Source organism: Rathayibacter sp. AY1F4 (assembly GCF_002931775.1).
Lineage (GTDB): Bacteria > Actinomycetota > Actinomycetes > Actinomycetales > Microbacteriaceae > Rathayibacter.
Window position 1 is genome coordinate 1 of sequence record NZ_PSVE01000023.1, and the last position, 57671, is coordinate 57671.

The window sequence follows — 57671 nt, forward strand, 5'->3', positions numbered from 1 at the left end:
GGACTGGGAGGCGGGGACGGAGGCGGTCACGCCGCCGCGCCCGCCCCTAGGCTCGACGGCGTGACCGCCTCCGTCCCCGCCTCCCAGTCCCGGCCCCGCGACGTCGTCGGCATTGTCGGCCTCGTCCTCGCGATCGTCCTCGTCCTCGCGCAGATCGGGCGGACCGCGCTCACCACGGCCATCCCGGTCCTCGCGTTCCAGGGCGGCTTCGACACCGCGCAGATCGGGGCGCTCTTCGCCGCCCTCGGGGTCACGATGCTCGTGCTCGCGACGGCGACCGCGATCGTCGGCGTCATCGGCGTCGCGCGGAAGGACCGCGCCCGGCTGCTCTCGGCCGTCACGCTCGGCGTCGGCGCCAGCGTCGCGATCGTCGAGCTGGGAGCGCTCGTCGTCCCGCCCCTGGTCGGCCTCTCGCTCCAGTACTGACGAGGCCCGCCGGAGCGCATCCGCCCCGCGGCCTCGCAGGATCCGCACGGCGCCGCGTCCGTTCCTCGCGCTCCCCTGCGCCGCGACGGCCCTGCCGACTCCCCCGCGATGCGCCAGGATGGGGGCATGACGACACGCGTGGACGGCCTCTTCGTCTACCCGGTGAAGGGCCTGACCCCGCAGCCGCTCCCCCGCGTCGAGCTCACCGCCGGCCGCGGCGTCCCCTTCGACCGCACGATCGCCCTCGCCCGCCCCGGCGGCGCCTACCGGCCCGGCATGCGGCACGGCATCTCCAAGCGCGAGTACTTCGTCCTCGTCGCCGAGGCCCGCCTCGCCGGCCTGACCACGCACCTCGACCCCGACAGCGGAGTGCTCACCGTCGACGTCCGCGGCCACCGGGTCCTCTCCGCCGACCTGGGCGCGGAGGACGGACGGGCCGCACTGCGCTCCTTCGCCGCCCGAGTGCTCGACCTGCCGCCCGGCGTCGAGCCCGTGATCGCCCAGGACGCGGGGCGCCGCTACACCGACACCGCCCACAACTCCGACGTCGAGATGGAGTACGTCTCGCTGATCAACCTGGCCAGCGTCCGCGACCTCGCCGAGCGCACCGGCCGGAGCGTCGATCCGCTGCGGTTCCGCGGGAACATCCACCTCGAGGGGCTGCCCGCGTGGAGCGAGCTCGAGCTGCTCGGCCGCGAGCTGAGCGCGGGCGGGCTGCGGCTGCGGATCACGAAGGCCACCGAGCGGTGCGCTGCGACCGAGGTCGAGCCGGGCACCGGTCGGCGCGACCTGCCGGTCCCCCGGCTGCTGCACGAGACCTACGGCCACGAGCTCCTCGGCGTCTACGCGGAGGTCCTCGACGGCGGCACGCTCGGCGTGGGCGACGAGCTGGTGCTCCGTGGCTGAGCTGCGGCTCGTGGTGGCCGAGCGCGAGGCGCTCACCCCGGCCGTCACCCGCTTCGTGCTGCGGCGCGAGGACGGCGCCCCGCTGCCCGGCTACTCGGCCGGCGCGCACCTCACGCTCACGACCCCCTCCGGCGAGCGGCGCAGCTACAGCCTCGTCGAGCCGGGATCCGCGGAGCCGTCGCATTACGCGATCGCGGTGCGCCGGGAGCCCGGGGGCCGGGGCGGATCGCGGAGCCTCCACGACGACGTCCGCGTCGGCGACGTCCTCTCCTCCGCGCCGCCCGCGAACACCTTCGCCCTCCGGCCCGCCGCCCGCTACCTCCTGATCGCCGGCGGGATCGGCGTCACCCCGATCCGCGCGATGGCCGCCGAGCTCCGGGCGCAGGGCTCGGCCGTGCAGGTCGTCTACCTCAGCCGCACCCCCGAGGACACGGCGTGGCTCGACGAGTTCTCCGCCGACGGCTCCCTCGTGCACCACAGCGCGATCCACGGCCGGCTCGACCTCTGGCCGCTCGTCGCCGAGCCCGATGACGACGCCCGGATCTACTGCTGCGGTCCGTCCGCGCTGATCGACGAGGTCCTCGCCCTCACGATGCACTGGCGGCCGAGCCGGATCCACGTCGAGGACTTCGCGGGCGTCGACGCCGTCGGCGACCGGGCCGTCCCCTTCGCCGCCGTCTGGGAGCCGACCGGAGCCGTTGTGGAGGTCCCGGCCGACCGCTCGCTCCTCACCGCGCTCCGCTCCTCCGGGATCGACGTCGACTCCTCCTGCGAGTCGGGCACGTGCGGCACCTGCCGCCTGCGCCTCGTCGGCGGGACGGCGGAGCACCGCGACCTGGTGCTGACCCCCGAGGAGCAGGACCGCTGGATCATGCCGTGCGTCTCGCGCTCCGCCGGCGGCGAGCTGGTCGTCGCCCCGGAGTGACGGAGCGACGGGGCGACGGGGCGACGGGGCCGGTCCCCACGCGCGCCGGCCGACACGCGTCGGCCGTCGTGTGACGCCGCGTGACGGGCGCCCGGCGCCCGGTCCCCCGCATGCCTAGGCTCCCGGACGGGGGACCACGACCGTCACGACCGAAGGACTTCCGATGACCAGCACCTCCGTCCGCACCCAGCTCGACGAGTTCACCGTCGGCTTCGACGACACGGTCGGCCCCGAGCTCGCCGCCGTCTTCTCCGGCGAGCGCGACGACCTCGTCGCCGCCGGCGCCCCGAGCGGAGCCGTCACCGCCGGCGACGCGCTCCCCTCCGCCTCCGTCGTGACCGTCGACGGCGACACCGTCGACCTCGCGGACGTCCTCGGCGCGGGCCCGGCCGTCCTCGTCTTCTACCGCGGAGCCTGGTGCCCGTACTGCAACATCACGCTCAAGCACTACAACGAGACCCTCGCCCCCGAGCTCGCGTCGCGCGGAGTCGCCCTCGTCGCGATCAGCCCGCAGACCCCCGACGGGTCGCGCGCGGCGGTCGCGAACGGCGACCTGGGCTTCACCGTCGTCTCCGACCCCGGCAACACGCTCGCGAGCGCTCTCGGCATCGTCACCGCCCCCAGCGGCGACGCGCAGGAGGCGCACACCGCGCTCGGCTTCGCCGTGAAGGACAGCAACGCCGACGCCACCCCGGCCGTTCCGTACCCGACCGTCCTGGTCGTCGACGCCGACCGGATCGTCCGCACGGCGGACGTGCACGTCGACTACACGACGCGCACGGAGACCGAGGAGATCCTCGCCGATGTCGACGCGCTCTGACACCTCCGCTCGCACCCTGAGCACGCGCGGCGGTCGAGCGCACCCCCTCGCCCGCCGCGCCGCCGCTGCCTAGGCTCGACCCGTGACAGCGGAGACGGACGTGCTCGTGGTCGGCGGCGGTCCGGTCGGACTCCTGCTCGGCGCGCTCCTGGCACGGGCGGGCACGGACGTGCAGGTGTGGGAGCGGCGCTCCTCGGTGCCGCGCGGCTCGCGGGCGATCGGCATCCATCCGCCGTCGCTCGACGCGTTCGCCGCGATCGGCGCCGATGCTCCCGTGCTGGCCGAGGCCACCCGGGTCCGCGAGGGCGTCGCGCGCAGCCGGGGCCGCACCCTCGGCACGCTCTCGTTCGCGCGCGCCTCCGCGACGCACCCCTACGTCGTCACCCTCGACCAGCACCGCACCGAGGCGATCCTCCGCGAGAGCCTCGAGGCGGCGGCCCCGGACGCGCTGCGCCCCGGGGTCGCGCTGACCGGCCTGCTCCGTCGGGGCTCGACCGTCGAGGCGACCGGCACCGGACCGGGCGGCGAGCCGGTCTCCGTCCGCGCCGCCTTCGTCGTGGGAGCCGACGGCGCCCGGAGCACCGTCCGCGACCTGCTCGGGATCCGCACCACCGGCCGCGACTACCCGGACCGCTACGTGATGGGGGACTTCGCCGACCCCGAGCCCGGCGGTCTCACCGGCACCGCGCTGGTCGACGTCGGCCCGGCCGGAGTGGTGGAGTCCTTCCCGCTGCCGGGCGGCCGGCGCCGGTACGTCGCCCTGAGCGGCCCCGACCGCTCCCTCGGCGCCCCCGCCTGGCGGCCCGAGGAGGCCCCCGACCAGGAGGCCGCGCGCGCCCTGGCCGCCGCTGTCCGCGACCGGACGGGCGCCGACGCCGACCCGGAGACCTGCACGATGCTCAGCGGCTTCCAGGTGCGGCGCCGCGAGGCCGAGCGGATGGGCGTCGGCCGCGTCGTGCTCATCGGGGACTCCGCACACGAGATCAGTCCGATCGGCGGGCAGGGCATGAACCTCGGCTGGCTCGACGCCGCCGAGCTCGCCCCGCTCCTGGCCGGTGCCGTGCGCCGCGGCGAGGCCGGCCCCTGGCCCGGCTTCGCCCGGCGGCGCACCACCGCGGCCCGGCGCGCGGCGCGGCAGGCGGAGGCGAACATGGCGCTCGGACGCCCGCTCGGCACGCTCGCGCACCGCGGCCGCGAGGCGTTCCTCCGCACCGCCCTCGCCCTGCCGACCTCGGACCTGCTCGCCCGCGTCTACGCGATGCGCTGGTCCTGAGACCGCCGGCGGCCGGTCAGCCGACCAGCCGCGCGCCCGCCAGCCCGAGCTCGACCACCAGCACGAGCGAGGCCGCGATCACCAGCCGGAACAGGGTGCGCGTGGGCGGGCCGGTCAGCACCAGGCGGATGCCCGCCGCGGCGAGCACGACCACCGCGAGGGTCCCGATCACCGCGAGCACCACGCCCGTCCCGCGCACCGGCTGGTCGCCGACGAGCTGCCCGACGAGCACGAGCAGCGCGGCGACCACCAGCGACCCGAAGGCGACGACTCCGGAGAGCCGCAGGCCGAGGCGGTGCGGGAAGCCGCGGACCCCGGTGGCCTCGTCGTCGACCAGGTCGGGGAGCACGTTCGTGCAGTGGATCGCGACGCCGAACACGGCGCCGGTCGCGATCGCCCACCAGGCGGGGAGCCGGCCGTCGCCCGCCGCCACCGCCACCACCGGCAGCAGCCCGAAGGCGACCACGAACGGAGCGACCGACCAGACCGTGCGCTTGAGCCCCGCGTCGTAGGCCCAGCCCGCGGCGACCAGCACCAGGTGCGCGACCGCGGCGACCGGTCCGAGCAGCAGCGAGAGCACCACGGCGGCCACGGCCGTCCCCAGTGCGGCGGCGCGGACGGCGCCCACGCCGATCAGCCCCTGCGCAACCGGCTTGTCGGTGCGCCCCACCGCGCGGTCGCGGTCGGCGTCGATCCAGTCGTTCGCGAGCCCGATCGAGAGCTGCCCGAGCAGCACGGCGAGCGCCACCAGCACGACCTGCCCGAGCGGATGCCCGGACGCCGCCGCGATCACGGTCGCCAGCACGGTGACCGTCACGGTCGGCCCGGGGTGCGACGAGGCCAGCAGGAGTCGCACCCGGGACGTCATCCCGCCAGCCTACGGTCGCGGCGGCACAGCGGGGCGCCGGTCGCGCTCCCCTCCCCGGAGCGGGATCCAGCGTGGTCCGTGCGCGGCGCCCTCATCAGCCGGCGACGGGAATGGCCCGGGATGGGGCAGGGTTGCACCACCCGGCATCCCGACTCAGGAAGAAGGCCTCGTGGACCTCGTGCACTGGCTGTTCGACGCGCAGATCGTCATCGGCGAGCAGACCGTCCTCTGGCGGGAGGTCATCGGCAACGTCTTCGGGCTCCTCAGCGCCCTCGGCGGGATGCGGCGGAAGGTCTGGGCCTGGCCCGTCGGCCTCGTCGGCAACGTGCTGCTGTTCACGGTCTTCATGGGCGCCCTGTTCGGCACTCCGAACCCCGTCAACCTGCTCGGCCAGGCCGGGCGGCAGGTGATGTTCATCCTGGTCAGCGTCTACGGCTGGTACCGGTGGACCCACCGCCCCGACGACTCCGCCACCCTGATCGAGCCGCGGTGGGCGTCGTGGCGCACCCGCTGCCTGCTGGTGCTCGGGATGGTCGGCGGCACCGCGGTGCTGACCCCCGTGTTCCGCGCGCTCGGTTCCTACGAGCCGGTCTGGAGCGACGCGTGGATCTTCGTCGGCTCCGTCCTCGCCACCTACGGCATGGCGAAGGGCTGGACCGAGTTCTGGCTCATCTGGGTGGCCGTCGACCTGGTCGGCGTGCCGCTGCTGTTCTCGGCCGGGTACTACGCGTCGGGGCTGATGTACGTCTTCTACGGCGCGTTCACCCTGGTCGGCTTCTTCGTCTGGATGCGGCAGGGGACCCGTCCGTCCGCCGCTCCGATCACGGTCGGCTAGCTCTAGCAGCCCGCCGCCGCCGGCGGAAGTGGCCGTGCGGGAGGCGCTGTCGGTGGTCCACTGGGAGCGGAGGCGCCCGCCTCCCCCACCAGGAACGGACGCCATGCTCTCCCTCGTCTACTCCAGCCGCACCTCCGCCGGCTTCACGGACGCCGACCTCCCCGCGCTGCTCGCCCAGTGCCGCGCGAACAACGAGCGCCTCGGCCTGACCGGCATGCTCCTGCACCGCGACGGCCGGTTCCTCCAGGTGCTCGAGGGGCCGGACGAGGTCCTGCGCGAGCGGATGGCCGTCATCGCCGCCGACGAGCGCCACGCGCAGCTGCGCACCCTCCTCGAGGAGCCGATCCGGGAGCGGCTGTTCCCGGAGTGGTCGATGGCGTTCGAGTCCGCCGCCGACGCCGAGGCCGCCGGGCTGCGCACCTCCTTCGACGACCTCGACGACGCCGAGGCCGAGAGCGCGACGCTCCCGGCCCTGCGCGAGCTCATCCGCTTCTTCCGCGAGCGGAGCTAGTCGGAGCTGGGCGGAGCTGGCCGGGACGCCGGGATCGCGGTGGTTCCGCCGCCGGGACCCGACGCCCGTCACTCCTCCGCCGAGGGAGGAGCGAGCCGGTCGAGCCGCGCCAAGAGCGGGGCGAAGCCGTCGCCGAGCAGGGCGCTCAGCGGCTCGCCGAACCAGAATCGCCAGACGGTGTCGAGCTCCTCGCCGGTGATCCGTCCTCGGCGCAGGAGGGTGCTCGCGATCGGGGCCGCCTCAGACGCGTACTCGTCGCGGGGAGCGCCGTCCTCGCGACCCGGCTCGAGTCCGTAGGGATCGACCGCGTCGAGCTCCCGCAGGACGGCCGCCAGCATCGCGTCACGGCGTTCCGCGGTCGCGCCGTCCTGATCCGTCGGTGCTCGGCGCTTCATCGCGAGAAGGTTCCGAGCCCACTCCTCGTCGTCCATTCGCCGTCTCCGATCTCTCTGGATGCCGCGCCTTCTCGACGCCTTTCTCTTCTTTCGGCGCCGGCTCGTCGAGGCACAAGGGAACCGCCTCTCCGACGGCTTGTCATTCCCCCGCGAGAAAGGCGCGGACGCCTTCCCGCGTCAGTCCCGAGGCGACGGCGAGCCGGTGCTCTCCGGCCCCGAGTCGCGCGGCTCCGCGGAGTGCCGCGGCCTTTTCTCCGCCCTCGCCGGAAGTCCCGCTCCCGAATGCCGCGAATTCCGCGGACACCCGATCGAGAGCGTCGACGACATCGCCGGACACGCTCTCCGGCGGCTCGCCGAGATCGATGCGCCAGCCTCTCCCGGACTTCTCGTCGCTGTCGTTCACACGGAGGAAAGTACCCCGGACCGCAGGGTGGCGCCTGTGATCGCCCGACGCCGTCGCGCCCCAGGGATCCGTCGTCGACGTCCGAGCGCACACGCCTGCCGGTCCGGAGAGGACGGCCTTCGAGGACTGTCCCGCGGACCTCGTCGCCGTGCTCCGCTCCGATGCGGCCTTCGCCTCGGCCGAGGTCTTCGACGGCTGACCCGACCGCGGCGACCACCCGCTGCGACGACCGCGGGGCGGAGGCGCGGATCGCGTCGTTCCGGCGCGCCCGCACCAGCGGTGCCGGAACGTCCGGCCGATCCGGGAGCGGCACCCGTCCGAGCCGTCGAGGTTCCGTCGGTGTGCAGGCCCCCGCGCCGAGGGACGTAAAGTGTGCTCACACGCGCCCGCGGACGGGCGAGCCGCCCGTGAGGGCGCCCCGGTCCTGCGTCGGAGGCGCCGATCACAGAGAGCCGCGGTGCCCGATGCCGGAAGACAAGCCCGCGTCGCGGGCGCCGAGCATCTACGACGTCGCCCGCGCGGCCGGCGTCTCGCACCAGACCGTCTCCCGGGTCCTGAACGACCACCCGAGCCTCCGCGCCGAGACGAAGAAGCGCGTGCTCGAGGTCATGGCCGAGCTCGACTACCGCCCCAACCTCGCCGCGCGGGCACTGGTCACCAGCCGCACCCGCACCGTCGGCGTGCTGTCCTCGCAGAGCCTGCAGTACGGTCCGGCCTCCAGCATCCAGGCCATCGAGGTGGCGGCGCGCGACGCGGGCTACCTCGTCGTCACGGCCAACGTCGACGGCACCGACGGCGCGTCGATCCAGGCCGGGATCCGGCATCTGCTCAACCAGGCGGTCGAGGGCCTCGTGGTCGTCGCCCCGCAGATCCGCGTCTTCGACATCCTCTCCGGAGTCGCGCTGCGCATCCCGCACGTGACGCTGCAGACGAGCGAGGACGACCGCGACGACGCGCTCTACGTCGACCAGATGGCCGGCGCCCGCATCGCCACCGGGCACCTGATCGACCTCGGGCACACCGAGATCGTGCACCTCGCCGGCCCGCAGGACTGGATCGAGGCCGAGGCGCGGATGCGCGGCTACCTCGCCGAGCTCGACCACCGCTCGATCCCGCTGCGCCCGCCGCTGCTCGGCGACTGGAGCGCCGAGCGCGGCCACCGCGTGGGCCTCGAGCTCTCGCGCTTCCTCGACTTCACCGCGGTGTTCGCGGGGAACGACCAGATGGCGCTCGGACTGATGAGCGCCTTCCACGAGCGCGGGGTCCGCGTGCCGGAGGACGTCAGCGTCATCGGCTTCGACGACATCCCCGAGGCGGCGTTCTACTGGCCGCCGCTGACCAGCGTCCGCCAGGACTTCGTGGAGCTCGGACGCCGGTGCGTGGCCGCGCTGCTCAGCCTGATCGAGGGCGAACGGCCGGAGAAGGCGGCGCCGATCGCTCCGCAGCTGGTCGTCCGCGGATCCACGGCCGTCCCCCGGAGCGCGAGCGTCACCGCCTCGCGCTGACCGGCGGCCGCGACGCCCTCGCGCCGCGACCGCCCGCGATCACTCGCCGTGAGCGGCGATCGACACGTCGTTCCAGCGCTTCCAGGTCTCGAGGCGCGTCTCGTAGTCCGCCGTCGCGATGCCCAGCGGCGCGCGCCCGAAGAAGATCCGCAGCGGCGGCTCGTCCGCGTCCACGACCGCGAGGATCCCGAGGCGCGAGGCCCGCGGGTCGCCCTGCTGAGCGGCGGAGGGGCGTCGGCTCGCTGCCTCGCGGACCTCGTCGTACGCAGCGATCGGCTCGCTGCGCGACGCGGAGGGACCGGACCAGTCGGTCGAGTACCCGCCGGGCTCGACGAGGGTCACGTGGATCCCGAAGCCGGCGACCTCGGCGGCCAGCGACTGGGTGAAGCCCTCGAGCGCCCACTTCGACGCGTGGTACGCGCCGATCGAGGGGAACGCGCTGATGCCTCCGATGCTCGACACCTGGACGATGTGCCCCGAGCCCTGCTCGCGGAGGATCGGCAGCGCGGCCTGGGTGACCCAGAGGGCGCCGAAGACGTTGGTCTCGAGCTGCGCGCGGACCTCCTCCTCGGTGAGCTCCTCGATCATGCCGAAGTGCCCGTAGCCGGCGTTGTTGATCACGACGTCCAGGCGCCCGAAGCGCTCGGCCGCGGCCTGCACGGCGGCGAAGTCCGCGTCGCGATCGGTCACGTCCAGGGTCAGCGGGAGGAACGTGTCCGGGTACTTCTCGACGAGAGCGTCGAGGGTCTCGATCCGGCGGGCGGTGCCGGCGACCGAGTCGCCGCGCTCGAGAGCCGCCTCGGCCCACTCGCGGCCGAAGCCCTTCGAGGCGCCGGTGATGAACCAGGTCTTCGTCATGGTGTGCGTCCTTTCGACAGTGCTGGACGCAACGCACGCGGCCCCTGCTCCCTTCCACGGCCGGGGACCCTTGACAGCACGCGGTGGAGGGCGGAGGACGGGCCGCCGGGAGCCGCCGATGTCCCGTTACCGAGTCGAGACATCCGCGTTGACACGAACGGCGCCGTCGGGTCTAGCATGACGCAATGTGATCGCTCACATGGCATCACAGCTCCGCCCCGATCCCGAGGGCGGCCCTGCATCCACTGCATTCAATGACGAAGGAATCACAGTGACCACAATGAAGCGCGCTCTCATCGCCGGCATCGCCGGCGGAGCGATGATCCTCTCCCTCGCCGCCTGCTCCTCCGGAACCGGTGGCGGCTCGGGCTCGGGATCCGGCGACGGCGGCCTCGTCGGCGTCGCGATGCCGACCAAGTCGTCCGAGCGCTGGATCGCTGACGGCAACAACGTCAAGTCGCAGCTCGAGGAGGCCGGCTACCAGGTCGACCTGCAGTACGCCGAGGACGACATCCCCACCCAGGTCTCGCAGCTCGAGAACATGATCACCAAGGGCGCCAAGGCCCTGATCGTCGCCTCGATCGACGGCACCACCCTCACGAGCGTGCTCGAGGAGGCCAAGGCCAACGACATCCCCGTCATCGCCTACGACCGCCTCATCCGCGACTCCGAGAACGTGGACTACTACGCCACCTTCGACAACTACAAGGTGGGCGTCCAGCAGGCCACCTCGCTCCTCGCGGGCCTGGGTCTCACCGACCTCACCGGCGCGAAGGCCGCCGACGCCCCCGCCGGCCCCTTCAACGTCGAGCTGTTCGCCGGAAGCCCCGACGACAACAACGCCACGTTCTTCTTCAACGGCGCGATGGACACCCTCCAGCCGTACATCGACGACAAGACGCTCGTCGTGAAGTCCGGTGAGACCGACTTCAACACCGTCGCCACGCTCCGCTGGGACGGCGAGGTCGCCCAGAGCCGCATGGAGGACATCCTCACCAAGACGTACTCCGACGGCTCCAAGGTCCAGGGCGTCCTCTCGCCCTACGACGGCCTCAGCCGCGGCATCATCTCGGCTCTGACCGACGCCGGCTACACCGTCGGCTCCGACTTCCCGATCATCACCGGTCAGGACGCCGAGCTCGACTCCGTCAAGGCGATCATCGCCGGCGAGCAGTACGCGACCATCTACAAGGACACCCGCGAGCTCGCCAAGGAGGCCGTGAAGATGGCCCAGGCCGTGCTCGAGGGCACCGAGCCCGAGGTCAACGACACCGACACCTACGACAACGGCAAGAAGGTCGTCCCGGCCTTCCTGCTCGAGCCGGTCATCGTCACCAAGGACCAGATCCAGTCCGTCCTCGTCGACGGCGGCTACTACACGGATGCGGAAGTGAACGGCTAGTCCTCTCTCCTCACCCGAGAAGGAACACCCCGGGAGGGCGCCCAGTGGGCGCCCTCCCCCACTACGAAGGAAGGGAGGCGGCGTGACCTCGAACATCCTCGAGATGCGCGGCATCACCAAGACGTTCCCGGGCGTGAAGGCGCTCCAGGACGTCACGCTCAACGCACAGCGCGGCGAAGTCCACGCGATCTGCGGGGAGAACGGCGCCGGCAAGTCGACGCTGATGAAGGTCCTGTCGGGTGTCTACCCGTACGGCACCTACGAGGGCGACATCGTCTTCGAGGACGAGGTGATGCAGTTCTCCAGCATCCGCGACTCGGAGGCGAAGGGCATCGTCATCATCCACCAGGAGCTGGCCCTCAGCCCCTACCTCTCCATCGCGGAGAACATCTTCCTCGGCAACGAGGTCCGCGGCTTCGGCGGCCTGATCGACTGGAACAAGACCAACCAGGAGGCGGCGTCGCTGCTGGCCCGGGTGGGTCTGCGCGAGAACCCGACGACCAAGATCCTCGACATCGGAGTCGGCAAGCAGCAGCTCGTCGAGATCGCGAAGGCGCTCTCCAAGCGGGTCAAGCTGCTCATCCTCGACGAGCCCACCGCGGCACTCAACGACGAGGACTCGGACCACCTGCTCGACCTGATCCTGCACCTCAAGGAGCAGGGGATCACGTCGATCATCATCAGCCACAAGCTGAACGAGATCAAGAAGATCGCGGACACCGTCACGGTCATCCGCGACGGCAAGACCATCGAGACGATCGCCCACGACGACGTCACCGAGGACCGCATCATCAAGGACATGGTCGGCCGCGACCTGGACCACCGCTACCCGGACCACACGCCGCACATCGGCGAGGAGATCCTGCGCGTGGTCGACTGGACCGCCCACCACCCCCAGGACCCGACCCGCGTCATGGTGGACAAGGTCAACCTGACGGTGCACCGCGGCGAGATCGTCGGCATCGCCGGGCTGATGGGCGCCGGGCGCACCGAGTTCGCGATGAGCCTCTTCGGCCGCTCCTACGGCAGCCGCATCTCGGGCCAGGTCTTCAAGGCCGGCAAGGAGATCAAGATCCGGAACGTCTCGGAGGCGATCGCCCACGGGCTCGCCTACGCGACCGAGGACCGCAAGCACTACGGCCTCAACCTCATCGACGACATCAAGCGGAACATCTCGCTCGCGTCGCTCGACAAGGTGGCCCGCGGCGGACTGGTCGACGACAACCGCGAGTTCGAGGTCGCCAACGAGTACCGCGGCAGCATGAACATCAAGTCGCCGACCGTGCTCGCCAAGACCGGCAAGCTCTCGGGCGGCAACCAGCAGAAGGTCGTCCTGTCGAAGTGGATCTACTCCGACCCCGACGTCCTCATCCTCGACGAGCCCACCCGCGGCATCGACGTGGGTGCGAAGTACGAGATCTACACCATCATCAACCGGCTCGCGGCGCAGGGTAAGGGGATCATCGTCATCTCCTCCGAGCTGCCGGAGCTGCTCGGCATCTGCGACCGCGTCTACGCGCTGTCGGAGGGCCGGATCACGGGCGAGCTGCCCATCGCCGAGGCGACGCCCGAGGCGGTCCTCACCCTCATGACCCAGGAGAAGCAACGATGACCGATCTGCAGAACGAACCGTCCACCGCGGCCGGTGCGCAGGTGAAGCCCACCGAGAACGCCTTCACGAAGCGCCTCAGCCACGTGCTGGGCGACCTCGGCAAGAACGGCATCTTCATCGCCCTCATCGTGGTGGTGCTGCTGTTCGAGGTGATGACCGGCGGAATCCTCCTCCGCCCCCAGAACATCTCGAACCTGATCGTCCAGAACGGCTACATCCTGATCCTCGCCATCGGCATGGTGATGGTCATCGTGGCCGGGCACATCGACCTCTCGGTCGGCTCGGTCGCGGCGTTCGTCGGAGCGATCTCGGGCGTCTTCGCGGTCAACATGGGTCTCCCGTGGTGGCTGTCGATCGTCCTCTCCCTCCTCATCGGCGCCCTGGTCGGAGCGTGGCAGGGCTTCTGGATCGCGTACGTCGGGATCCCGGCGTTCATCGTGACCCTGGCGGGCATGCTGATCTTCCGCGGCCTGGCGCTCGTCGTCCTCGGCAACGCGAACATCGGCTCCTTCCCGACCGAGTACCGCGCGCTGGGCAACGGCTTCCTCACCGACCTGTTCGGCGAGACCGACCTCGACCCGCTGTCGCTCGTCATCGGCGCGCTCGCGATCGTCGCCTTCGCCGTGCAGTCCGTGCGCACCCGCCGCGGCCGCCAGAAGTACGCGCAGAGCGTCGAGCCGGGCGCCTGGTTCGTCACCAAGCTCGTCCTCGTCTCCGTCGTGATCGCGGCCTTCTCCTTCGCGCTGGCCACCTTCAAGGGCATCCCGGTCACCCTGATCGTGCTCGCCGTGCTCGTCCTTATCTACGGCGTGGTCATGAACCGCTCCGTCTTCGGCCGCCACGTCTACGCGATCGGCGGCAACCTGCACGCCGCGGAGCTGTCCGGCATCAAGACCCGCAACGTCACCTTCTGGCTGTTCGTCAACATGGGCGTCCTCGCGGCGCTGGCCGGCCTCGTCTTCACCGCGCGACTCAACCTCGCCGGCCCGAAGGCGGGTGACGGCTTCGAGCTCGAGGCCATCTCGGCCGCCTTCATCGGCGGCGCGGCGGTCCAGGGCGGCGTCGGCACCATCGGCGGCGCGATCATCGGTGGCCTCATCATCGGCGTCCTGAACAACGGCATGTCGATCATGGGCATCGGCATCGAGTGGCAGCAGGCGGTCAAGGGCCTCGTGCTCCTGCTCGCGGTCGCCTTCGACGTCTACAACAAGCGCCGCTCGGGCGGACGCTAGGCCCTGCGGTCGTGCCCGACTGGTCGCGGTTCCTGCCGCTGAGCACCGGGCCCTCGGTCGACGAGACGGGCGTCAGCAACGACTGGCGCCCCCTCGTCGCCGAGAGGCTCGACCGCCTCGCCGTCCTGGCCGCCTCCCCCTCCACCACGGAGGGCGAGGCGGCCAGTGCCGTCTCCCGGGACGCCCTGCTCGGAGAGCTCGTCGTGCGGCTCTCGAGCAGCACCGGCCAGCGCCTCGCGACGCGGATGGGCGCCCGCGAGGCCTCCTCCCCTCCTCCTCCCGCCGAGGTCGCCCCGGCCCTGGCCGCTCTCGCCTCCGCTCGCCGCGCCGGCGCCGGTCCCCGCTCGGTCGCCGAGCTGGTCGAGGTCGTCCGCGTCGAGCTCGCCCTCTCCCCCGAGCCGCTCGCCCTCTCCTCCCGCATCACCGGCGGGGTGGCCCTGGACCGCCTGCAGCGCGCGCCGCTCGCGATCCGCGCCGCCGTCCGCGGTCGCACCCTCGCTCCGACCGACGCGGAGTGGGAGCTCGGCTCCGGCCCCGCCCTGCGCGTGCCGGCCGACGCGATCCTCCGCTTCCTGCTCGGCCTCGGGCCCTTCCCCGCCGAGCCGACCGCCTAGGCGGCGCCGCCACCTGCCCCCGGGCGGAGGCGGCGCCGCCCCGGTCGTAGCATCGGAGGATGACGCGCTCACTGCCGAGAAGCACCCCGTCCGCCCGCTCCGTCGACGCCGAGGGAGTGCTGGCCTTCGTCGACGGGGTCGAGGCCGCTCCCGGCGTCGAGCTGCACGGGCTGATGGTCGTGCAGGGCGGCGACGTCGTCGCCGAGGGCTGGTGGGCGCCGTACTCGGACGAGCGACTGCACCTCTTCTACTCGCTGAGCAAGAGCTTCACCGCGACCGCCGTCGGCCTCGCGGTCGCCGAGGGCCTGGTCGACCTGGACGCCACCGTCCTCTCGTACTTCCCCGAGCTCGACGACGAGATCACCGACCCGCGCTCGCGTGCGATCCGCGTCCGCCACGTCCTCGCGATGGCGAGCGGCCACTCCGCCGAGACGATCGACCGCGCCGAGGAGACGGACCCGATCGACCTGGTGCGCGGCTTCCTCCTCCTCCCGCCGGAGCAGGAGCCGGGCAGCGTCTTCGCCTACAACCAGCCCTGCACCTTCGCCGCCGCCGCGATCGTGCAGCGCGTGAGCGGGCAGTCGCTGACCGACTACCTGCGCCCGCGCCTGCTCGATCCGCTCGGCATCGGCGAGGTCGCCTGGCATCGCGACGACTCGGGGCGCGAGCTCGGCTACAGCGGGCTGCACGCCACCACCGAGGCGGCAGCTGCGCTCGGACTGCTGTACCTGCAGGAGGGGCGCTGGGGCGACCGGCGGATCCTCTCGCCGGAGTGGGTCGCCGAGGCGTCCCGCGCGCACGTCCCGACCCACGAGGACGGCGGACCGGACTGGCAGCAGGGCTACGGCTTCCAGTTCTGGCGGTCGCTGCACGGCTACCGCGCGGACGGCGCGTACGGGCAGTTCAGCCTGATCGTGCCCGAGCACGAGCTCGTGATCGCGCTGACCGGCCAGACCTCGGACACGCAGACGCTGCTCGCGCTCGCCTGGGAGCACCTGCTCCCCGCCGTCGGCCGAGGGTCCACGGCGGAGGCCGACGCCCGACTGGCCGACCGGCTGTCGGAGCTCGCCCTGCCCCCGCTCGAGGGCGCCTCCCCCGCGACCGGGAGCTACACGCCGGTCGGATCGTGGCCCGACGCCGTCGAGGTGACGGCCGACGAGGGCGGCTGGACGCTCGCGCTGACCGAGGGCGACGAGCGCTTCACGGTGACGCCCGGCGCGGGAGCCTGGACCGTCGACGGACCGTTCGCGGCGAGCGCCGGACCCTCGGGCGACGGAGTCCTGGTCGACGTCGTGTTCCTCGAGACCCCGCACCGCCTGCACGTCGAGCTCGCTCCCGACCGCACCGCCCGCGTCCGCTGGGAGACGGAGCCGCTGCACGGCGGCCCGCTCGCCGGGCTGCGCGCCCCGCGCTGACGGCAGGACCCGCTCCGCTCATCCGTCGCGAACGGCCCGTCCGCCCCTCGGCGACGGGCCGTTCGCGACGGATCGAGAGGGGTCGACCGCAGCCGCTACTTCCCGTCGATCCGGCCGAGGGCGGCCCCGTGGTGTCGGAAGGCGTCCCGCGCGGCGCCCCAGCTCCGCGGATCGACGCCGAGCGCGGTGCGGAGGTAGGCGGTGCTCAGCCGCTGCAGGGCGTCGACGCGCTCGGGGTCCGCGTCGGTCGTCTCCGCCACCGAGTCCCCGACGATCCCGCCGAGCGAGTGCTCCGCACCGTGGAGGGTCAGCAGGTCGGAGGCACCGGGGCTGTGCGTGAAGGCGTCGGTGAACCAGTCGGGGCCGCGCCGCGACATCCGCGACTGGTCGCGGTCGCCCGCGACGACCAGGGTCGGTGTGGTCAGCTCGGCGAACGAGGGCCGCAGGAAGGGGAAGTGCTCGCGGGCGAACGGCGCGAGGTCGTCCCCGGCGAGCCCGGTCGCCGCGAGCAGGATCCCGGCGCGGACCCGCTCGTCCGAGAGGTCGGCTCCGGCGGTGCCGTCGTCGTCGAGGACGCGGGCGCCGAGGAGGGCCTGCGCGGTCTGCCCGCCCCAGGAGTGGCCGGCCACGGCGATCCGGGCGCGGTCGATCCGTCCGGCGAGGCCGGGGACGGCCGCCTCGAGGGTGTCGAGCCGGTCGAGGGAGCGGGTCAGGTCGGCGATCCGCTCCGTCCAGATGCTCGGGAAGACCGGGTGGTCGAAGCCGAAGCCGTTGCGGCGGGAGTCGAGGTGGGTGGGCTGGATCACGACGAAGCCGCGGGACGCCCAGAAGGCGGTCAGCGGGGCGTAGCCGTCGAGGTTCCAGCCGTTGCCGTGCGAGAACAGCACGACGGGCAGATCCGACCCCGTCGTCGGGGCCGAGACGCGGACCTCGAGCGGGACGGGGCGGCCGGGGGCGTCGAGCACGACCGGAGCGAGGGAGACGACGGGGGCGCCGGGTCCGACGACGCGGTCGAGGGAGTCGAGGAGCGGAGTGGGCACGAGGGTCCTTCCTGGGGGGCGGCGCTCTGGCACAATCGTCGGAGCGCTGCTCCGGAACATTGCGGAGCACTGCTCCGGAACGTGATGGAGCTGCGCTCGGAGACATTACGGAGCGCCGCTCCGAAAAGCAAGGAGAACCGATGAGCGACCGTGCGCCCCGCACGCCCGGCCGACCGCGGACGAGTCGCGACGCTCTGCTCGCCGCCGCGGCGACGGTGTTCGTGGCCTCCGGCGTGGACGCGCCGGTCCGCGAGATCGCGGCGGAGGCCGGCGTCGGCATGGGGACGATCTACCGGCACTTCCCGACCCGCTCGGAGCTCGTGGTCGCCGTCTACCGCCACCAGGTCGAGGCCTGCGCGGAGGCGGGCCCACGGCTGCTCGCCGACAGCGCGACCACGGAGGCCGCCCTCCGGGCCTGGGTCGCCCACTTCGTCGACCTCCTGGTGACCAAGCACGGCCTCGCCGGTGCGCTCCAGGGCGACAGCGCCGGATCCGACGCCCTGCACGCCTACTTCGTGGAGCGGCTCGTCCCCGTCTGCGGCGACCTGCTCGAAGCGGCACGACCCGCCCGGATCCCGGCGTCGAGTCTCAGCGGCTACATGCTCCTCAAGGGCATCGGCAACCTCTGCATCGGCGCCGCCCACGATCCGGACTACGACGCCGACACACTCGTGCAGGCCCTCGTCACCGGAGCGCTGCAGGCGGATCAGCCCTGATCGCCTCCATGGTCCGCTCGACCGCGTCCTCGACCGCCGCCCTGCGGCTCGCGTCGTCCTCGCGCTCGGACTCGTGGACGAAGACGGCTCCGCCGCGCCGGGCTCCGCAGTAGTCGATGATCCCGTGCTGGATCTGCGTCAGCAGCGCCTGCTCGTAGCCGTGCCGCTCGTAGGTCCCGGCGGAGTCCCCCGCGACGAGGACGAGGTGGACGGTCAGAGCGCCGAGTCTGCGCTGCGTGCCGTGGACGGGGTCGATGTCGAAGGCCCAGCCGGCGAGGAAGACGCGGTCGATCCAGCCCTTCAGCAGCGCGGGCATCGACCACCAGTAGACGGGGAAGACGAGCACGAGGTGGTCGACGCCGTCGAGCCGGCGCTGCTCGCGGAGGACGTCGTCCGGAACCGCGCCGACACCGCGGTAGCGGTCCCGGTCGGCCGCGCCGAACCGCGGATCGAAGCCCTCGGCGTCGAGGTCGGCCGTCTCCACTCCGTCGGGGCCGAGCTCGTCCCGTAGCCGCCGGGCGAGGGCGGCGGTGAGGGAGTCGCGGTCGGGGTGCGCGGTGACGAGGAGGGTGCTCACCGCTCCAGTGAACCGCACCCGCCCTGCGGCACCCCTGGCAGGATGACCCGGTGACTCCGCACCGCTCCCCCCGCCGCCCCGACGTCGCATCCGTCGAGCTCGTCGGCGGACCGGAGCCGCTCGAGCTCGCCCTGCACGAGCACGAACCCGAGTGGTCCGCCCTGTTCGAGGAGCACCGGCGGCGCATCCTCGAGGCCGTCCCGGGCGTGCGGGTCGAGCACATCGGCTCGACCTCCGTCCCGGGCCTGCCCGCGAAGCCGATCATCGACGTGCTGGTCGTCGTGCCCGACGTCACGGCGGAGGAGGACCACGTCGCGCCGCTGCTCGAGGCCGGCTACGTCCTGCGCACCCGCGAGCCCGGGCACCGGCTCGTCCGCACGCCCGGACGGGACGCCCACGTCCACATCTACGAGGAGGGTCATCCCGCGATCGACGCGTACCTCCTCCTGCGCGACCGGCTGCGCACCGACCCGGCCGACCGCGAGCTCTACCGCAGCACGAAGGCGTCTCTCCTCCTCCGGCGCTGGGAGGACGGGAACGACTACGCCGAGGCGAAGTCCGCCGTGATCGCGGCCATCCTCGAGCGCGCGAGATCCTCGCAGCCCTGAGATCGATATCCGGAAGTACTGCAGAGCACTTGCCTGCTTCGGAGAGCACGGGTGAGCGTCGGGAAGAGATCTACCTGCCCTGGGCGGCGGACGCGGCGACCGCGGCGGACGGCTCCGTCGTGGGCGTGCCGACCGACGTGGGCGGCCTCAGCTTCGCCTACCGCGCGGACCTGTTCGAGCAGGCAGGCCTCCCCACCGATCCGGACGAGGTCGCCGCGCTCTGGAGCGACTGGGACGGCTTCCTCGCGACCGGCGAGAAGTACACGGCCGCGACCGGTGAGCCCTTCGTCGACAACGTGGAGACCAGCGTCTTCTACTCGACGATCAACCAGGTCACCGAGAAGTACTACTCCCCCGACGGCGAGCTCGCCTACGACACGAACCCGCAGGTGGAGGACGCCTTCGACATCGCCGTGAAGGCCTACGACGCGGGGATCAGCGCCGGCATCGCCGCCTTCTCCTCCGGCTGGGCACCCGGACGGGCGAACGGCTCGTTCGCCGTGACCGTCGCTCCGTCCTGGATCCTCCAGGGCATCACGACCGACGCCCCCGACACCGCGGGGAACTGGCGCGTCACCTCGGTCCCCGGAGTCGGCGGCAACTGGGGAGGCAGCGTCATCGCCATCGCAGCGCGGGCCGAGCACCCGCAGGCCGCGTGGCAGTACATCCAGACGATGATGTCGGCGGAGGGCCAGGAGGACCACTTCGCCACCTCCGGCACGTTCCCCGCCGCCCTGCAGAGCGACAGCGTCCGCGCCTACACCGATCCGTTCTTCGGCGACTCGAGGATCGGCGAGGTGATCGCGAGCTCGGTCGAGGACTTCCCCTCGTTCGTGAACGGCCCCGACACCGGAGCGATCGGCGCCGCCCTCTCGGGGGCGCTGGTCGAGCTGGAGTCGGGCAACGTCTCCTCCGCCGACGCCTTCTCGAGCGGGCTCGACAGCGCTCGCCAGGCGGTCGGCGGCTAGGCCGCACCGCACGTCCGATCGCCCTCGAGCCCTCCGGCTCGGGGGCGATCGCGGTTCGGGCGGCATCGGATGATCGCCGGTTAGCGGAGCGCGCCCTCCAACCGGGCGGAGCGCTCGCGCCGGAAGGTCGAGCAGCGAGGACCGGGCCCGCGCAGCCGCCGGTATCCGGCGACCGAATGGATCCGGATGTTGACGTCATCAGACCCTCGTGGAAGCCTGATGTTTGCGTGAACATGCGCGAAGTCCCCGGTGCAAAGGAGCACAGCATGACGTCTCGACCACGAACGGCCGCCGCGGCGGTGGCCGCGCTGCTCGTCGCAGCACTCCTGGGAGCAGGAGCGCAGTCGGCCTCGGCCGCCGTGGCCACGGATCCCGACGACGGAGTGCCGCGCACCTCGACGCCCGTGACCTACACCGACTACCCGGCGGTCCAGGACCCGGGCAGCACCGCGGCCGGCTACTTCCAGCCCTACTGGTACGACACCGACGGCCGCCACATCCAGGCGCACGGCGGCCAGATCGTCACCGTCGAGGAGGGCGGTCAGCAGGTCCAGTACTGGTACGGCGAGGACCGCACGAAGGGCTACTGGAACAGCCCCGGAGTCGCGGTCTACCGCTCCACCGACGGCCACAACTGGGAGAACAAGGGCACCGCGCTGCGCAGCGTCTCGGCTCCGGCCGACCTCGAGGCCCCCTACTTCGACGCGCTCTACGACACCGTCGACGACTCCGGAGCCCCTCGCGCCGACCGCATCGCGGAGCTCGACTACCACCTCGACACGACGCAGGCCTCGCCGAACACCGCCATCTTCGAGCGCCCCAAGGTCCTCTTCAACGAGAAGACCGGCAAGTGGGTCATGTGGTGGCACTCCGACGGCCGGACCACGCCGGGCGGCAGCACCTACGCGCGCTCGATGGCGGGAGTCGCCGTCTCGGACAGCCCGACCGGGCCCTTCACGCTCCAGGGCGTCTACCGCCTCTACAACCGCACGGACTACAAGGCCTGCACCACCTCCGCCGTTCCCGGGCAGGCGCGGGACATGACCGTCTTCCAGGACGAGGACGGCACCGCGTACATCTCCTACTCCTCCGAGGAGAACTACTCGCTCTACGTGGCGAAGCTCGACGCCGACTACACCAACGTCGAGCGGACCACCACGACCGACACCCTCGACGCGAACCAGTACTCGGCCGACGGGACGTACCCCTACGTCTTCGCCGACGGTGCGGTCGGAGCACCGGTGCGCGGCACCGACTTCCAGATCGTCAAGGAGTGCGGACACCTCGAGGCGCCCGCGATCTTCGCCAACGGCGGCAAGTACTACACGATCGCCTCCGGGGCGACCGGCTGGGCGCCGAACCCGCAGACCTACTACACCGCCGACTCGATCCTCGGCGCGTGGACCCGCGGAGTCGAGAAGGGCGACGCCGACGAGAACGTCGCGTACAACGCGATCCCGGAGGGCGGCGACGGCCTGCTCTCGATCGGCGACTCCCGCAAGACGACCTTCGGCTCGCAGTCGACGAACGTCCTCACCCTCGCTCCCGGCAAGTACGTCTACATGGGCGACCGCTGGAACGAGGGCAAGTCGGACTCGACCTACGTCTGGCTCCCGATGACGGTCGGCGAGAACGGCCGCCTCGAGATGCGGAATCCGGCTCAGGAGGACCCGGCGCGCTGGGGATCCGGCTGGAACCTCTCCTACTGGGACGACAAGGGGGTCGGCGAGGGCGTCTGGTCGGTCGTGGACGCCCGTCTGCCGAAGCAGGTCCGCCGCGGCGCCGACATCGCCGCCGCGCTCCCCTCGACGGTCTCGGTCTCGAGCAACGGCTCGACCCGCGACGTCGCCGTGACCTGGGCCGCCCCCGGCCCCGCCGAGCTCGGCACGGTGCAGGTGACGGGCACGCTCGCCGCCGACGCCGGATTCTCCTCCGGTCGCCGCTTCACCCGCACGATCGAGGTGGCGGAGCCGGGCATCGCGAACCTCGCTCCCGGAGCGTCGGTCGCGGTCTCGAGCCGCACGGACCTCGCCGGCAAGCTCATCGACGGCGATGTGAAGGGCAAGGGCTGGGACGACTGGTCCTCGGCCGGCTACCCGCGCGACAGCCGCCTCTCCTTCTCCTGGGGCGCGGCGCAGAACCTCGACTCGGTGACGGTCAGCACCTACAAGGACGGTGCGACCGCGACCTGGCCCTCGAGGATCGAGGTCGAGTACCAGGTGAACGGCGCATGGACGACCTCCTCGGTCGCCACCACCCTCAGCCAGGCCGCGACCGGATCCGCCCCGACGGCGATCCTCGACCTGTCCTCCCTGCCCGACACCACGGGCCTCCGCCTGCACCTCACCAGCGCGGCGAACACGTGGCAGTCGGTCTCGGAGGTGCAGATCTGGGGCACCGCGCCGCCGACGAACGTCTGCCGCGTCCCCGGAGCCGCGGTCTCGGCGTCGTTCAGCCAGACGAAGTACGCGACCCTCCCCGCGAAGAACGCCTGCGACGGCAACGTGAGCACCCCCTGGTCGACCTGGACCGACGGCACCTTCGCCGGCAGCGCCGAGTTCACCCTGACGAACACCGAGGCGCACCGCGTCGCCGGGCTCACCTTCACCAACACCGAGGGCACCCTGGCGTCGGTGAGCGTGGCCTACCGCGCCGAGGACGGCACCTGGAAGCCGACCACCGCGCAGAACGTCGCTCCGGCGGCGAACGGCACGCTGACCACGATCCCGTTCGCGGCGGTCTCGGCCACCGGCCTGAAGCTGACCTTCTCCACGCCGGGCTCGTTCCTCAAGATCGGCGAGATCGTCGTCCCCGAGGCGGCCGCCCCGGCGCTGACGGTGCCGGTGACCGTGACGGCGCGCTGCGTCGCCGGGAAGGCGGTGCTGACTGTCCTCGCCAAGAACGGCGGCACCGCTCCGATCGACGTCGCGATGGCCTCGGCCTACGGCTCGAAGACGGTCACCGGGGTGGCCGCAGGTGCGAGCGGATCGGCCGCGTTCACCACCCGCCTGGCGAGCATGCCGGGCAGCCAGGTGACGGTGACCGCGACGGCGGGCTCCGAGACCCTCGCGCAGACGGTGGCCTACCCGGCCCGCGTCTGCTGAGCGCACGGCGACCGGTCGTCCGGTCGTGACGGAGGAGGGAGTGCCCGCGGGCGCTCCCTCCTCTGCGTGTGCGGCGCATTATCCGACGCGCAGGGCGAGTGCGGGCTCGATGTGCGCGGCTCAGGGCTCCAGATGCCGAAGGACGTGCCGGGCCTGAGCGGGAGCGCCGTCACGTCGATCTCCGCGGGCGGGAAGGAACGGCCGCTCCCCCGCAGGCGCTCCCCGAGAAGGAGATCGGTCGAATGATAGATCCGGCTCAGCGCCGCCTCGTCGAAGAGGTGGGCGCACGAGCATGGCCGAGCCCGCTGGCGCGCTCGGCGGCACTCCACCCGGAAGCGGGGGTGCAGAGCACTTCGCGCTCCTGGTACTAATCACAGGCGGGCGCATCGCAGAGCCCGCAGAACTGGACCGTCCGTGACCCGCACCACCCGCGCTCTCGTCGCGTTCGTCCCGACGACGACCCTCGTGCTCTCCGTGGTGTTCGCCTCCGCCGCCCTCGCGCCCGAAGCGATGACCGCCCCGGAAGCGGTGTCGACGCCGACCGCCGCCTCGCCCGCGGAGGATGCGGCGGCGACTGCGGACCCCTCCGTTCCCGATGCGGGATCCGGCGCCTCCGACCGCCGCTCCTCGAGCCCCTCCCCCGCGGACCCCGTCGAGCCCGCGCAGCCGACGACCGGCTCCTCTTCCGCAGACCGGCCCGCCACAGACCCGCCCGCCGCAGACCGTCCCGCCGACTCCCCCTCCGCCACTCCGCCCGACGCCGCCGATCCGCTCACCGGCGAAAACCCGGTCCGCACGCCGCCCCTGCTCCACGACCTCGACGGAGTGGACGTCGACGTCGACATCACCCCTCCCGCGCAGCCCGGCTCCCTCTCGCTCTCCGTCGCCGCCGACGCCGTCGACCTCGCCGAGTCGGGCTCCACCGCCCTCCAGCGCCGGTTCACGGGCGGGCTGCCCACGGTCACCGTCACCGACTCGCGCGTCGCCGCGCAGAACGATTGGTACGTCCTCGCCTCGGCGAGCGCCCTCACCGGCCCGAGCGCCTCGATCGGAGCCGACCACCTCGGCTGGACCCCGCGCCTCGTCGCCGGCACCGGCGCCGTCGCGGGCGATCCGGTCGTCTCCTCCCTCGAGGGCGGCGCGGGCCTGCGCGACGCGCTGCTGCTCGGAGCCGACGGCGGGGTCGGCACCTGGAGCGCCGACGCCGAGCTGCGGCTGCTGGCCGAGCCGAACGTCGAGGCCGGCTCCTACCGCTCGACGATCACGCTGTCGCTGTTCGCCTAGGCGCGGACCAGCGCAACGGCCGGGGACCGCGCCCCGCGGTCACTCCTGAGCGACCGCGACCGCCACGACGAGCGCGGAGTGGACCGCCGGCTCCGAGACGGCGAAGTAGCGGCTCGAGCCCTCGATCCAGGCCTCGGTCGCACCCTCCCTGGTGCGGAAGCGGACGGGCTCGTCGCTCGAGGTCCCGCGCCCGTCGGCCTTCGCGACCGCCTGCGAGCGCAGGTCGGCGAGCACCTGCTCCGCCGTCGTCGCCCCGGAGGCCACGCGGTCGCGGACGCTGCGGGCGCGCACCGCGTCGATCCCGATGTCGCGTCCGGTCGCCAGCGCCGCGACCACCGCGCCGTCGCAGTGCGCGATGCTGATCCGCATCCGCTCCAGCGCCGGGTGCTCGCCGCGGAGCACCGGACGGCCGTGCGGTCCGGAGCAGCGCTGGCAGCGCGCGTCCACGGCGACCTCGAGGGGATCGATCCCGAGCGTCTCCGCCGCCAGCTCGCGCACGAGGACCCGGCCGAGGAGGAAGCCGTCCCGGACCTCGCGCCGACTCGTCGCCTCGTAGCGCAGGCGCTCGGCGAGGGTGAGCAGGCGCAGCATCCGGTGGCGGGCGGAGTCGAGGACCTCGGGCCGCGCCCAGCGCAGCTGCACGTCGTCGGTGGCGAGGAGGGGGAGTCCGGTCATGCCCCGGACGCTACGCACGCCAGGCGACATCGGCGTGACGGGAGGGTGGCCGGAGGGAGACGGGCCGCTGTTGACTGGGAGGCGTGCAGACCTTCCTCCCCTACCCCGACTTCCACCGCAGCGTCCGCGCCCTCGACGGCAAGCGGCTCGGCAAGCAGCGCGTCGAGACGCTGCAGGTCATGCGGGCGCTGACCGTCCCGGGGTACGGCTGGCAGAACCACCCCGTCACGCGGATGTGGCGGGGCTACCGGCCGGCGCTGATGACCTACCAGCGCGAGACCTGCGCGGAGTGGACGGAGCGCGGCTTCGCCGACACGTGCCTCGTGAAGACCGAGGAGGCCCTCGCCGCCGCCCCGGAGGATCTCGCCGCCTACCTGACCGGCGACTACCCGCTCCCGCCGTGGTTCGGCGACGAGCGGCTGCACCTCTCGCACCGCTCGAAGCTCGTGGCCAAGGACGAGGACCACTACGGCCCGCTGTTCCCCGGCACGCCGCCGGGGCTCGACTACCTCTGGCCCGTCAGCGCCTGAGCTCAGGCCGCGGGCGGGCGGAGGAACGGGATCGCGATGCGCGGACGGAACACCTCGCGCTGATTCGCCTTCACCAGTCCGCAGATGATCAGCACGAAGTGCACCAGCCAGAGCACGGCGAACAGCGTGATCGGGATGCCGATCGGGTAGAAGCCCTTCGCCAGCGGGGTGTCGGAGGCGGCGAAGAGCAGCACGACGTGCGCGCCGAGCGTCACGACCCCGATCAGGATCACCGTCAGACCCCAGTTCGCCGCGTTCCGCGCGTTCTCGGCGGCGAGCCCGCCCTTCCTCCGGGCGGAGGGGTACACGGACGCCATGACGATGCCGCCCACGATGAGGCTGAGGAACGGGATCCCGATGAACGCGAGGAAGCCGAGAGCGTACGAGAGGGCGCCCGTGGGCGGTGCGGGGACGGCCTGCGGAGGCGCGACCGGAGCGGCCTCCGGGGTCGTCGCGTCGGCCGGTCGGGGGTCGGAGAAGGGGCTCGCCATGCCGACAGCCTAGGGAACACCGTCCCCCGGGCGGCGGTCAGGGTCTTTTCAGGCCTCTGGCCGGGCCTTCGTCTTCGAGGGCTCTCGGGTTAGTCTGTCGAGGTTGACCTGCCGTACGGAGCGTGCAGGGCGTCGGCCGCGGTCGTCGCAGCATCCGGGGGGATTCGCGAAGGAGAAGGTTTGGCGTCCGACAGAAGGACCACCGGTGGTGTGGTCAAGGCGATCGTGGGCTTCCTGGGCATGAGCGTCGTGGCCGGAGTCCTCGTGACCGCCACCGTCACCCCGGCCGTGGCGCTCGCCGGAGTCGCCGCGAACCAGTCGATCGGCGTCTTCGACGGCCTGCCCGACTTCCTCGAGGTCGACAAGCTCTCCGAGAAGAGCAACATCTACGCGACCGGCTCCGACGGCTCCCCGCAGCTGCTCGCCTCCTTCTACGTCGAGAACCGCGTCGAGGTGCCGCTCGACCGCATCGCCCAGGCCGCCAAGGACGCCGCCGTCTCGGGTGAGGACCCCCGCTTCTACGACCACGGCGGAGTCGACCTCCCCGGCACCCTCCGCGCCGTCGCGCAGACCTACGTGCTCGGCAACGACGTGCAGGGCGGATCCTCGATCACCCAGCAGTACGTGAAGAACGTCCTCGTCGAGAAGGCCGTCCGCAACATCTCGGACGACGCCGAGCGCGCGGCCGCCATCGACGAGGCCACCCGGACCTCCCCCGAGCGCAAGCTCCGCGAGATGAAGCTCGCCATCGGCCTCGAGAAGCAGTACACCAAGGACCAGATCCTCCAGGGCTACCTCAACATCGCGTTCTTCGGAGGCACCACCTACGGCCTCGAGACCGCCGCGAATTACTACTACGCGACCTCGGCCGCGGACCTCTCGATCGCCCAGGCCGCGAGCCTCATCGCGATCGTCAACAACCCGGCCGTCCTGCGGATCGACCAGCCCGACAACCCGGACAACGGCGCCGCGAACGGCTACGCCCGCAACAAGGACCGCCGCGACTACATCATCGGCAAGATGCTCGAGGAGGGGAAGATCTCGCAGGAGGACCACGACGCCGCCGTCGCCACTCCGATCGAGCCCCGCATCACCCAGCCCAGCACCGGCTGCTCGACCGCGGGCAACGCGGGCTTCTTCTGCGACTACGTCACCAACGTCCTGAAGAACAACGAGATCTTCGGCGCCGACGAGGACACCCGCTGGACCAACTTCCGCCGCGGCGGCCTCGACGTCTACACGACGCTCGACGTCGGCCTGCAGGACGCGGCCGTCGCCGCCGTCGACGCGCAGGTCCCGCAGACCTGGAACTTCGACGTCGGAGCCGTCTCGGTCAGCGTCGAGGTCGGATCCGGGCGCGTGCTCGCGATGACGCAGAACAAGAAGTACTCGCAGGATCCGGACGTCCTCACGACGGACCCGTCCTACAGCGCCGTGAACTACAGCACCGATCGGGCCAACGGCGGATCCTCCGGGATCCAGCCGGGCTCGACCTACAAGCTCTTCACCCTGGTGGAGTGGCTGAAGGAGGGCCACAGCATCAACGAGTCGGTCGACGGGACGCGCAAGTCCACCTGGGGCACCTTCACGGACTCCTGCGTCTCCGGCGGCACCGACACGAGCAACGAGACGAGCGCGAAGAACGACGAGGGCGGCACCGGCGAGGTCGGCACCCCGGTGTCCTTCACGAAGACCTCCCTCAACACCGGCTTCGTCGGCATGGCCCGCGAGCTCGACCTATGCGGCATCCGCGACACCGCGGTCGACATGGGCGTGAAGCAGGGCAGCGGCGAGGAGCTCGAGCACAACCCGTCGTCGGTGCTCGGCACGAACTACGTCTCGCCCCTCTCGATGGCCGGCGCCTTCGCCACCATCGCCTCCGGCGGCACGACCTGCGACCCCGTCGCGATCGACCGCATCACCGACTCCGCCGGAGCCGACCAGCCGGTGCCCCCGGCGAACTGCCGCCAGTCGATCGACCGCAACGTCGCCGCCACCGCGGCCGTCGCGCTGCAGGCGACCTTCACCGGCGGAGGGACGGCCGTGGCCTCCCGCACCGGCGACGGCGTTCCGCTGATCGGCAAGACCGGCACCACCGACGATGCGAAGGCCACCTGGATGACCGGAGCGAGCACCCGCGTCGCGACCGCCGTCGGCGTGTTCAACGTGAAGGGCGACGCGAACCTGCGCCTCGGCCGCTACTCCTTCGACTCCGGATCCGCCGCCACCGCGCGCCACCGCATCTGGCCGGTCGTCATGCGCGCCGCCGACGCGACGTACGGCGGGACGGAGTTCCCGGAGGCCGACGGCTCGCTGCAGGTCGTCCCGAAGGTCGACATCCCGGATGTCGTCGGACTCTCCTCCGCCGACGCCGAGGCCAAGCTCGAGGCGGCCGGCTTCGGCGTCGTGCAGGGCGGCACGGAGGCGAGCGACGCCGCGGTCGGGACGGTCACCCGCGCCGACCCGTCGGGCTCGGCCCCGCGCGGCACCGCGATCACCGTGTTCACCAGCTCCGGCAACCAGAAGACCGTGCCGAACGTGACGGGCCAGGATCTGGAGGCCGCGAAGAACGCCTTCGGCGCCGCAGGCTTCACGAAGATCACGCTCGCCTGCGCCGAGGACCCGAAGGCGCCCGACGCCGGCCAGGTCACCGGGCAGGAGCCGGCCGGCGGCTCCCCCGTCGCTCCGGACGCCACGCTGAAGGTGACGATCACCGCGAAGAAGTGCCCCTGACCGGCGCCTGACGGCTCGCGAGAACGCGTCCGGCCCGCGAGGATCCTCGGATCCCGCGGGCCGGACGCGTTCCTGTCGGACGAGGGCGTCGGAGCCGGGGCTACTGCCCGCGGCCCCGGATCGCGCCGACGATCGCGACGGTCGCGAAGTAGACGATGAGGGCCAGCACGCCGAACGAGGCGAGCGCCCCGCTGGCCTCGGCCCAGGGCCGTCGCTCGTCCGTCATGGTGCCGGGCATGACGATGTCGAGGGCGAACATGCCCACCGCCAGGGCGAAGCAGACGAGGCTCAGCACGAGCAGCGCCCGGACCGCCTTGCCCACGGGGTCGTAGTAGCGCGGGTTCGACATCGTGCCTCCGGTTCTCGTGCTCTCGTGTCTATCCCGCCGGGACCGCTGTGGCAAGCCGTGAGGACGCGGAGACCCCCGCCCCTCCCCCTCCGCGGGCGCCGCTCGCGACGACGGGCGGTGCCGTCGTCACGAGCGGTGTCTCGCGGGAGGAGGAGGGACGGGGGTCGGAGCGGGACCGGCTACGCGGCCAGCGGGAGGGCGGCGGCCGAGGTCACCAGCAGCTCGCCGCCGACGGCGTCGACGCGGACCGCGCCTCCGTCGGAGACCTCGCCGCTGACGAACAGGTCGGCGATCCGGTCGTCGATGGAGCGCTGGACGAGCCGGCGCAGGGGCCGGGCGCCGTACTGCGGCTCGTAGCCGTTCTCGGCGAGCCAGTCGACGGCCGCCTCCGTCACCTCGAGCGTCACCTCGCGGGGAGCGAGGCGGGAGCGCGTGGTGTCGAGGACGATGCCGACGATCTCCCGCAGCTGCTCGCGGCCGAGGCGGCGGAACAGGACGATCTCGTCGATCCGGTTGAGGAACTCGGGGCGCATCGCCTCGCGGAGACGGCCCATGACGCGATCGCGCAGGTCCTTCTCCGAGGCGAAGCCCTCGGCCGACGCGTCGCTCTGAGCGACGAAGCCGAGCGCACCCGACCGCGAGGCCAGGAACTCCGAGCCGAGGTTCGAGGTCATGATGATCACCGTGTTGCGGAAGTCGACCGTCCGCCCCTGGCCGTCGGTCAGACGCCCGTCGTCGAGCACCTGCAGCAGCAGGTTGAACACGTCGGGGTGCGCCTTCTCGATCTCGTCGAAGAGGACCACCGAGTACGGGTTCCGGCGCACGCGCTCGGTCAGCTGACCGGCCTCGTCGTAGCCGACGTACCCGGGAGGGGCGCCGACCAGCCGCGAGACCGTGTGACGCTCGCCGAACTCGCTCATGTCGAAGCGGATGACCGACTGCTCGTCGGCGAAGAGGGAGCCGGCGAGGGTGCGCGCCAGCTCCGTCTTGCCGACACCGGTCGGGCCGAGGAAGAGGAACGAGCCGACCGGGCGCGAGGAGTCGCCGAGGCCTGTGCGGCTGCGGCGGACGGCCCGGGCGACCGCGGTGACCGCGTCGTCCTGGCCGATGACCCGCTGGTGCAGCTCGGTCTCGAGGTGCGCGAGGCGCTCGCGCTCCCCCTCCGTGAGCCGCGACACCGGGATGCCGGTGGCGCGGGCGATGACGGCGGCGATCTCGGTCTCGCCGACGACCGCCTCCGCGGGGGCGCTGCCGGTGGCCGCGTCGAGCCCCGCCTGCACGGCGCTGATCTCGTCGCGGACGCGGGACGCCTCCTCGTAGTGCTCGGCCGAGACGGCCGCGTTCTTGTCGGCCTCCAGGGTCGCCAGACGCTCGAGCAGAGCTCCGGTGTCGACGCCGGCTCCGAGGCGGAGGCGGAGGCGCGCGCCGGCCTGGTCGATCAGGTCGATCGCCTTGTCGGGCAGCACGCGGTCGGTGAGGTACCGGGCCGAGAGCTCGACGGAGGCGCGGAGGGCCTCGTCGGTGAAGCGCACCCGGTGGTGCTCCTCGTAGGCGGGGCGCAGGCCGTGCAGGATGGCGACCGCGTCCTCGATGCCGGGCTCGCCGACGCGGACCGGCTGGAAGCGCCGCTCCAGTGCCGGGTCCTTCTCGATGGTGCGGTACTCCTTGAGCGTGGTGGCGCCGACGAGGTGCAGCTCGCCTCGGGCCAGACGCGGCTTGAGGATGTTGCCCGCGTCCATGCCGCCCTCGCCGCCGCCGCCCGCACCGACGACGGTGTGGACCTCGTCGATGAAGACGATCAGCTCGCCGGAGTGCGCCGCGATCTCGTCCATGGTGCCGGTGAGGCGCTCCTCGAAGTCGCCGCGGTAGCGGGTGCCGGCCAGCATGCCGGGGAGGTCGAGCGAGATCACGCGCTTGCCGCGCAGCTGCTCGGGGACCTCCTCCGCCACGATCGCGCGGGCCAGGCCCTCGACGATGGCGGTCTTGCCGACGCCTGCCTCGCCGACGAGCACCGGGTTGTTCTTGGTGCGGCGGCTGAGGATCTCGACGGTCTGCTCGATCTCGTCGGCGCGCCCGATGACCGGGTCGAGCCGGCCCTCGCGGGCGAGAGCGGTGAGGTCGGTGCCGAACTTGTCGAGCATCGGAGTGTCGGAGGCGGGCTGTCCCGCCTCCTGCTGCTGCGGGGCCTCGGTCTCGCGCATGCCCTGGGTGAGGGCCTCGGCGGTGACGCCGGCGCGGGCGAGGACCTGCCCGGCGGGGGCGTCCTGGCCGAGCACGAGCGCGAAGAAGAGGTGCTCGGGCTCGATGTAGGTCGAACCGCTGGAGCGGGCGACCTGGAAGGCGTGGAACAGCGCGCGCTGCGCGCTGGGGGTGATGGTGGCCGCGTTCTGCGAGGCGTGGGCCTCGTCGGCGTGCGGGAGGCGCGCCTCCGCGGCGGTGGCGATGGCGGCCGGGTCGACGCCGATGCGGCGCACGGCCTGCGAGACGGTCTCGTCGTCGATGAGCACGCGGAGCACGTGCAGGGCGTCGAGCTCGGTCTGGCCGCGCTCGAGGGCGAAGCGTCCTGCGGACTGCAGGATGTCGCGGGTACGGGCGGTGAGGAATCGGCTGAGGTCGATCGACCGCGCCGCGCGGGCGCGCTCACCGTCGAGGTAGCGGGCGAGGAAGTCGTCGAACGAGCTCGCTCCGGCCTCGCTGTAGTTGTCGGGCACCTGTCCTCCTGAGGAAGTTGAGTCGGTTACGCTCAAGTTCAACGCAGGGGTGCCGTTCCTATTCCCGCCCCTCCCCCGCCGCGAGATGCCGCTTCGGTCCACGGCACACCGCGGCGGGCGTTCCGACCGGCGTCTCGCGGGGACGGGAAGAGGCACGGACTCCGGGGAGTCCGTGCCTCTCTGCGCCGACGCGCATTTCCTCCGGGGTGGGAGCTCTAGGGGACGAGGTAGCCCGCCGCGCGGAACAGCTCGTACCACTCCGGCCGCGTGAGCGGCAGATCGGAGCCGAGGGCCGCATCGCGCACGCGCTGCTCGTTGGTCGTGCCGAGCACGACCTGCATGCCCGCCGGGTGGCGGGTGATCCAGGCGGTGGCCACGGCGATCGCCGGGACCTCGTACGTCGCTGCGAGCCGGTCGATGACGGCGTTCAGCTCGGGGTAGGCCGGGTTGTCGAGGAAGACGCCGGTGAAGAACCCCGCCTGGAAGGGCGACCAGGCCTGCACGGTGATGTCGTTCAGGCGGCAGTAGTCGAGGATGCCGGCGTCGCGCATGACGGACTGGTCCTCGCCGACCATGTTGGAGGCGACGCCCTGCGCGATCAGCGGCGCGTGGGTGATCGAGAGCTGCAGCTGGTTCGCCACGATCGGCTGGTTCAGCGACTTCTTCAGCAGCTCGATCTGGTACGGCGTCTGGTTCGAGACGCCGAAGTGCTTCACCTTGCCGGACGCGTGCAGCTCGTCGAATGCGCGGGCCACCTCATCGGGCTCGACGAGCGCGTCGGGCCGGTGCAGGAGCAGCACGTCGACGTAGTCGGTGCGCAGCGCCTTCAGCGAGCCCTCGACCGAGGCGATCAGGTGCTCGTACGAGAAGTCGAAGTAAGGGCCGTCCGGGACGATGCCCGCCTTGGTCTGCAGGACGACCTGCTCACGCTCCGACGGGGTGAGCGCCATCGCCTCGGCGAAGCGCTCCTCGCAGCGGTGCAGCTCGCCGCCGTACACGTCGGCGTGGTCGAAGAAGTCGATGCCGGAGTCGCGGGCGGCGCCGATGAGGCCGCGGATCGCCTCGTCGCTCATCTCGGGGATGCGCATGAGGCCGAGGACGACGTTCGGGGAGTCGACACCGGAGGTGCCGAGGGGGACGTGCTTCACAGGGAGTGCTCCTTCGTTGGATACCTCGTCCACGGTAGGCGCCCCGCCTGGGCGCCGTCCAACAGGGGGCGCTGGTGCGATTCATCCGGCGGAGTGGTGAATCGGCGGAGGGCGTTGAGGATGCCGGACGAACGTGGTGCCGCGACCCCGGTTCCGCGGCAGGGAGGGAGTCCTTCGTCGTTCGTCCTGACTTCTGAACGGCTTGTCCGCACATCGCGACGGTGGAAGGCTGCCGCCATGACGATCGAGGTGCGCGCGGCCACCGTCTTCGACGACCTGGCGACGATGGTCGGCCCGAAGCGCCCCGACGCGAGCGTGTGCTGGTGCCTGAGCTACCGGCTCCGCTCCTCCGTCGAGAACCGGGCTCTCGCCGGTCCCGCTCGCGGCGCCCGGGTGCGGGAGCTCGTCGCGGAGGATCCTCCGCCCGGCGTCCTCGCGTACGACGGCGACGAGGTGGTCGGCTGGGCGGCGGTGCACCCCCGGACCGACACGAGCTACGCGACGAACCGGCGCATCCCGCACGTGGACGCCCTCGACGTGTGGAGCGTGTGGTGCCTCCGCGTGCGGCCCGGCTTCCGCGGTCGCGGGATCTCGCATCCGCTGCTCGAGGGCGCCGTCGAGTTCGCCCGGGCCCACGGGGCACCGGCGGTCGAGGGCTACCCGGTCGACAACGCCGGCACGGAGGTCGACCTGACGATGGCGTACGTCGGCACGCGCTCGCTGTTCGAGCGCGCCGGCTTCGAGAAGGCCGCGGACACGACCTCGGTGCTCGACGGCTTCCCCCGGGTGCTGATGCGCCTGGCCCTCTGACGGCGCCCACGACCGCCCCTCCGGCCCCGCTCCGCGAGACACCGTGGTGTCGCCGAGGCGCCGCCGGCAGGACGGCGCCTCGGCGACAGGGCGGCGCCTCGCCGGGTGCGGTGACCCGGCGCCCGCCCGCCGCCCGGAGACGAGGAACGGCCCCTCACCCGCGAGGGGAGGGGCCGTTCGCCGTGGAGGCCGGGACGTGGTGTCGACGCCTAGAAGTCCCAGTCCTCGTCCTCGGTGTTCACGGCCTTGCCGATCACGTAGGAGGAGCCGGAGCCCGAGAAGAAGTCGTGGTTCTCGTCCGCGTTGGGCGAGAGGGCCGACAGGATCGCGGGGTTCACATCGGTGACCTGCTTGGGGAACATCGGCTCGTAGCCGAGGTTCATCAGCGCCTTGTTGGCGTTGTAGTGCAGGAACTTCTTGACGTCCTCGGTCAGGCCGAGCTGGTCGTAGAGGTCCTGCGTGTACTGCGCCTCGTTGTCGTAGAGCTCGTAGAGCAGCGAGAACGTGTAGTCCTTGATCTCGTCGCGCTTGGCCTGGTCGACCCGCTCGAGTCCCTTCTGGAACTTGTAGCCGATGTAGTAGCCGTGCACGGCCTCGTCGCGGATGATCAGGCGCACGAGGTCGGCCGTGTTGGTGAGCTTGGCGCGCGAGGACCAGTACATCGGCAGGTAGAAGCCCGAGTAGAAGAGGAACGACTCCAGCAGCGTGGAGGCGACCTTCCGCTTCAGCGGGTCGTCGCCGCGGTAGTAGTCCATCACGATGGACGCCTTCTTCTGCAGGTTCGGGTTCTCCATCGACCAGCGGAAGGCCTCGTCGATGTCCTGGGTGTTCGACAGGGTCGAGAACACCGAGGAGTACGACTTGGCGTGGACCGACTCCATGAACGCGATGTTCGTGTAGACGGCCTCCTCGTGAGGCGTGATCGCGTCCGGGATGAGCGAGACGGCGCCGACGGTGCCCTGCACGGTGTCGAGCAGGGTGAGCCCGGTGAACACGCGCATGGTGAGCTGCTGCTCCTGGTGCGTGAGCGTGTTCCACGACTGGATGTCGTTCGACAGCGGGACCTTCTCGGGCAGCCAGAAGTTGCTCGTGAGGCGGTTCCACACCTCGACGTCCTTGTCGTCCTGGATCCGGTTCCAGTTGATCGCCTGGACGGAGTCGACGAGCTTGAGCTTCTCGGGGGGAGTCATGATTCCTTCTCGCTGCTGCGGATGGGTCGTGCGGAGGGGGGTGGGGCTGCGTGCTCTAGAGCATGCACGAGACGCACTGGTCGAGCTCGGTGCCCTCGAGCGCCAGCTGACGGATGCGGATGTAGTAGATCGTCTTGATGCCCTTGCGCCAGGCGTAGATCTGAGCGCGGTTGACGTCGCGGGTGGTCGCCGTGTCCTTGAAGAAGAGCGTGAGCGAGAGGCCCTGGTCGACGTGCTGCGTGGCCGCGGCGTAGGTGTCGATGATCTTCTCGTAACCGATCTCGTACGCGTCCTGGTAGTACTCCAGGTTGTCGTTCGTCATGAACGGCGCCGGGTAGTAGACGCGGCCGAGCTTGCCCTCCTTGCGGATCTCGATCTTCGACGCGATCGGGTGGATCGAGGACGTCGAGTTGTTGATGTACGAGATCGAGCCGGTCGGCGGGACGGCCTGCAGGTTCTGGTTGTAGATGCCGTGCTCCATGACCGAGGCCTTGAGCGCACGCCAGTCGTCCCGGGTGGGGACCGTGATGCCCGAGTCGGCGAAGAGGCGGGAGACGCGCTCGGTGGCCGGCGCCCACTCCTTCTCCGTGTAGGTGTCGAAGAACTCGCCCGAGGCGTACTTCGAGTCGGCGAAGCCCTCGAAGGTGGTGCCGCGCTCGATGGAGAGGTTGTTGGAGGCGCGCAGGGCGTGGAACAGCACCGAGTAGAAGTAGATGTTGGTGAAGTCGATGCCCTCCTCGGATCCGTAGTGGATCCGCTCGCGGGCGAGGTAGCCGTGCAGGTTCATCTGGCCGAGGCCGATGGCGTGCGACTTGTCGTTGCCGTCCTCGATCGAGCGGACCGAGGTGATGTGCGACTGGTCGGACACCGAGGTGAGGCCGCGGATCGCGGTCTCGATGGTGCGGCCGAAGTCGGGCGAGTCCATCGTCAGCGCGATGTTCAGCGAGCCGAGGTTGCAGGAGATGTCCTTGCCGATCTGCGCGTAGGAGAGGTCCTCGTTGTAGGTCGTCGGGGTGTTGACCTGGAGGATCTCGGAGCAGAGGTTGGACATGTTGATGCGGCCCTTGATCGGGTTCGCCTGGTTCACCGTGTCCTCGAACACGATGTAGGGGTAGCCCGACTCGAACTGGATCTCGGCGATGGTCTGGAAGAACTCGCGCGCCGAGATCTTGGTCTTCTTGATGCGCGGGTCGTCGACCATCTCGCGGTACTTCTCCGAGAGGGAGATGTCGCCGAAGGGGATGCCGTAGACGCGCTCGACGTCGTAGGGCGAGAAGAGGTACATGTCCTCGTTGTTCTTCGCGAGCTCGAACGTGATGTCGGGCACGACGACGCCGAGGGAGAGCGTCTTGATGCGGATCTTCTCGTCGGCGTTCTCGCGCTTGGTGTCGAGGAAGCGGAGGATGTCGGGGTGGTGCGCCGAGAGGTACACCGCTCCCGCGCCCTGGCGTGCGCCGAGCTGGTTGGCGTAGCTGAAGCTGTCCTCGAGGAGCTTCATCACGGGGATGATGCCCGAGGACTGGTTCTCGATCTGCTTGATCGGGGCGCCGGCCTCGCGGATGTTCGAGAGCGAGAGGGCGACGCCGCCGCCGCGCTTGGAGAGCTGGAGGGCGGAGTTGATGCCGCGGGCGATCGACTCCATGTTGTCCTCGATGCGCAGCAGGAAGCAGGAGACGAGCTCGCCGCGCTGGGCCTTGCCGGTGTTGAGGAAGGTCGGGGTCGCGGGCTGGAAGCGGCCGGCGACGATCTCCTCGACGAGGGCGGTCGCGAGCGTCTCGTCGCCCTGGGCGAGGCCGAGGGCGGTCATCACGACGCGGTCCTCGAAGCGCTCGAGGTAGCGCTTCCCGTCGAAGGTCTTGAGCGTGTACGAGGTGTAGTACTTGAACGCGCCGAGGAAGGTCGCGAAGCGGAACTTCTTCGAGTACGCCAGGTCGTTGAGCTGCTGGATGAACTCGAACGAGTACTGGTCGAGCACGGCCTGCTCGTAGTACTCCTTCTCGACCAGGTAGTCGAGGCGCTCCTTGAGCGTGTGGAAGAACACCGTGTTCTGGTTGACGTGCTGCAGGAAGAACTCGCGAGCGGCCTCGCGGTCCTTGTCGAACTGGATCTCTCCGTTCGGGCCGTAGAGGTTCAGCATCGCGTTGAGCGAGTGGTAGTCCATCTGTGCGGCGTCGCGGGGAGCGTCGATCACTGCTGCGTCCAAAACGTGTCCAATCCTTCGTCGACGGCGCGGACGTCGTCGGGTGTTCCGAATACTTCGAATCGATAGAGGTGCGGCACCTCGCACTTGCGGGCGATGATGTCGCCGGCGAGGCAGTACGCCTCGCCGAAGTTCGTGTTGCCGGCGCCGATGACGCCGCGGATCAGGGAGCGGTTGCACGGATCGTTGAGGAACCGGATGACCTGCTTGGGGACCGCTCCTCCGCCGTTGCCGCCGCCGTAGGTGGGGAGGACGAGCACGTACGGCTCGTGGACGTGGAGCGTGTCGAGGGCGGCTCCGTCGCGGCGGGCGTGGAGCGGGATGCGCTGCGCCGGCCGTCCGAGCTTCTCGATGAACCGGTGCGTGTTCCCCGAGCTGCTGGAGAAGTACACGAGCCCGCTCATCGTCCGGCCCCTCTCCTCGTCAGCTGCTGTTCTCCGGTCCACGTCCGAGGTGCACGGGTGGTGAGCCCCAAGGCGGAGAAGGAAGCCGTAACGGCGCTACGGCGCCCGCCGACGACGCCGCGGAACACCGCCCGTGCGCCTCAGAGGGTCGCGATCTTGTCGGGGCGGAAGCCGGACCAGTGGTCGTCGTCCGTGATGACGACCGGCGCCTGGAGGTAGCCGAGGGCCTTGACGGCCTCGAGCGCCTTCTCGTCCACGGAGAGGTCGAACACCTCGTAGTCGATGCCCTTGCTGTCGAGGGCGCGGTACGTCGCGGTGCACTGGACGCAGGAGGGCTTGGTGTAGACCGTCACAGCCATGGGTGTCGCCTTTCGGAGGGGGTGTCCCGGTGCCGCTCCCCGACCGGCGGCTCGCGATGCGGGCGGGGTCGGAGGGTGGTCCGGGTGAGTTCTGGGTGCCGGTGGGGCTCGCGCTCCGACCTGCTCAGCAATACTACATATAGGGGGCGGGCCGGTGTCAGCCCACTAGACGTAGTAGTTACAGCCGTGTAGTTATCCACCGGTTCCTCCCCCGTTCATCCACAGGCCGGAGCCCGTGGAACCGCGGAAGGACGCGGATCCGGACGAACCATCCACAGGTGTGGACAGAAGGATCCCGTTCACTGTGTACAACGCGCCACGGCGTGTCGGCATGCCCGACCGGTGGGGTCCGCGCGGCGGCTCGACCACAAGATGTGGTGGTCGGATCGCATCGCGGAGCATGCCCGGACGGTACGCCCGACCACCGACACCGCGAGCGGTCAGAGCTCGCGCGCAGCCCACCCCCGGGAGACGGCGCGCAGGTGCGGGAGGGGGTCCGCGAGGGCCGCCGCCGCGGAGCCCGCCGCCTCCGTCAGCGACGCCGCCGCGGAGAAGACGGAGGTCGGCGCCTCGATCGCCCCGGCGACGAGGAAGGTCCGCGCCCCGGCCCCCTCGGCGAGCGCGAGGACGTGCACGGGGAGCTTGCCCGCGGCGGACTGCGCGTCGAAGCGCCCCTCCCCCGTGATCACGATGTCCGCGCCCTCGATGAGCGCCGGGAGCCCGATCGCCCGTCCGACGGCGTCCGCGCCGGAGGTCGGGCGCGCGCCCCAGGCGAACAGCCCGAAGCCCGTCCCGCCCGCCGCCCCGGCACCCGGCGCGTCGGCATCCGCGTCCAGATGTGCGGCGAGACGGCGGAGGCCGCTCTCGAGGAGGAGGACGTCCTCGGGGCCGGCACCCTTCTGCGGCCCGAAGACGCGGGCCGCCCCGGAGTCGCCGAGCAGCGGGGTCACGACATCGCTGAGCACGACCGCGCCTCCGGGCGGCAGCGGCCGGAGCCCGCGGAGGTCGACTGCGGCGAGTGCAGGCAGCGCACCGCCTCCGTCGCCGAGCTCGTGGCCGGAGGCGGTGGTGAAGCGGGCGCCGAGCTCGCGGAGCGCTCCCACTCCGCCGTCGGTCGAGGCGCTGCCGCCGATCGCGAGCAGCAGCTCCCGCGCTCCCGCGTCGAGCGCCGCAGCGATCGCGCGTCCGAAGCCGCGGGTGTGCGCCGTCAGCGGGCGGAGAGGATCGAGCAGGGTGATGCCGCTGGCGGAGGCGAGCTCGACCACGGCGGTCCCGTCAGGGAGCAGCAGCCAGTCGGCGCGGACCGGGCGGTCGTCCGGACCGGGCACCTCGATCGGGTGGCGTCGCGCTCCGGGGACCGCGAGCGCGACGGCGTCGACCGTGCCCTCGCCGCCGTCCGCCATCGGCGCGAGGACGACCTCGTCGCCCGGGCGCTCCGACCTCCAGCCCTCGGCGAGCGCCTGCGCCACCTCGACCGCGCTCGCCGACCCCTTGAACGAGTCGGGCGCGACGACCACCCTCAGCCTGCTCACGCGCCCAGTATGGCATCGCGCCGCCGCTCAGAGCGGGGTCGCGAGCCGGTAGCCGCGCTTGATCACCGTCGCCACGAGCCGCGGTTCGGGGAGGGCCTGACGGAGGCGGCTGACGGCGACGTCGACCGCGTGGTCGTCGAGAGCCTCCGGCGCGGATGCCGCGAGGACGTGACGCGCGACGGTCGCGCCCTCGGCGGCGACGAGAGTCCGGAACAGCGCGAGCGCGACCGGGGTCAGCGCCACCCGGGTCCCGGCCAGGACGGCGTGCCGGCCTCGGAGCTCGAGAGTGCCGAAGGCCGTCTCGATGCGGGGCGACGCCTGCTCGAGGTGCTCGCAGGTCAGGCGGATGAGCGCGCCCATCCGGAACCGGTCCGGCACGACCGGGAGGATCCCTGCCTCGACCAGGGGTGCTGCGGTCACGGGGCCCACGGCGGCGGCGACCACCGTCTCGCGGAAGGCCGCCTGGAGGTCGTCGAGGCGGCCCGCGGCCTCCGCGACCGTGAAGAGCGCCTCCACCGCCGGCGCGCTGGTGAAGGTGACGGCGTCGATGCCCCCTCCGCAGACTGCGTCGATCAGCCGCAGCACCCGGGCGGAGTCCTCGTGCACGCTCCAGCGGTAGGGCGCGGCCGTGAGCACCCGGGCGCCGGCGTCGCGGAGACGCTGCAGCTGAGCCGGGTCGGTGAATCCGTGCAGCTGCACCGCGATCGTGCGGCCGGCGACGCCCTCGCGCAGGGCCAGGTCGACGAGGGAGGTGGTCGTCTCGCGCTCGCTCATCCCGTGGTCGTCGAGACCCGCCGCACGGATCGCTCCGCGCGCCTTGGGTCCGCGGACGAGGATCCGCGCGGAGGACAGCGCGTCGGCCAGCTCGATCCCCGCGGCGTCCGCGGCCTCGAGCCAGCGCCGCAGGCCGTAGGAGGTGGTGGCGAGGAGCACGTCGGGACGGGCGGCGACGATGGCGCGGGTCTCCTCCTCGAGCGCGCCCTCGGTGTCGACGCCGCGCATTCGGATGGTGGGGGCGTGCGTGACGGCGGCACCGCGGCGCTCGAACGCGGCGATCAGGTCCTCGGAGCGGCGGTCGGAGGTGACCCCGATGCGGAAGCCGTCCAGCTGGTCGGGTCGGAACCCCACGGCGGCGTCGGGATCGGTGCCGGTCATGCTCGGCCCCCTCGGGGTCTCACGCGGTCAGTGCATCGACCGCTCGGGCGATGCTCTCGGGGTCCCCCGCATCATGGCACGCGGCCTGCCGGACCACCTCGCCGATGACGATCACGGCGGGCGAGCGCGGTGCCAGCTCGGCGAGCAGGCCGAGCACTCCGCCGACCGACGAGACCGTCGTGCGCTGGTCGCGCGACCAGCCCCGCTCGACGATCGCGAGGGGCGTGTCGGCGCGCATCCCCGCGCGCTGCAGCCCGACGACGAGGTGCGGGAGGGTGTTCACGCCCATCAGCACCACGATCGTCCCGCCCAGCCCGGCCAGATGGCCGAGCTCCTGCCCGCTGAACGGCGCATGGCCCGAGACCACGGTGAAGGCCCTGCTGACCTCGCGGTGGGTGACCGGGATCCCGGCGGCGGCGGGCACCGAGATCGCGCTGGTCACTCCGGGGACGACCGTGGAGCCGACGCCGGCGAGCCGGCACGCGCGCACCTCCTCCGACCCGCGGCCGAACACGAACGGATCGCCGCCCTTCAGGCGCACGACGTCCAGACCCGCGAGGGCCCGCTCGATCATCAGCCGCTCGATCTCGTGCTGCGGCACCGCATGATGACCCGGCGTCTTGCCGACGTCGATCAGCTCGGCGCCGGGCGCCCACTCGGCAAGGCCCTCGTGCGGACCGAGCCGGTCGTAGAGCACCACGTCCGCGTCGCGGAGGGCGCGGCGGGCGGCGAGGGTCATCAGATCCGGATCGCCGGGGCCGCCGCCGACGATGCTGACGTGCCCGACCGGCCGGGTCGGCGCGGGGGCCTCGTCGACGATCCAGGGGCAGAGCTCGGCCGCCGCTGCTCGGAGCGGCGCCGGCCCCTCCACCCACACGATCAGGGCCGGGGGCGCCGGGGTGAGCGCGTCCTCCGCGTCGTGCCGCTCGACGAGTGCGCCGGCGGCTCGGTAGCGGGCGAGCACGCGGCGGGTCCCGGAGGCGGTGCCGATCACGAGCACGCGGCGTCCGGCGAGGTCGAGGGAGAGCTGCATCACGAGTCCGATCCGATCCCGGCAGGACCGACGGGGATCCTCGGCCCCGCGACCAGCACGGGTCCGTCCGGTCTCTCGTCCCGGCCGGCGGGCCGGACCTGCCCGCGCTCGCGCACGGTCGCGACGCGCGGATCCGCGGTGTCCGGGGCGTTCACGAAGGAGCGGAAGCGGCGGAGCCGGTCGGGATCGGCGAGGGTCGCCGCCCACTCGTCGACGTAGGTGTCGACGTGCGTGGCCATGGCGGCCTCCAGCTCGGCGGCGATGCCGAGCGAGTCCTCGCAGACCACCTCGCGCACGTGCTCGAGTCCGCCGGGGAGCTCCTCCTGCCAGCGTGCGGTTCGCTGGAGCCGCTCGGCCGTCCGCACGTAGTACATGACGTAGCGGTCGATGTAGCGCACCAGGGTCTCGTCGTCGAGGTCCTGCGCGAGCAGCTGGGCGTGCGCCGGCTGGTAGCCGCCGTTGCCGCCGACGTAGAGGTTCCAGCCGAGGTCGCTCGCGATGACGCCGATGTCCTTCCCCCGCGCCTCGGCGCACTCGCGGGCGCAGCCGCTGACCCCGAGCTTGAACTTGTGCGGCGAGCGGAGACCCCGGTACCGCTCCTCGAGGAAGACCGCCATCCCGACCGCGTCCTGGACTCCGAAGCGGCACCAGGTCGATCCGACGCACGACTTGACCGTGCGCAGCGACTTGCCGTACGCCTGACCCGACTCGAAGCCGGCGTCGACGAGGAGGCGCCAGATCTCGGGCAGCTGCTCGAGGCGGGCGCCGAACATGTCGATCCGCTGCCCGCCGGTGATCTTCGTGTAGAGGCCGTACTGCTCGGCGACCTCGGCGATCACCTTGAGCTTCGCCGGCGTGATCTCGCCCCCGGGGATCCGCGGGACGACGGAGTAGGTGCCGTCCTTCTGCATGTTGGCCAGGGCGCGGTCGTTGGTGTCCTGCAGCGGCGCCTGGCCGCCGTCGAGGATGTAGGCGTTCGTCTGGGTGGCGAGGACGGAGGCGATCACCGGCTTGCACACGTCGCAGCCCAGCCCGGAGCCGAAGCGCTCCATCACCTGCTCGGCCGAGTGCAGCCCGAGGATGCGGACCGACTCGAACAGCTCGCTGCGGCTGAGCGCCACATGCTCGCAGAGGGCGCGGGAGACCTCGACGCCCGCACGGATCAGCTCCGTGTCGAGCAGCTTCTTCACCAGGGGCACGCACGATCCGCACTGGGTGCCCGCGCGGGTGCAGGCCTTGAGCGGCCCCAGCTCGGTGCACCCCTCGCCGATCGCGTGGCGGACCTCGCCGACCGAGACGTTGTTGCACGAGCAGACCTGGGCGTCGTCCGGAAGGTCGCCCGAGGGCGCCTCCGCCCCCGCCGCCGCGAGGTAGGCGCCGGGCTCGGCCGGCAGCTCGCGCCCCAGCAGCGGGCGGAGGGAGGAGTAGGGGCCCGCGTCGCCGACGAACATCCCGCCGAGCAGCGTGCGCGCATCGTCCGAGACGACGACCTTCTGGTAAAGACCGCGGGCCGGATCGGCGTAGACGACCTCGAGCGCTCCCTCCGTGGTGCCGAGGGCGTCGCCGAAGCTGGCGACCTCCACGCCCGAGAGCTTGAGCTTGGTGGCGTCGTCGACCCCCGGGAAGGTCGCGTCGCCGCCGAGGATCCGGTCGGCGACCACCTCCGCCATCGCGTTGGCGGGTGCGACGAGCCCGACCGTGCGGCCGGCGATCGCGGCGACCTCGCCGATGGCCCAGACTCCCGCCCTGCTGGTGCGGCAGGCCTCGTCGACGACCACGCCTCCGCGCGGTGCGACCTCGATCCCGACCGCTCGGGCGAGCTCGTCGCGCGCCGTGATCCCGATGGAGAAGACCACGAGATCGGCGCTGATGCTGCTGCCGTCGGTCAGCGCGACGCCGAGCACCGTCCCCGTCGGCGAGGTGAGGATCGCGGTGGGCCGGTTGCCGAGGTGCAGCGCGATCCCCTGCGCCGAGATGATGCGGCCGAGGGCCTGCCCGGCGCCCTCGTCGAGCTGCGCGCTCATCAGCCAGCGGCCGGAGTGGACGAGGGCGGTGCGCGCACCGAGCCGGTGCGCGCCTCCCGCCGCCTCGAGGCCGAGCAGACCGCCGCCGACCACGACCACGATCGCGGGGCGTCCGCGCCGGACGCGGAACGCGGCGAGCTCGGCGACGAGCCCGTCCACGTCCTCGAGCGTGCGGTAGACGCGGCCGTGCTCGGCGCCCTCGATCGGCGGGACCGTGGCGGAGGAGCCCGTCGCCAGGACGATCTCGTCGCCCTCGAGGGAGCGGCCGTCCGCGAGCTCGACGCGCAGGCGGTCGGGATCGATCGCGACGACACGGGAGGAGGTGATCAGCCGCGCCGACTCCCACAGAGCGCCGTCGCCCAGAGTCAGGTCGTGCTCGCCGTCGAGGCGCTTCGAGAGTGCGACGCGGTCGTAGGGACGGTGCACCTCCTCGCCGAGGACGGTGATCTCCAGCGCCTGATCGCCGGCCCGGGCGACGAGCGCGTCGACCAGGCGGTGCGCGGCGGGTCCCGCTCCGACGACGAGCACGCGTCGGGGCCGGGCGGCGGGGTTCGCTCCAGGAGTCATGACGTCCACCGTAGGGACGGCCCGTTTCCCCGCCGTTGCCCCGGTGTAACAGCGTGTGACGCGCGCCTCTCGGCGAGCGCCGCAGGCCGTGAGGGCTTCGTTACGCCCGTGACACCGGAGGCGTGCTCGCACGAAACGCGCGATCCCTACCGTTGCCTCATCGCGTCCGACCGGATGCGGTGGCCCACCCGCAGGAAGAAGGCGCAGCGATGACCCTCCTCGATCGGCTCGCCCCCGCGACCGCCACCACCTGGGTGCCGGTCTGCGCCGTCGGCGACCTCGAGCCGCTCTGGGGCGAGGCCGCCCTGGTCGGCGGTGTGCAGCTCGCCCTGTTCCTCCTGCCCGACGGGCGGGTGCGGGCCGTCTCGAACCTCGACCCCGCGACCGGCGCGGCCGTGCTCTCGCGCGGCATCGTCGGCTCGCGTCTGGTCGACGGGGTGCAGCGGCCCACGATCGCCTCCCCCCTGCACAAGGACGTCTTCGACCTCGAGACCGGCGCCTGCTTCACACGAGCGGAGCTGCACCTCGCCACCTGGCAGGTGCGCGAGAGCGACGGCACGATCGAGGTCGCCCAGCGGACCGCTCTGGTCGCCGCGTCCCACGGGACCTCCGACGACGACGGGAGGCGTGCCGTCGCCGCGCTGGTAGAGGCGGTCCGCCGGGCCAACCCGGCGCTGGACGTGCTCGACTCCTTCGTCGACGTGCAGCAGCCCGACGTCCCCGCGACCCTGGGCTCTCTCGAGCCGGGCCGGCCGGCGGTGGTCGTGCCGCTGCTGCTCTCGGCCGGCTACCACGTGCACGTCGACCTGGCCGAGGCCGCGGCGGAGGCGGAGCGGCCGGTGCGGGTCTCGGGCGCGCTCGGACCCGATCCCCGCCTGGCGCGCGTGCTCGCCCGCCGGCTCCACGAGGCAGGGCTCGACGACGGCGACCGCGTCGTGCTCGCCGCCGCCGGCTCGAGCGACGCCGGTGCCGTCGCGGACTGCTGGACCACCGGCCGCCTCCTCGCCGCCGAGCTCGGCCGCGAGGTGAGCACCTCGTTCATCTCGGCCGCCGAGCCGCGGATCGCGGAGGCGGTCGCCGCCGAGCGCGCCGCCCACCCCGGCGCGCGCGTCGTGGTCGCCAGCTACCTGCTCGCGCCCGGCTACTTCGCCGGCCTGGCCGCCTCCGCGGGGGCCGACCTCGCCTCCGCTCCCCTCCTCACCGCCGTCGATCCGCCCGCCCGCGAGCTGGTCGACATCGTCTCGGAGCTGTTCGGGCGCAACGCCTGACGCCTCCTCCCCGCACCACCACCGCTCCACCTCCCCGTCCCGAGCGCGCCCTCGCGCGCGCCGCCCACCCTCCGGAGGACCACGATGACTGCTGCACCCCCGACCACCGTCCCCACGACCGCCGCCACATCCACCGGCATCATCCGACGGCCGGGCCGCTGGATCGACGGCTGGAACCCCGAGGACCCCGCCCAGTGGGAGGCGGAGGGACGCTCCGTCGCCGCCCGCAACCTGAGGTGGTCGATCTTCGCCGAGTTCCTCGGCTTCGTCGTCTGGCAGCTCTGGTCGGTCGTCGTCGTCTCGCTGCCGGCGGCCGGATTCGCCTTCGACACCGGGCAGATCTTCTGGCTCATCTCGATGCCGAGCCTCGTCGGCGCCACCCTGCGGATCCCGTACACGTTCATGGTCCCCCGCTTCGGCGGCCGCAACTGGACGATCGTGTCGGCGGGCCTCCTGCTGATCCCGAGCGTCGGACTCGGCATCGCGGTCTCGAATCCGGAGACCCCGTTCGGCGTCATGCTCCTGGTGGCCGCGCTCGCCGGCTTCGGCGGCGGCAACTTCGCCAGCTCGATGGCGAACATCACCTTCTTCTACCCGCACGCGCAGAAGGGCTGGGCTCTGGGGCTCAACGCCGCGGGCGGCAACCTGGGCGCCTCCGTCGCGCAGCTCGTCGTGCCGATCGCGATCACCGTCGGCGCCGCGGCCACGCTGAACCTGCCGATCGCCGGCTTCCTCTGGGTCCCCCTGATCGTCGTGGCGATGATCGGCGCCGCCAAGCGCATGGACAACCTCTCGACCGCGAAGTCCGACGTCGCCGCCTCCCTCGCCGCGCTCCGCGAGCCGCACCTCTGGCTGCTGGCCGTGCTCTACATCGGGACCTTCGGGTCCTTCATCGGATTCGCCGGCGTGTTCCCTAAGCTCATCGCCGACACCTTCCCCGAGTTCTCCGGCTTCGCCGTCGGCTCGGCGACGGTCGGCCTCGCGTTCCTCGGCTCCCTGGTGGGCTCGCTGTCCCGCCCCTCCGGCGGCCGTCTGGCCGACCGCTTCGGCGGAGCGCCTGTCACGGTCCTCGCCTTCGTCGCCATGGGCGCCGGGATCCTCGGCGTGATCGCGACACTGCCGCTCGGCAGCTTCTGGCTCTTCCTCGCCTGCTTCCTCGTGCTCTTCTCGGCGGCCGGCATCGGCAACGGCGCGACCTACCGCATGATCCCCACGGTGTTCGCCCTCCGCGCCCGCCAGCGCGGTGACGACGGCATCGGCGCCCAGCGCACGTCCGCCGCGGCGCTCGGCCTGATCTCGGCGATCGGCGCCTACGGCGGCTTCGTGATCCCCCAGCTGCTCGGCTTCTCCAAGACCGAGTTCGGCGACTACACGACGGCGCTGGGCTGGTTCGTCGGCGCCTACGCGGTGATGCTCGCGATCACGGCCGGCGTCTACCTCCGCCTCGCCGCGAAGACGGGGACCCGGATCTGACGATGAGCGCACCCGCCCCGACCGACTCCCACTGCCCGTACTGCGCCCTGCAGTGCGCGATGACGCTGACACCCGCGGCGGGCCCCGTGCCCCTGGCGGTCGAGGGGAGGGAGTTCCCGACGAACCGGGGCGGGCTCTGCGCCAAGGGCTGGACCTCCGCCGAGCTGCTGGCGAGCGGACAGCGGCTGGTCTCCCCGCTGCTGCGCGGTGCCGACGGCGTCCTCGCGGAGGCGTCGTGGGAGGAGGCGCTCGACGCGGTCGCCGGGGCGGTGCGCGGCGTCCGGGAGCGGCACGGCGCCGACGCGGTGGCCGTCTTCGGCGGCGGGGGCCTCACCAATGAGAAGGCCTACCAGCTCGGGAAGTTCGCTCGGATCGCTCTCGGCACCTCCCGGATCGACTACAACGGCCGCTTCTGCATGTCCTCGGCCGCGGCGGCCGGCAACCGCGCCTTCGGCGTCGATCGCGGACTGCCGTTCCCGGTGTCCGACCTCGACGACGCCGACACGATCCTGCTCCTGGGCTCGAACGTCGCCGCGACGATGCCGCCGCTTCTCGCCCACTTCGCCGGTGCCCGCTCGCGGGGCGGCCTGGTGGTCGTCGACCCGCGCCGCTCGGCCACCGCGCGGCTGACGGAGGACGGCGCCGGCACGCATCTGCAGCCCGCCCCGGGGACGGATCTGCCGCTCCTGCTCGGGCTGACCCACCTGGTCTTCGCCGAGGGCCTCGCCGACACCGCCTACCTCGCCGCGCGCACGACCGGCGCCGAGGCGGTGCGCCGCAGCGTCTCGGCGTGGTGGCCGGAGCGCACGTCCGCGGTCACGGGCGTGCCGACCACGCTCCTCCGCTCCCTCGCGCGCCGGCTCGCCGCGGGGCGGTCGTTCGTGCTGACCGGCCGCGGGGTCGAACAGCACGTCGACGGCACCGACACCGCGACCGCCGCGATCAACCTCGCTCTCGTGCTCGGCCTGGTGGGCCGCGAGGGGTCGGGGTACGGCACGCTCACCGGTCAGGGCAACGGCCAGGGCGGACGCGAGCACGGCCAGAAGGCCGATCAGCTCCCGGGGTACCGCTCCATCCGCGATCCGGAGGCGCGGCGCCACGTCGCCGCCGTCTGGGACGTGACGCCCGAATCGATCCCCGGCCCGGGCCTGCCCGCCACCGCCCTGCTCGCCGAGCTCGGACGCTCCGTGCACTGCCTGCTGGTGCACGGCTCCAACGTGGTCGTCTCGGCTCCGGACGCCGACGCCGTCCGCGCCGGGCTCGAGGCCCTGGACACGCTGGTCGTCTGCGACTTCTTCCTCTCCGAGACCGCCGCGCTGGCCGATGTGGTGCTCCCGGTGCCGCAGTGGGCGGAGGAGGAGGGCACGATGACCTCGCTCGAGGGCCGGGTGCTCCGCCGCCGCCGGGCGATCGACCCGCCGGCGGGAGTGCGCAGCGAGCTCTGGATCATGAGCGAACTGGCGCGCCGTCTCGACGCCCCCTCGAGCTGGTCGACGGTCCCCGCGGAGGTGTTCGACGAGCTGGCCCGCGCGTCCGCGGGAGGCGTGGCCGACTACTCCGGCCTCTCGCACGCCCTGCTCGACACCGGGATCGCCGCCCACTGGCCCTACCCCGCGGGCGGCACGGGGACGCCGCGCCTCTTCGCTGAGCGCTTCGGGCACCCCGACGGCCGGGCGCGCCTGGTCGCCGTCATCCCCGCCGTCCCCGTCGTCGTGGACCGCGGCGAGGAGCTGACCCTGGTGACCGGCCGCTACCTCCAGCAGTACCAGTCGGGCACCCAGACCCGGCGGGTCGCGGAGCTCGATGCGGCCCGCCCCGAGGCTCGGCTCGAGATCCACCCGGCGACCGCCTCGCGGCTCGGCGTCCGCGACGGAGCACCTGTGGCGATCGGGAACGCGCGCGGCGTGGTCCGCGCCCGCGCGAGCGTCACCGCGGACATCCGCCACGACACGGTGTTCCTGCCCTTCCACTACGCGGGTGAGCAGTGCGCGAACCTCCTCACCGAGGCCGTCGTGGACCCGGTGTCGTCGATGCCCGAGTTCAAGCGCACGCGGGTCTGGGTCCGCGCGGAAGGGACGGCACATGCCTGAGACACCTCCCGAGCGGATCGTCCTGATCGGCTATGGCCCCGTCGGCTCGCGCTTCGTCGAGGAGCTGCTGCCGGCCGTGCGGGCCGGTCTGGTCGCCCTGACGGTGGTCGGCGCCGAGAGCGACGACCCGTACAACCGTGTCCTGCTCGCGGAGTACGCCGTCGGCCGGGCGACCCGCGAGCGCCTCGACCTCGGCGACCGGACGGCGGCGGAGGCGGCGGGCGTCGTCCTGCGCCTGGGAGCGGCCGTCGTGGGGATCGACCGCGCGCGGAACGTCGTGCGGCTGCACGACGGCGAGCGGCTGCCCTACGACCGCGTCGTCCTGGCCACCGGCGCCCGGGCGAACGTGCCGACCCTCGCCGGGATGGAGCGGTCCCGACGCGAGCGGACGGTGCGCGCCGCCGATCCGGAGTCGCTCGACGCGGGCTCCCGGCCCCTCCCGGAGCGGGTGGTGGCGCTGCGCGACCTGGCCGACGCCCGGGTGGTCCGCGAGTCCGTGCGCTCCGGCGCGCGCCTCGTCGTGCTCGGGGCGGGAGTGCTCGGGATCGAGTTCGCCCTCGCGGCCGCCGAGCAGGGCGCGCAGGTGGTGGTGGTCTTCCACGGCGACATCCCGATGGCCCGCAATCTCGACGCGGGCGGGGGCCGGATGCTGGCCGCGGCCGCCCGCGCGGCCGGCGTCGAGATGGTGGCGCACGCCCGGTCCGAGAGCGTCCTGCTCGCGCACGACGACCGCGGCCGTGCGCACTTCCAGGCGCTCGTCTGCGCTGACGGCAAGCAGATCGAGGGGGATCTGCTGGTGCTCTCGTGCGGTGTCGGTGCGCGGGTCGAGCTGGCCGCGGGCGCGGAGCTCGCCGTCTCGACCGGGATCCTGGTCGATGAGCAGCTGCGCAGCTGGAGCGACCCGGACGTCTTCGCGATCGGCGACTGCGCGCACGTCGCCCCCCGCGGCTCGGCCCTGCCCGACGGCCGCGTGCCCGGCGGACCGAGCGGACTGATCGGTCCGGGATGGGAGCAGGCGGACCGGCTCGCAGCGCGGATCCGGGCGGAGGCGGAGGGCCGCTGCGGCGAGGAGCGCGTCCCCGACGCCCGACCGGCGGTAGTGATGCTGAAGGCCGAGGGCGTCGACCTCGTGGCAGGAGGCGACGTGGCCCCGGAGCCGTGGGACCCGCACCGCCCGGGCGAGGAGCACCTCGAGGTGACCCTGTGGGCAGACCCCGCCCGCGGCGGCTACGCCAAGCTCGTGACCGCGGGAGGAGTGCTGCGCGGGTTCGTCTCGGTGGGTCTGCCCCGGGTCGGCGCCGAGCTCAGCCTCCTCTTCGAGCGGGGCTCGGAGCTGCCGGCGGACCGGTCGAGCCTCCTGCGTCTGGACGCCCCGGATGCGGGCACCGCCGCGACCGGCGATCCGTTCGCCGCCGATGCCACGGTCTGCTGGTGCAACGGCGTGACGGCGGCGATGATCACCGATGCGGCTGCGGCGGGACACGGGACGGTCGCCTGCGTCGGGCGGGCGACCCGCGCCGGCACGGGCTGCGGCGGCTGCACCGGGCGCATCGCAGAGCTGCTCGCGCGGACGGCGGTCCCCGCCTGATCGCCGCGAGGACCGGGCCTCGCCGCCTCAGCGGTCGAGCGCCTCCGCGAGGCGCCGGGTGACCGCCCGCAGTTCGAGCTCGACCCCGCGGACGCGCTCGTCGAGAGCCGCCGCGGTGTCGGCGGCCTGCTCGGCGGCCGCCGCACCCGCCGCCTCGGACGAGGCGCGGTCGGCCGCGACCGACGCGCTGAGCTCGTCCAGCGCCGCCCGGAGGCCCGCCGACTCGTCGCGCAGCACGGAGACGTCGCCCTGCACCGCGCTCAGCTCGCCGCGGAGCCCGGCCACCTCGTCGCGCAGGGCCGCCGTCTCGGCGCGCAGCTCCTCCGTGCGCAGCCGCGCCTGCTCGAACCAGGGGGCGACCAGCCGGTGCACCGCGTCGCGGAGCACGACGCCGCCGCGGCCGAGCCGGGTGGGCGCGGAGCCGGGGTCCTGGAGGAAGTCGTGGTCAGTGGTCATCGTCGTGGTCCCGTCCGGAGAAGCGGCGGTGGAGCACGTCCATCGCCCGCAGATCCTTGTCCATGATGTCGGCCTCGAGGGTGGTGTCGGCGAGGCGGTCGGCGAGGCCCGGCCGGGACCGGCGCTCGAGCGAGGCCTCGATCAGCTCGACGGAGCGCTCGAACGAGAGCGGTCCGCGCGCCGCGGCCCGGCCCCGCCGGCCGAGCGCCTCGAGGTCCACCGCCCCGCTCGCCACGTCCCGCATCGCCTCGAGGAGCGCCGGGGCGGAGCGGGTGATCTTGATGCAGTCGACCCCGTCGATGAGGAACTCCGCGACTCCGCTGGCCGCCGTCACGATCGGCACGGCGCCCGCCGCGGCCGCTTCGACCGGCGCGACGCCGAACGCCTCTCCGGCCCAGGTCGGGAAGAGGAACGCGTCGGCGCGGCCGTGCGCAGCGAGCACCTCGGCGTGCGGCGTCGCTCCGTGGAACTCGACCAGGCCGGTCAGGCCCGCCTCGTCAGCCCGGGCGCGCCAACCGTCCACGTCTCCGTCGCCGTAGAGGTCCACGCGGAAGTCGCGGGTCTCCTCCGCGAGAGACGCCGCCGCCTCCAGCACCAGCCCGACGCCCTTGTGCTCGCCGAGCGACGCGGCGAACGTGAACCGGGTGGTCCCGCGTTCGCGGTAGCGCCGCGGCTCCGCGGTGTCGGGGGGAACGGACACTCCGCGCCCGATCACCTCGACCTCGCCCAGGCTCAGCCCGCCGGCCTCGATCGCGTCGACGAGCGAGCGGCTGACCGCGACGATCTCGCCGCGGTCGAAGTGGTCGGGAGCCTGGGCGCCGTAGACGCGGAGCACGCGCTCGGGCAGCCCGTCGACCAGGGCGTTCGGGATGCGGTCGCCGAGGTTCCACATCCACGGGGCCTCCACCGCGCGCAGCAGGTCGATCAGCGCGAGGCCGCCGATCCCGAGCAGGTTGAAGGCCACCACGTGGGTCGGCGCGAAGTCACGCAGCTCCTCGAGCAGGATGCGGGTGTTCTCGAACCGCGAGACGGCGCTCTCGTGGTGCAGCAGCTGAGCGATCTCGCCGCCGGTCTGCGGCAGCGGGAAGTAGGTGCGCAGGCTCAACGTGCGGTGCACCTCGACGCCCGAGGGCTCCGGCGGCAGGTAGGTCGGCGTGGTCAGCACGCGCACGGTGTGGCCGCGGGCCGCCATCGCCTCCGCGACGCGCGCGCAGGTCATCTCGTATCCGCCGAGCACCTGCGGCGGATAGAGGTTGCTCACGAACAGCAGGCGCATCAGCGCACCTCCCCTCTCGCGGACGCGTCGGCCGCGATCCGCGCCGTCACCTCGGGCGTGTAGGCCGCGCGGGCCTGGCGGTCGTTGCCGCCGTCCCAGTAGTTGACGAGGTAGAGCCCGGACTGCTGCGTCCGCGGCACGAACGGGAACAGCTGGGCGCGGGGCTCGATCTGCGCGATCCGGTAGCCGGCGTCGACCGCGCGCACGTGCAGCCAGATGTCGTCGGCGTCCGGGGCGATCTCGCGGAACGCGTCCCCGTGCGCGGCGATCTCGCCGAGGAGCGGGGCGGGCAGCAGCTGCCCGGAGACGGAGGTGCCGAAGACGTCGGTCGACGCGCGCGTGTCGGCGACCGGCGTCCAGCTCGTGTACGGAGCGACGGCGCCGTCGACGACCCCCACCCGGTGGGCGCGGTAGCAGAGCACGGTCTCGCGGGGGTAGCGCGAGCGGGCGTCGAGCAGGCCCCTCAGCCAGGTGCGCGGGTACACGATGTCGTCGTCGGAGGTGACGAGGTCGCGCTCCCCCGCCCGGCCCGAGAGCAGGTGCGGGTAGTACTTCGTGTGCACGCGGTAGCCGTCGACCAGGCGGATCTCGACGCCGCGGCGGCGGAGGCGGCGCAGCGGCGCGGGCAGGTCGGCGTGCAGGGCCGGGTCGTCGAGCCAGAGCACCAGGCGCGCGGGCCGGGCGTCGCCGCGGGCGATCGACTCGAGCGCCACGTGGACCCGCTGCAGCCGCTCGCCGTGCGTGGTCATCGTGACCACGACCTCGCCCGCCGGATCGACTGCGGAGCGGCGGGAGAAGCGGTTGGCCAGGGCGAGCAGCAGCAGCTCGCGCCGGAGCGCGGGCGAGGGGTGGTCGATCGGCCGGGCGGCGATCACGGCGGCGCGGCGCTCCGAGAGGCGCTGAGGGGCGGAGCGGACGACCCGGGCCGCGGAGCGCAGCCGCGTGCGGGGGCGGACACGACGGCCCAGCGCCGCGAGGCGCGTGCGGGGCCGGACGCGCCGGCCGACGGCGGCGAGAGCGGGATGCATCGGTCCAGGTTAGCCGGAGGCGCCCGGGCGCCCTGCGCCGGTCAGGGCTCGTCGACCACCGCGAAAGCCCGCACCGGGAAGGTCCCGAAGCCCCGCACCTTCGGCGGCACGGCGGTGAAGCGCGCCCCTGTCGCCGGCAGCCCGCCGAGGCCGGTGAGGTGCTCGACGACGTGCACTCCCGCGGCGAGGAGGGCCGAGTGCGCGGGCCGCGATCCGCCCGACTCCGTGTCGTCGATGTTCACCGAGTCGATGCCGACCAGCACCGCGCCGGCGGCGACGAGCGCCTCCGCCGCCGCACCGCCGAGGAAGGGGGCGCCCCTGCCGTACCCGGGCGTGGCGAAGTGCGCGTCCCAGCCGGTGCGGAGGAGGACGGCGGCGCCGCGGACGTCGAGTCCCGCGACCGCGTCCGCACTGATGCCCCGTCCGGTGGCTCCGGTCGCGTCGACCACGACGGCAGGCAGATCGACCAGCGTCTCGAGCCGGAGAGCGGCGAGATCGGCTCCGCCCTCGTAGCGGTGGAACGGGCTGTCGAGGTAGGTGCCCGTGTTCCCGATCATCTCGATGACGTCCATCGCGAACTCGGTGCCGGGCGCGTAGGAGGCGCGGGACGCCTCACGCGTGAGGTGCGGCCGGATGCGCGGAGCGGGCAGGCCCGGGTAGGTCACCAGCCCGTCCGCGACGGTGTGGCTGAGGTCGACGAAGCGGCGCGAGGAGGTCATGCGCCCGATCCTGGCAGGGGCCGGATCGGGCGCACCATCGAGATGCCGCCCCGCGGGGCGGCGTTCCCGCCTCTACTTCTTCGGCAGCGCCGCCGACAGGTCCGCGATCAGATCGGACGAGTCCTCGAGGCCCACCGAGAGGCGCACCAGCGACTCCGAGACCTCCAGCGGCGTGCCCTTCACCGACGCGTGCGTCATCTCGCTCGGGTAGCCGATCAGCGACTCGACGCCGCCCAGCGACTCCGCGAGCTGGAACAGCTCGGTCGACTCGGCGAACTTCCGGGCCGCGCGCGGCGTCCCGAGCTCGAGCGAGAGCATCCCGCCGAACCGCGACATCTGGCGCTTCGCCAGCTCGTGGCCGGGGTGCGAGGGCAGGCCCGGGTAGTGCACGGCCGTCACCGCCGGGTGCTCGACGAGGAACTCGGCGACCGCCTGCGCGTTGACGGAGTGGCGCTCCATCCTCACCCCGAGGGTCTTGATGCCGCGGACCGTGAGCCATGCGTCCATCGGGCCCGAGATCGCTCCGACCGCGAACTGCAGGAACGCGATCTTCTCGGCCAGCGGCCCCGAGCGCAGGGCGAGCGCGCCGCCGACGACGTCCGAGTGGCCGCCGAGGTACTTCGTGGTCGAGTGCACGACCACGTCGGCACCGAGTGCCAGCGGCTGCTGCAGGGCGGACGAGGCGAAGGTGTTGTCGACGACGACGATCAGATCGTGCGCGTGGGCCAGGTCGGCGAGCTCGGCGATGTCGCTGATGGTCATCAGCGGGTTCGACGGGGTCTCGACCCAGAGCATCTTCGTCTCGCCGGGGACGATCGCCCGCTGCACCTCGCGGAGGTTCGACATGTCGACGGCCGTGTTGCGCACGCCCCAGGCGCTGTGCACCCGGTCGATCAGGCGGTGGCTGCCGCCGTACGCGTCGTTGCCCAGGACGACGTGGTCGCCGGGCGCGAGGGCGGCGCGCAGCAGGGTGTCCTCGGCGGCGAGGCCGGAGGAGAAGGAGTAGGCGACGTCGGCGCCCTCGAGCGAGGCGATGAGCTCCTGGAGCGAGTCGCGCGTCGGGTTCGCCGAGCGGGCGTACTCGTAGCCGCCCCGGAGACCGCCGATGCCGTCCTGGACGAACGTGGAGGTCATGTAGACGGGCGGCACGACCGCGCCGGTGGTCGGATCGAACTCCTGGCCGGCGTGGATGGCGCGGGTGTCGAAGTGCTGCTTCTTGGGCATGGTGCGGGCTCCCTGGGTCGGAGGTGCGGAGGCGGCGGCCGTCAGGCCGTGGCGTAGGTGAGGAGGTCCTGTCGGGTGATCACCGCGACGGGCTTGCCCTCGTCGGTGACGAGGAGGGCGCTGCGCTCGGTGAGCGCGGCGCGGGCGGCGGTGATGCTCTCGCCGAGCCCGATCAGGGCGAGCGCGTCGCCCACGCAGTCGCCGAGCGGGTCGTTCATCGAGGCGGATCCGGCGAAGACGCGGTCGAGCAGCTCGCGCTCGTCGACGGCTCCGACGACCTCGCCCATCACGACGGGCGGCTCGGCGGTCAGCACCGGCAGCTGCGAGACGCCGTACTCGGTCATGATGCCGATCGCGTCGCGGATCGTGTCGGTCGGGTGCGCGTGCACGAGCGCCGGGAGGTCGGCCTGCCCGCTCGCCGCCCGCGCGCGGAGCACGTCGCGGACGGTGCCCTCGTCGCGCATCTCGAGGAAGCCGTAGGAGCGCATCCAGCGGTCGTTGAAGATCTTGCCGAGGTAGCCGCGCCCGCCGTCCGGCAGGAGCACGACGACGACGTCGTCCGGCCCGAGACCGGCGGCGGCCTTGAGCGCGACGGAGACGGCGAGCCCGCTCGATCCGCCGACGAGCAGCCCCTCCTCGCGGGCGAGGCGGCGGGTCATCGCGAACGACTCGGCGTCGCTGGAGGCGATGATCCGGTCGACGACGCTCGGGTCGTACGCGCTCGGCCAGAAGTCCTCGCCGACGCCCTCGGTCAGGTACGGGCGACCGCCGCCGCCCGAGTAGACGGAGCCCTCGGGGTCGGCGCCGACGATCTGCACGCGGCCCTCCGACACCTCCTTGAGGTAGCGGCCGACGCCGCTGATGGTGCCGCCCGTGCCGACTCCCGCGACGAAGTGGGTGAGCCGGCCGGCGGTGTCGCGCCAGATCTCGGGGCCCGTGGTCTCGTAGTGGCTGAGCGGTCCGTTGAGGTTCGCGTACTGGTTGGGCTTGAAGGCGCCGGGGATCTCGCGGGCGAGGCGGTCCGAGACGGAGTAGTAGGAGGCGGGGTCCTCCGGAGCGACGGCCGTCGGCGTCACGACGATCTCGGCCCCGTAGGCGGTGAGGACGTTGCGCTTGTCCTCCCCGACCTTGTCCGGCAGCACGAACACGCAGCGGTAGCCGCGCTGCTGCGCGACGAGGGCGAGGCCGATGCCGGTGTTGCCGCTGGTCGGCTCCACGATGGTGCCGCCGGGCTTCAGCAGCCCGTCGCGCTCGGCGGCGTCGATGATGCGGGTGGCGATGCGGTCCTTCGACGAGCCGCCGGGGTTCAGGTACTCGACCTTGACCAGCACGGTCGCCTGCACGCCCGCCGCGACCGGGCCCAGCTTCACCAGCGGGGTGTCGCCGATGAGGTCGAGGACCGAATCGGCGTAGGCCATCCCGGTCTCCGGGCGTGCGGGAAGGGCGCGGTCCAGGCTCATCCCGCCAGCGTAGCAACCGGCTCCCGGCGTGTGACGGGGGTGGGCGGAGGCACAGGGAGCGGTCTCGGGAGGGGAGTGCCGCCGGTCGCGCCGGTGCCCTATCGTGGGGGTCCGCGAGCGCCGCCGTCGACCCGGAACGGACCCCGAATGACCTCACCGATCGCCGCACCGCCGCGGCGTCCGGCCGACATCCACCTCCTCCGCCTGCTCGGCCCGGCGCTGGTCGCCGGAGTCGCCTACCTCGACCCGGGCAACGTCGCCAGCAACATGACGGCCGGCGCCCGGTTCGGCTACCTCCTGGTCTGGGTGGTGGTGCTCGGCAACCTGATGGCCTGGCTCATCCAGTACCTCTCGGCGAAGCTCGGCCTGATGACCGGCCGCAGCCTCCCCGAGCTGCTCGGCGACCGCCTGCGCGGCCGCTGGGGCCGCCGGGCCTACTGGCTGCAGGCCGAGACGGTCGCGATGGCGACCGACCTGGCCGAGGTGATCGGCGGCGCGATCGCGCTGAATCTGCTCTTCGGACTGCCGCTGCTGGCCGGCGGCGTGGTCACCGGCGCGGTCTCGCTGGTGCTGCTGCTCGTGCAGACGCGGGGCGGGGCGCAGCCGTTCGAGCGGGTGATCACGGCGCTGATGGTGCTGATCGCCGTCGGCTTCACGGTCGGCGTGGTCGTCGATCCGCCGGACGCGGGCGCGACCGTCGCCGGTCTCGTGCCGCGCTTCGAGGGCTCGGAGTCGGTGCTGCTCGCCGCCTCGATCCTCGGCGCGACCGTCATGCCCCACGCGATCTACGCCCACTCCGCGCTCGCCCGCGACCGCTTCGGCCACGTCGAGGGCGTCGGCGCGCGCCGGAGGATCCTGGTCGCCACCCGGATCGATGTGAC

Annotated in this window: 51 protein-coding genes (1 of these 51 running past the window's edge); 26 read left to right on the plus strand and 25 right to left on the minus strand. The window is 72.6% G+C overall.

All coding sequences use genetic code 11. The features are described 5' to 3' along the window. Positions 1-60 precede the first annotated feature (60 nt). The 5 genes from C5C59_RS13560 (at position 61) to C5C59_RS13580 (ending at position 4350) form a co-directional block, all read left to right on the plus strand. A complete protein-coding gene (locus C5C59_RS13560) occupies positions 61-426 on the plus strand; it encodes a hypothetical protein (protein WP_104238227.1) in 366 nt (121 codons plus the stop codon). Between the two features lie 126 nt (positions 427-552). Next, entirely contained in the window at positions 553-1332 is a 780-nt protein-coding gene (locus C5C59_RS13565; RefSeq protein ID WP_181133536.1) for an MOSC domain-containing protein, read from the plus strand. Continuing rightward, the gene (locus tag C5C59_RS13570; protein ID WP_104238229.1) at positions 1325-2257 is read left to right on the plus strand and encodes a PDR/VanB family oxidoreductase; all 933 of its coding nucleotides are present in this window, start codon (positions 1325-1327) and stop codon (positions 2255-2257) included. Before C5C59_RS13565 ends, C5C59_RS13570 begins: the two co-directional genes overlap by 8 nt. 163 nt (positions 2258-2420) lie before the next feature. Next, complete coding sequence (locus C5C59_RS13575) at positions 2421-3077, plus strand: peroxiredoxin-like family protein (protein WP_104238230.1); 657 nt, start codon at positions 2421-2423, stop codon at positions 3075-3077. 82 nt (positions 3078-3159) lie between these two features. Then, on the plus strand, positions 3160-4350 hold the full coding sequence (locus tag C5C59_RS13580) for an NAD(P)/FAD-dependent oxidoreductase (RefSeq protein WP_104238231.1): 1191 nt from the start codon (positions 3160-3162) through the stop codon (positions 4348-4350). Positions 4351-4366: 16 nt separating this feature from the next. Here the strand turns inward: C5C59_RS13580 and C5C59_RS13585 are convergent, their stop codons facing one another. Beyond that, positions 4367-5218 carry a UbiA family prenyltransferase gene (locus C5C59_RS13585; protein ID WP_104238232.1) on the minus strand — a complete coding sequence of 284 codons (852 nt, stop codon included), beginning with the start codon at positions 5216-5218 and terminating at the stop codon, positions 4367-4369. 169 nt (positions 5219-5387) lie between these two features. Here C5C59_RS13585 and pnuC point away from each other — a divergent pair, with 169 nt between their 5' ends. Next, positions 5388-6053 (plus strand): nicotinamide riboside transporter PnuC, encoded by a 666-nt coding sequence (gene pnuC, locus C5C59_RS13590; RefSeq protein ID WP_104238233.1) that lies wholly within the window; start codon positions 5388-5390, stop codon positions 6051-6053. A gap of 103 nt (positions 6054-6156) precedes the next feature. Next, positions 6157-6564, plus strand: coding sequence for a BLUF domain-containing protein (locus C5C59_RS13595; RefSeq protein ID WP_104238234.1), 408 nt, complete (start codon positions 6157-6159; stop codon positions 6562-6564). A 68-nt stretch (positions 6565-6632) separates the two neighbouring features. Here C5C59_RS13595 and C5C59_RS13600 read toward each other — a convergent pair whose 3' ends face one another. Together C5C59_RS13600 and C5C59_RS17050 are read right to left on the minus strand one after the other, a co-directional pair. Next, the gene (locus C5C59_RS13600) at positions 6633-6959 is read right to left on the minus strand and encodes a hypothetical protein (RefSeq protein WP_146082819.1); all 327 of its coding nucleotides are present in this window, start codon (positions 6957-6959) and stop codon (positions 6633-6635) included. Positions 6960-7098: 139 nt separating this feature from the next. Further along, positions 7099-7362, minus strand: a complete 264-nt coding sequence (locus C5C59_RS17050) for a hypothetical protein (RefSeq protein ID WP_146079685.1) — start codon at positions 7360-7362, stop codon at positions 7099-7101. A 464-nt stretch (positions 7363-7826) separates the two neighbouring features. Here C5C59_RS17050 and C5C59_RS13605 point away from each other — a divergent pair, with 464 nt between their 5' ends. Continuing rightward, entirely contained in the window at positions 7827-8867 is a 1041-nt protein-coding gene (locus C5C59_RS13605; RefSeq protein WP_104238236.1) for a LacI family DNA-binding transcriptional regulator, read from the plus strand. A gap of 39 nt (positions 8868-8906) precedes the next feature. On the opposite strand, the gene C5C59_RS13610 is transcribed toward C5C59_RS13605, so the two are convergent. Continuing rightward, positions 8907-9725, minus strand: a complete 819-nt coding sequence (locus C5C59_RS13610) for an SDR family oxidoreductase (RefSeq protein WP_104238237.1) — start codon at positions 9723-9725, stop codon at positions 8907-8909. Between the two features lie 280 nt (positions 9726-10005). Between C5C59_RS13610 and chvE the strand changes: the two genes are divergently transcribed. The 5 genes from chvE to C5C59_RS13635 all read left to right on the plus strand — a co-directional run bounded on the left by chvE (position 10006) and on the right by C5C59_RS13635 (position 16000). Further along, positions 10006-11127: a multiple monosaccharide ABC transporter substrate-binding protein gene (chvE, locus tag C5C59_RS13615; RefSeq protein WP_104238238.1), complete on the plus strand. Its 1122-nt coding sequence runs from the start codon at positions 10006-10008 to the stop codon at positions 11125-11127. Between the two features lie 82 nt (positions 11128-11209). Continuing rightward, on the plus strand, positions 11210-12739 hold the full coding sequence (gene mmsA, locus C5C59_RS13620; protein WP_104238239.1) for a multiple monosaccharide ABC transporter ATP-binding protein: 1530 nt from the start codon (positions 11210-11212) through the stop codon (positions 12737-12739). Then, positions 12736-13971 carry a multiple monosaccharide ABC transporter permease gene (gene mmsB / locus C5C59_RS13625; protein WP_104224982.1) on the plus strand — a complete coding sequence of 412 codons (1236 nt, stop codon included), beginning with the start codon at positions 12736-12738 and terminating at the stop codon, positions 13969-13971. Before mmsA ends, mmsB begins: the two co-directional genes overlap by 4 nt. A gap of 11 nt (positions 13972-13982) precedes the next feature. Next, positions 13983-14585, plus strand: a complete 603-nt coding sequence (locus tag C5C59_RS13630; RefSeq protein ID WP_104238240.1) for a hypothetical protein — start codon at positions 13983-13985, stop codon at positions 14583-14585. Positions 14586-14644: 59 nt separating this feature from the next. Beyond that, on the plus strand, positions 14645-16000 hold the full coding sequence (locus C5C59_RS13635; protein WP_104238241.1) for a serine hydrolase: 1356 nt from the start codon (positions 14645-14647) through the stop codon (positions 15998-16000). Between the two features lie 95 nt (positions 16001-16095). Here the strand turns inward: C5C59_RS13635 and C5C59_RS13640 are convergent, their stop codons facing one another. Then, positions 16096-17040 carry a chlorophyllase gene (locus C5C59_RS13640; protein WP_258062783.1) on the minus strand — a complete coding sequence of 315 codons (945 nt, stop codon included), beginning with the start codon at positions 17038-17040 and terminating at the stop codon, positions 16096-16098. A gap of 140 nt (positions 17041-17180) precedes the next feature. On the opposite strand from C5C59_RS13640, the gene C5C59_RS13645 reads away from it, so the two are divergent. Continuing rightward, positions 17181-17756 (plus strand): TetR/AcrR family transcriptional regulator, encoded by a 576-nt coding sequence (locus C5C59_RS13645; RefSeq protein WP_104234505.1) that lies wholly within the window; start codon positions 17181-17183, stop codon positions 17754-17756. Here C5C59_RS13645 and C5C59_RS13650 read toward each other — a convergent pair. Then, on the minus strand, positions 17725-18333 hold the full coding sequence (locus C5C59_RS13650; RefSeq protein WP_104238243.1) for an NAD(P)H-dependent oxidoreductase: 609 nt from the start codon (positions 18331-18333) through the stop codon (positions 17725-17727). The two genes, C5C59_RS13645 and C5C59_RS13650, sit on opposite strands and share 32 nt — an antisense overlap. A gap of 50 nt (positions 18334-18383) precedes the next feature. Here C5C59_RS13650 and C5C59_RS17370 point away from each other — a divergent pair, with 50 nt between their 5' ends. From C5C59_RS17370 to C5C59_RS13670, 4 genes are all read left to right on the plus strand, one after another. Beyond that, entirely contained in the window at positions 18384-18941 is a 558-nt protein-coding gene (locus tag C5C59_RS17370; protein ID WP_104238244.1) for a GrpB family protein, read from the plus strand. Between the two features lie 29 nt (positions 18942-18970). Continuing rightward, complete coding sequence (locus tag C5C59_RS13660) at positions 18971-19909, plus strand: ABC transporter substrate-binding protein (RefSeq protein WP_181134909.1); 939 nt, start codon at positions 18971-18973, stop codon at positions 19907-19909. Between the two features lie 266 nt (positions 19910-20175). Next, a complete protein-coding gene (locus C5C59_RS13665) occupies positions 20176-23013 on the plus strand; it encodes a discoidin domain-containing protein (protein WP_104238245.1) in 2838 nt (945 codons plus the stop codon). 414 nt (positions 23014-23427) lie between these two features. Further along, positions 23428-24297 carry a hypothetical protein gene (locus C5C59_RS13670; RefSeq protein WP_104238246.1) on the plus strand — a complete coding sequence of 290 codons (870 nt, stop codon included), beginning with the start codon at positions 23428-23430 and terminating at the stop codon, positions 24295-24297. Positions 24298-24336: 39 nt separating this feature from the next. Here C5C59_RS13670 and C5C59_RS13675 read toward each other — a convergent pair whose 3' ends face one another. Then, positions 24337-24972, minus strand: a complete 636-nt coding sequence (locus tag C5C59_RS13675) for a 4'-phosphopantetheinyl transferase superfamily protein (protein ID WP_104238247.1) — start codon at positions 24970-24972, stop codon at positions 24337-24339. 83 nt (positions 24973-25055) lie between these two features. On the opposite strand from C5C59_RS13675, the gene C5C59_RS13680 reads away from it, so the two are divergent. Then, entirely contained in the window at positions 25056-25502 is a 447-nt protein-coding gene (locus C5C59_RS13680; protein WP_104238248.1) for an MSMEG_6728 family protein, read from the plus strand. A 2-nt stretch (positions 25503-25504) separates the two neighbouring features. On the opposite strand, the gene C5C59_RS13685 is transcribed toward C5C59_RS13680, so the two are convergent. Further along, positions 25505-25993, minus strand: coding sequence for a DUF4870 domain-containing protein (locus tag C5C59_RS13685; protein ID WP_104238249.1), 489 nt, complete (start codon positions 25991-25993; stop codon positions 25505-25507). A 180-nt stretch (positions 25994-26173) separates the two neighbouring features. Between C5C59_RS13685 and C5C59_RS13690 the strand changes: the two genes are divergently transcribed. Next, positions 26174-28726: a transglycosylase domain-containing protein gene (locus C5C59_RS13690; RefSeq protein WP_258062784.1), complete on the plus strand. Its 2553-nt coding sequence runs from the start codon at positions 26174-26176 to the stop codon at positions 28724-28726. Between the two features lie 100 nt (positions 28727-28826). Here C5C59_RS13690 and C5C59_RS13695 read toward each other — a convergent pair whose 3' ends face one another. The 3 genes from C5C59_RS13695 to C5C59_RS13705 all read right to left on the minus strand — a co-directional run bounded on the left by C5C59_RS13695 (position 28827) and on the right by C5C59_RS13705 (position 32934). Then, entirely contained in the window at positions 28827-29075 is a 249-nt protein-coding gene (locus tag C5C59_RS13695; RefSeq protein ID WP_104224361.1) for a hypothetical protein, read from the minus strand. A 179-nt stretch (positions 29076-29254) separates the two neighbouring features. Next, positions 29255-31786 (minus strand): ATP-dependent Clp protease ATP-binding subunit, encoded by a 2532-nt coding sequence (locus tag C5C59_RS13700; protein ID WP_104238250.1) that lies wholly within the window; start codon positions 31784-31786, stop codon positions 29255-29257. Between the two features lie 215 nt (positions 31787-32001). Beyond that, a complete protein-coding gene (locus tag C5C59_RS13705) occupies positions 32002-32934 on the minus strand; it encodes an aldo/keto reductase family oxidoreductase (protein WP_258062785.1) in 933 nt (310 codons plus the stop codon). A gap of 237 nt (positions 32935-33171) precedes the next feature. Here C5C59_RS13705 and C5C59_RS13710 point away from each other — a divergent pair, with 237 nt between their 5' ends. Further along, positions 33172-33744 (plus strand): GNAT family N-acetyltransferase, encoded by a 573-nt coding sequence (locus C5C59_RS13710; protein WP_104238251.1) that lies wholly within the window; start codon positions 33172-33174, stop codon positions 33742-33744. A gap of 209 nt (positions 33745-33953) precedes the next feature. Here the strand turns inward: C5C59_RS13710 and nrdF are convergent, their stop codons facing one another. From nrdF to nirB, 8 genes are all read right to left on the minus strand, one after another. Continuing rightward, the gene (gene nrdF / locus C5C59_RS13715; protein ID WP_104224358.1) at positions 33954-34934 is read right to left on the minus strand and encodes a class 1b ribonucleoside-diphosphate reductase subunit beta; all 981 of its coding nucleotides are present in this window, start codon (positions 34932-34934) and stop codon (positions 33954-33956) included. Positions 34935-34989: 55 nt separating this feature from the next. Further along, complete coding sequence (nrdE, locus tag C5C59_RS13720; protein ID WP_104238264.1) at positions 34990-37095, minus strand: class 1b ribonucleoside-diphosphate reductase subunit alpha; 2106 nt, start codon at positions 37093-37095, stop codon at positions 34990-34992. Between the two features lie 26 nt (positions 37096-37121). Further along, positions 37122-37538, minus strand: coding sequence for a class Ib ribonucleoside-diphosphate reductase assembly flavoprotein NrdI (nrdI, locus tag C5C59_RS13725; protein WP_104224357.1), 417 nt, complete (start codon positions 37536-37538; stop codon positions 37122-37124). A gap of 140 nt (positions 37539-37678) precedes the next feature. Further along, entirely contained in the window at positions 37679-37897 is a 219-nt protein-coding gene (gene nrdH, locus C5C59_RS13730) for a glutaredoxin-like protein NrdH (protein ID WP_068255139.1), read from the minus strand. Between the two features lie 440 nt (positions 37898-38337). Continuing rightward, entirely contained in the window at positions 38338-39420 is a 1083-nt protein-coding gene (locus C5C59_RS13735; protein ID WP_104238265.1) for a glycerate kinase, read from the minus strand. Positions 39421-39456: 36 nt separating this feature from the next. Next, the gene (locus C5C59_RS13740; RefSeq protein ID WP_104238252.1) at positions 39457-40584 is read right to left on the minus strand and encodes a uroporphyrinogen-III synthase; all 1128 of its coding nucleotides are present in this window, start codon (positions 40582-40584) and stop codon (positions 39457-39459) included. Between the two features lie 19 nt (positions 40585-40603). Then, positions 40604-41617: a uroporphyrinogen-III C-methyltransferase gene (cobA, locus tag C5C59_RS13745; protein ID WP_104238266.1), complete on the minus strand. Its 1014-nt coding sequence runs from the start codon at positions 41615-41617 to the stop codon at positions 40604-40606. Next, a complete protein-coding gene (gene nirB / locus C5C59_RS13750) occupies positions 41617-44208 on the minus strand; it encodes a nitrite reductase large subunit NirB (protein ID WP_104238267.1) in 2592 nt (863 codons plus the stop codon). Before nirB ends, cobA begins: the two co-directional genes overlap by 1 nt. 209 nt (positions 44209-44417) lie before the next feature. Between nirB and nirD the strand changes: the two genes are divergently transcribed. The 4 genes from nirD (at position 44418) to C5C59_RS13770 (ending at position 50627) form a co-directional block, all read left to right on the plus strand. Next, positions 44418-45476, plus strand: a complete 1059-nt coding sequence (nirD, locus tag C5C59_RS17715) for a nitrite reductase small subunit NirD (protein WP_104238253.1) — start codon at positions 44418-44420, stop codon at positions 45474-45476. 84 nt (positions 45477-45560) lie between these two features. Further along, positions 45561-46949, plus strand: coding sequence for an MFS transporter (locus tag C5C59_RS13760; RefSeq protein ID WP_104224352.1), 1389 nt, complete (start codon positions 45561-45563; stop codon positions 46947-46949). A 2-nt stretch (positions 46950-46951) separates the two neighbouring features. Continuing rightward, the gene (locus tag C5C59_RS13765; protein ID WP_104238254.1) at positions 46952-49039 is read left to right on the plus strand and encodes a molybdopterin oxidoreductase family protein; all 2088 of its coding nucleotides are present in this window, start codon (positions 46952-46954) and stop codon (positions 49037-49039) included. Continuing rightward, positions 49032-50627, plus strand: a complete 1596-nt coding sequence (locus C5C59_RS13770) for an NAD(P)/FAD-dependent oxidoreductase (RefSeq protein ID WP_104238255.1) — start codon at positions 49032-49034, stop codon at positions 50625-50627. Before C5C59_RS13765 ends, C5C59_RS13770 begins: the two co-directional genes overlap by 8 nt. A gap of 27 nt (positions 50628-50654) precedes the next feature. On the opposite strand, the gene C5C59_RS13775 is transcribed toward C5C59_RS13770, so the two are convergent. From C5C59_RS13775 to C5C59_RS13800, 6 genes are all read right to left on the minus strand, one after another. After that, positions 50655-51083, minus strand: a complete 429-nt coding sequence (locus tag C5C59_RS13775; RefSeq protein WP_104238256.1) for a hypothetical protein — start codon at positions 51081-51083, stop codon at positions 50655-50657. Beyond that, positions 51073-52359 carry a glycosyltransferase gene (locus C5C59_RS13780; protein ID WP_104238257.1) on the minus strand — a complete coding sequence of 429 codons (1287 nt, stop codon included), beginning with the start codon at positions 52357-52359 and terminating at the stop codon, positions 51073-51075. The genes C5C59_RS13775 and C5C59_RS13780 overlap by 11 nt, the downstream gene beginning before the upstream one ends. Beyond that, entirely contained in the window at positions 52359-53387 is a 1029-nt protein-coding gene (locus C5C59_RS13785; RefSeq protein ID WP_104238258.1) for a glycosyltransferase, read from the minus strand. The genes C5C59_RS13780 and C5C59_RS13785 overlap by 1 nt, the downstream gene beginning before the upstream one ends. 41 nt (positions 53388-53428) lie before the next feature. Continuing rightward, the gene (locus C5C59_RS13790; protein WP_104238259.1) at positions 53429-54106 is read right to left on the minus strand and encodes a cyclase family protein; all 678 of its coding nucleotides are present in this window, start codon (positions 54104-54106) and stop codon (positions 53429-53431) included. Positions 54107-54178: 72 nt separating this feature from the next. Next, positions 54179-55330, minus strand: coding sequence for a cystathionine gamma-synthase (locus C5C59_RS13795; protein ID WP_104238260.1), 1152 nt, complete (start codon positions 55328-55330; stop codon positions 54179-54181). A 41-nt stretch (positions 55331-55371) separates the two neighbouring features. After that, on the minus strand, positions 55372-56748 hold the full coding sequence (locus C5C59_RS13800; protein ID WP_104227178.1) for a cystathionine beta-synthase: 1377 nt from the start codon (positions 56746-56748) through the stop codon (positions 55372-55374). A 189-nt stretch (positions 56749-56937) separates the two neighbouring features. Here C5C59_RS13800 and C5C59_RS13805 point away from each other — a divergent pair, with 189 nt between their 5' ends. Next, positions 56938-57671: the 5' portion of an Nramp family divalent metal transporter gene (locus tag C5C59_RS13805; protein WP_104227179.1), read on the plus strand. The gene runs 511 nt beyond the window's last position; only the first 734 of its 1245 coding nucleotides appear in the window; the start codon lies at positions 56938-56940; its stop codon lies beyond the right edge, outside the window.

Bases quoted from the DNA above. Each gene is read 5' to 3' on its own strand.
- C5C59_RS13565 (WP_181133536.1), top strand. From the start codon at position 553: ATGACGACACGCGTGGACGGCCTCTTCGTCTACCCGGTGAAGGGCCTG.
- C5C59_RS13575 (WP_104238230.1), top strand. From the start codon at position 2,421: ATGACCAGCACCTCCGTCCGCACCCAGCTCGACGAGTTCACCGTCGGC.
- C5C59_RS13585 (WP_104238232.1), bottom strand. From the start codon at position 5,218: ATGACGTCCCGGGTGCGACTCCTGCTGGCCTCGTCGCACCCCGGGCCG.
- C5C59_RS13595 (WP_104238234.1), top strand. From the start codon at position 6,157: ATGCTCTCCCTCGTCTACTCCAGCCGCACCTCCGCCGGCTTCACGGAC.
- C5C59_RS13600 (WP_146082819.1), bottom strand. From the start codon at position 6,959: ATGAAGCGCCGAGCACCGACGGATCAGGACGGCGCGACCGCGGAACGC.
- C5C59_RS13605 (WP_104238236.1), top strand. From the start codon at position 7,827: ATGCCGGAAGACAAGCCCGCGTCGCGGGCGCCGAGCATCTACGACGTC.
- C5C59_RS13610 (WP_104238237.1), bottom strand. From the start codon at position 9,725: ATGACGAAGACCTGGTTCATCACCGGCGCCTCGAAGGGCTTCGGCCGC.
- chvE (WP_104238238.1), top strand. From the start codon at position 10,006: ATGAAGCGCGCTCTCATCGCCGGCATCGCCGGCGGAGCGATGATCCTC.
- mmsB (WP_104224982.1), top strand. From the start codon at position 12,736: ATGACCGATCTGCAGAACGAACCGTCCACCGCGGCCGGTGCGCAGGTG.
- C5C59_RS13635 (WP_104238241.1), top strand. From the start codon at position 14,645: ATGACGCGCTCACTGCCGAGAAGCACCCCGTCCGCCCGCTCCGTCGAC.
- C5C59_RS13645 (WP_104234505.1), top strand. From the start codon at position 17,181: ATGAGCGACCGTGCGCCCCGCACGCCCGGCCGACCGCGGACGAGTCGC.
- C5C59_RS13665 (WP_104238245.1), top strand. From the start codon at position 20,176: ATGACGTCTCGACCACGAACGGCCGCCGCGGCGGTGGCCGCGCTGCTC.
- C5C59_RS13675 (WP_104238247.1), bottom strand. From the start codon at position 24,972: ATGACCGGACTCCCCCTCCTCGCCACCGACGACGTGCAGCTGCGCTGG.
- C5C59_RS13685 (WP_104238249.1), bottom strand. From the start codon at position 25,993: ATGGCGAGCCCCTTCTCCGACCCCCGACCGGCCGACGCGACGACCCCG.
- C5C59_RS13695 (WP_104224361.1), bottom strand. From the start codon at position 29,075: ATGTCGAACCCGCGCTACTACGACCCCGTGGGCAAGGCGGTCCGGGCG.
- C5C59_RS13710 (WP_104238251.1), top strand. From the start codon at position 33,172: ATGACGATCGAGGTGCGCGCGGCCACCGTCTTCGACGACCTGGCGACG.
- nrdF (WP_104224358.1), bottom strand. From the start codon at position 34,934: ATGACTCCCCCCGAGAAGCTCAAGCTCGTCGACTCCGTCCAGGCGATC.
- nrdE (WP_104238264.1), bottom strand. From the start codon at position 37,095: ATGGACTACCACTCGCTCAACGCGATGCTGAACCTCTACGGCCCGAAC.
- nrdI (WP_104224357.1), bottom strand. From the start codon at position 37,538: ATGAGCGGGCTCGTGTACTTCTCCAGCAGCTCGGGGAACACGCACCGG.
- nrdH (WP_068255139.1), bottom strand. From the start codon at position 37,897: ATGGCTGTGACGGTCTACACCAAGCCCTCCTGCGTCCAGTGCACCGCG.
- C5C59_RS13740 (WP_104238252.1), bottom strand. From the start codon at position 40,584: ATGACCGGCACCGATCCCGACGCCGCCGTGGGGTTCCGACCCGACCAG.
- cobA (WP_104238266.1), bottom strand. From the start codon at position 41,617: ATGCAGCTCTCCCTCGACCTCGCCGGACGCCGCGTGCTCGTGATCGGC.
- nirB (WP_104238267.1), bottom strand. From the start codon at position 44,208: ATGACTCCTGGAGCGAACCCCGCCGCCCGGCCCCGACGCGTGCTCGTC.
- nirD (WP_104238253.1), top strand. From the start codon at position 44,418: ATGACCCTCCTCGATCGGCTCGCCCCCGCGACCGCCACCACCTGGGTG.
- C5C59_RS13760 (WP_104224352.1), top strand. From the start codon at position 45,561: ATGACTGCTGCACCCCCGACCACCGTCCCCACGACCGCCGCCACATCC.
- C5C59_RS13765 (WP_104238254.1), top strand. From the start codon at position 46,952: ATGAGCGCACCCGCCCCGACCGACTCCCACTGCCCGTACTGCGCCCTG.
- C5C59_RS13770 (WP_104238255.1), top strand. From the start codon at position 49,032: ATGCCTGAGACACCTCCCGAGCGGATCGTCCTGATCGGCTATGGCCCC.
- C5C59_RS13775 (WP_104238256.1), bottom strand. From the start codon at position 51,083: ATGACCACTGACCACGACTTCCTCCAGGACCCCGGCTCCGCGCCCACC.
- C5C59_RS13780 (WP_104238257.1), bottom strand. From the start codon at position 52,359: ATGCGCCTGCTGTTCGTGAGCAACCTCTATCCGCCGCAGGTGCTCGGC.
- C5C59_RS13785 (WP_104238258.1), bottom strand. From the start codon at position 53,387: ATGCATCCCGCTCTCGCCGCCGTCGGCCGGCGCGTCCGGCCCCGCACG.
- C5C59_RS13790 (WP_104238259.1), bottom strand. From the start codon at position 54,106: ATGACCTCCTCGCGCCGCTTCGTCGACCTCAGCCACACCGTCGCGGAC.
- C5C59_RS13795 (WP_104238260.1), bottom strand. From the start codon at position 55,330: ATGCCCAAGAAGCAGCACTTCGACACCCGCGCCATCCACGCCGGCCAG.
- C5C59_RS13800 (WP_104227178.1), bottom strand. From the start codon at position 56,748: ATGGCCTACGCCGATTCGGTCCTCGACCTCATCGGCGACACCCCGCTG.